The sequence below is a fragment of the Stenotrophomonas genospecies 5 genome, from assembly GCF_054473825.1.
The window spans coordinates 2,851,634-2,907,187 of record NZ_JBTMUW010000001.1 but is presented as its reverse complement, the minus strand read 5'-3'; the positions used below and the strand labels follow the sequence as shown (position 1 = coordinate 2,907,187).

Below are 55,554 nucleotides of genomic sequence, written 5' to 3'. Positions count from 1 at the left end.
CTTCCAGCGGCTCACCGTTGATGGTGTCCACGATCGACAGCGCGAAGTAGCGCTCGCCGTCCTTCGGGAAGCGGATGCGGCCGGACAGGTGGTCGCCGGTACGCAGGTTGAAACGGCGGATCTGGCTGGGCGAAATGTAGGTGTCGTCCGGGCCGGCCAGGTAGCTGGCTTCGGCCGCGCGCAGGAAGCCGAAGCCGTCCGGCAGGATCTCCAGCACGCCATCGGCGGCAACGCCGTCGCCGTGGCGGGTCAGCACCTTCAGCAGGGCGAAGATCACATCCTGCTTGCGGGCACGCGCCACGCCTTCGGAGATCTGCAGCTGTTCGGCGATTTCCAGCAGCTTCTGTGCCGGCATGCGCTTGAGATCGCTCAGCGAATAGACCGGGAAGCCTTCCGGCACCGTCGGCTGCACGCGCGGCACGAAAGCCTGCTGCTCGCCGCCCTCGTTGGGCATGCCGTCATCGCGGAAGCGGTTGTTGCGGTCGCGGTCGCGGCGGTTGCGGAAACGGTCACGGCGGTTGCCCTGACCCTGGCCCTGCTGGCCATTCTGGTTGTGCTGATGCTGGCCGCCACCCTGAGGGTTCTGCTGCCGCGGCTGGCCGGATTCGCGACCCTCACCGCCTTCACCGCCGCCACTGCTGGCAGGGGCCTCGGCGGCGGGCGCGCTCGGCGCGGGAGCGGCTGCGGCCGGCGCCGGTGCTTCGGGCGCGGCGGCCAGCGGCAGGGTCGGCTGCGCGGGGGGCGCGCTGGTTTCGGCGGCGGCCGGTGCGGCAGCCTTGGTCACGCGGGCCTTGCGCACGCGCTTTTCGGCGGGCGCTTCTGCGCTGCCGGTTTCGGGAGTGTTATCGGACAAGAGCGTTATTCCTCGCTTGAAGGTGCGAGCGCCCGGCTGGGGCGGCGAACGTTGGGGATGGGTCTGGAAGAAACTGCGTCCAGAAGGTGCGGCACGCGAACGCGGCCGGATGTGCCGACACTATCATCGGCCCGCGGCGCCGTGCAAGGGTCGCCGGGAACAGCATTCATGCAGGCGCGGTCCGCGCCTGCCGGCAGCCGCACCGGGCGGCTGCCGGAGTCGTTACAGGGTCAGGCCAGGGCCTTGTCCAGCAGGCCGGCCAGCTGGGCCTTGCCCACCGCGCCGATCTGCTCGCCGACCTTCTCGCCGTCCTTGAACACGACCAGGTACGGGATCGAACGCACGTGGTACTTGGCGGCCAGCGCACGATTGTTGTCGACGTTGACCTTGGCGATCTTGGCGCGGCCCTGGTAGGCATCGGCCAGCTCGTCCAGCGCGGGGGCGATCATCTTGCACGGGCCACACCACTCGGCCCAGAAATCGACCAGCACCGGTTCCTTGGAATTCAGCACGGCGCTATCAAAGTCGGCATCGCCGACATGTACAACCTTGTCGCTCATCTTGGTTTCTCGTCTTGGATTGCACCCGGCCAGGCCGGAGGTGGGTGAACTGGGCCTTGCCCGGTGGCGCGACCCTCGTCGTTGCCTCGCGGCGTCCTGCCGCGGTGCGTTCGGCGGGATGCCTGGACGCTCACGGCCGGCAGTGTACCCCTATCGCGGGGCATGGACAGTGGCCGGCTGGAACCCAGCGTATCGTGATCGCTTCGAAGCGCGGTATGTGTCGGATTTCACTGTCTTCCTGAAGTGGGGGCCGGCAGCCGCGGACTCCAGCGACCCCGGCAGGGCTGTTCAAGCGCGGTGTGGCTGGGTGAAGAGGCGTCCCGTACGGGCCGGTCTCGCGGTTGTGTGAGACGGCTCATTCCGGTTTGGCCGCCGGAGTGCGTTAAACTGGGGCATTGAGCGGCGCGCGGACCCGGTGGTCCCCGGTCCGCCGACCCGCCGCAGGGGCCGCAGTTTGCGACGGTGCCCCCAGACGATGCAGTGCCGCCCGCCCGCTGGCCGGTGGCCATACCAAGACGGACTCATGAGCGACAAACCGCTGACCGATTTGACCTTTTCCTCCTTTGAGCTGCATCCGGCCCTGCAGGCCGGCCTTGAAGGAGCCGGATTCACCCGCTGCACCCCGATCCAGGCGCTGACACTGCCGGTCGCGCTGGCCGGTGGTGATGTCGCCGGCCAGGCCCAGACCGGCACCGGCAAGACGCTGGCGTTCCTGGTTGCAGTGGTCAACCGCCTGCTGAGCCGCCCGGCGCTGGCCGACCGCAAGGCGGAAGACCCGCGCGCGCTGATCCTGGCGCCCACCCGCGAGCTGGCCATCCAGATCCACAAGGACGCCGTGAAGTTCGGTTCCGACCTGGGCCTGCGTTTCGCCCTCGTCTACGGTGGCGTGGATTACGACAAGCAGCGCGAGATCCTGCAGCAGGGCGTCGATGTGATCATCGCCACCCCCGGCCGCCTGATCGATTACGTCAAGCAGCACAAGGTGGTTTCGCTGCACGCCTGCGAGATCTGCGTGCTGGACGAAGCCGACCGCATGTTCGACCTGGGCTTCATCAAGGACATCCGCTTCCTGCTGCGCCGCATGCCCGAGCGCACCACCCGGCAGACCCTGCTGTTCAGCGCCACCCTCAGCCATCGCGTGCTGGAGCTGGCCTACGAGCACATGAACGAGCCGCAGAAGCTGGTGGTCGAAGCTGAAACAGTGACCGCCGCGCGCGTGCGCCAGAAGATCTACTTCCCGGCCGACGACGAGAAGATCCCGTTGCTGCTGGGCCTGCTCTCGCGCAGCGAAGGCGCCCGCGCCATGGTCTTCGTCAACACCAAGGTCTTCGTCGAGCGCGTGGCGCGTTCGCTGGAAAAGGCCGGGTACCGGGTCGGCGTCCTGTCCGGCGACGTGCCGCAGAAGAAGCGCGAGAGCCTGCTCAACCGCTTCCAGAAGGGCCAGCTGGAAATCCTGGTCGCCACCGACGTGGCTGCCCGCGGCCTGCATATCGACGGCATCAAGTACGTCTACAACTACGACCTGCCGTTCGACGCCGAAGACTATGTGCACCGCATCGGCCGTACCGCACGCCTGGGCGAAGAGGGTGACGCGATCAGCTTTGCCTGCGAGCGTTATGCGATGAGCCTGCCGGACATCGAGGCCTACATCGAACAGAAGATTCCGTCCGAGCCGGTCACCAAGGAACTGATGACCGCACTGCCGCGTCCGGAACGCCCGGCCACGGTCGCTGGCGAGGACGGTGACGAGAACGAGAGCGTCGGCCAGATCTTCCGCGAGGCGCGCGAAGCCCGTGCCGCCGAGGAAGAGCGTCGTGGCGGTGGCCGCAGCGGGGGGCGCTCCGGCGCGGGCCGTGGCGAGCGCCGCGAGGGCGAGCGCAGCGGCGAACGCCGCTCGCGTGGTCCGCGCAAGCCGCGGGTGGAAGGCGAGCAGGGCGCGACCGCGCCGGTGGAAGGTGCCGCGTCCGGCACCCCGGCCCAGGCCCCGCGCCCGCCGCATCCGCCGCGTGCCGAAGGTGCTCCGGAGCTCGCGGTGGACGGCGAGCGCAAGCCGCGCAAGCGCCGTCGTCGTCGTCACGGCCGTCCGGTCGAGGGTGGCGAGGCGATGGTCGCCAACGGCAGCGCCGGCAACGGTGCCTCGCCGGTGACGCCGGTTCACGTGGTGGCCAAGCCGGTGCGCAGCACCGACGCCGCCGACTCGTTCCTGACCCGCATCGGCCGCAAGATCCGCCGGATGCTGTCGGGCGGCTGATCGGCGCACCCGGTCAGCGGTAGCGCCGGGCCATGCCCGGCGCGCGCAGCGGCAGATCGACGATTCCACCCGGGCGCGTCCCGGCGCTATCGATACTTCGCGCCGGTCCTGCATAATCGGGGCATGAGTGTCCTGCGCTTCGACAATGTCAGCAAACAGTACGCCGGTGGCCACGAAGCACTGATCGACGTCAGCTTCGAGGTCGCGCCGGGCGAAATGCTGTTCGTCACCGGCCATTCCGGGGCGGGCAAGAGCACCCTGCTCAAGTTGATCCACCTCGACGAGCGGCCCAGCCGCGGCGCGGTGGTCTTCGACGAGCGCAACCTGCTGAAGGTGCGCGGCGGCGACGTGCCGCGCCATCGGCGCGCGGTCGGTGCGGTGTACCAGGACCATCGCCTGCTGATGGACCGGACCATCGCCGAGAACGTGGCACTGCCGCTGATCCTGCGCGGTACGCGCCGTGGCGACATCGGCAAGCGCGTGCGTTCCGTGCTGGAACGGATGGGCCTGGGCCATCGCGAGAAGGCGCTGCCGTCGCAGCTGTCGGCCGGCGAACAGCAGCGCGTGGGCATCGCCCGCGCCATCGTGGGTGAACCCAAGCTACTGGTTGCCGATGAGCCGACCGGCAACCTGGACCCGACCCTGGCGGCGGAGATCATGGCCCTGTTTGCCGAGCTGCCCGCGCGCGGCACCAGCGTGCTGGTGGTCAGCCACGACCTTCCCCTGCTGCGTCGCATGCGCAAGCGCGTGCTGATTCTCGACCACGGCCGGCTGGTGGACGACATCTCGCCGCAGGATCTGGCGGAGTAACGCATGGCGAAGAACGAAAACAGCGAAGCCGCCGCACCCTCGCGTCTCGGCGTGTGGTTCCAGCACCACGTGCACAGCGTGGTGTTCAGCCTGGGCCGCGCCTGCCGCAAGCCGTGGGCGACCCTGCTGACGGTGATGGTCATGGCGCTGGCGCTGGCACTGCCACTGGGCCTGTCGATCGCGCTGGACAACCTCAAGCATTTCGCCGGCAGCGTGCAGCAGTCGCGCGACATCAATGTCTTCCTCAAGGGCACGGTGGATGGCCCGGGTGCGTTGCGCCTGGCCGGCCAGCTGCGCGACCGCGATGACGTCGGCGAGGTGACCGTGCGCACGCCCGAGCAAGGGCTGCAGGAGCTGCGCGATGCCGGCCTTGGCGAGGCGATCGACGCGCTGAATGACAATCCGCTGCCTTCGCTGCTGGTCATCACCCCGGGGCAGGGCAAGGACGATGCGCGTCTGGCGCGTGCGCTGGAAAGCCTGCCCGAGGCCGATCTGGTGCAGCACGATGCGCTGTGGCGGCAGCGTCTGGATGCGTGGCTGGCGTTCGGCGCGCGGCTGGTACAGGTGCTTTCGGTGCTGCTCGGCGTCGGCGCTGCGCTGGTGGTCGGCAATACCGTGCGCCTCGACATCCAGGCACGGCGCGAGGAAATCGGCGTGCTGCAGCTGCTCGGCGCCAGCGATGGCTTCATCCGCCGGCCCTTCCTGTATCTGGGCGCCTGGTACGGGCTGGGCGCCGGCGCGGTGGCGCTGGCCCTGATCGGTGTTGCCGGCGCCGCCCTGCGCGCGCCGCTGGCTGACCTGTCACGCAGCTACGGCAGCCCGTTCGTGCTGCACGGCCTGGACCTGCTGCATGGCAGCCTGGTCCTGCTGGGCACGCTGCTGCTGGGGTGGCTGGGCGCGTGGCTGGTCACCGGCCACTTCCTCCGCCAGACCCGCCCGACCGACACCTGAGACCGGCATGCAACCGCAAGCGCTGAAGCACCTTGAAGGGCCCGCTACGCGGGTGATGGTGGTCGACGGTTCCAAACTGGTGCGCAAGCTGATCGCCGACGTGCTGCAGCGTGATCTGCCGGGCGTGGAGGTGATCGGCTGCGACAGCATCGAGGATGCCCAGCAGGCGCTGGCGCAGGGGCCGGTGGACCTGGTCACCACCTCGCTGACCCTGCGTGACGGTGACGGCCTGGCGCTGGCGCGGACGGTCCGCGAAGCTGCCGGCCAGGCGTACGTGCCGGTGATCGTGGTCTCCGGCGATGCGCAGCAGCATCTGGAGCAGCGGCGCTTCACCGAGTACGTCACCGACTATTTCGACAAGGCGCTGGGCCATGAGGCGCTGGCGACCTTCATCCGTGGCTATGTGCAGCCGCAGACCATTCCCGGGGCGACCATCCTCTACATCGAGGACAGCCGGGTGGTGGCGGAGGCGACCAAGCGCATGCTCGAACGCCAGCAGCTCAACGTGCTGCACGTGGTCAGTGCCGAAGAGGCCTTCACCCTGCTCACGGCCGAATCGCTGGGCCGCAGCCGCCACCGCATCGACCTGGTGTTGACCGACGTCACCCTGAAGGGCGAATTGAGCGGACGCGACGTGGTGCAGCGCGTACGCGTGGATTTCGGCTACGGCAAACGCCGACTGCCGGTGCTGGTGATGACCGGCGACGGCAATCCACACAACCAGACCGGGTTGCTGCAGGCCGGTGCCAATGATCTGGTGCTGAAGCCGATCGAGGAGCGCCTGCTGGTGACCAAGGTGCTGTTCCAGCTGCGCCTGGCCCGCTTGAACGATGGACCCCTGTTGCGATGACCGATGACGTAGTGGACACCCCGACGATCCAGCTGGAACCGAGCTGGAAGCAGCAGGTCGGCGATTACCTGTTGCAGCCGCAGATGCGCGAACTCTCCACCTTCCTGCGCCAGCGCAAGGCGGCCGGCGCGGCGGTGTTCCCGCCGGGGCCGCAGATCTTCGCGGCGTTCGACGCCACGCCGTTCGAACAGGTGAAAGTGGTGATCCTGGGCCAGGACCCGTACCACGGGCGCGGCCAGGCGCATGGACTGAGCTTCTCGGTGCCCGCCGGCGTTCCGGTGCCGCCATCGCTGCTGAACATCTACAAGGAGATCGAGGGCGACCTCGGCATCCCCCGTCCCGATCACGGCTGCCTGGTGCCGTGGGCGCAGCGCGGCGTGCTGCTGCTCAATGCCGTGCTGACGGTGGAGGAGGGCAGGGCCGGCGCCCACCAGGGCCGCGGCTGGGAAGGCTTCACCGACCACGTGGTGGATGTGCTCAACCGCGAACGCGAAGGCCTGGTGTTCATGCTCTGGGGGGCCTACGCGCAGCAGAAGGGCAAGGTCATCGATACCCGGCGCCACCGTGTGCTGAAAGCCCCGCATCCCTCGCCGCTGTCGGCCCATCGTGGCTTCCTCGGCTGCCGGCATTTCTCGATGGCCAACGACTATCTGCAGCGTCGCGGGCAGGCGCCGATCGACTGGTCGCTGCCGCCGCGCGCGGCGCTTTGACCTCCGCCGGCAGCCGGGCCTGAACACCGGGCAACGTTTCCTGGCCTGAATGGGCCTCCGGAACGGCCCGTTCAGCTCCGCTTGACCGGAATCGGTCGGTTCCCGGCAGGTAATTGGTTGAATTCCAAGGGATTGTGAATCCCGAAAAGCGCGCTCGCCACTGTCATCAAATCGCGCTACGGTAGGGCTCTGTTTGGGACCAGTGTTGCATCAATAGGATGCTGGAACTTTTTCCTCCTTTAGCAGTCCAAATCCCGGACTGCTAAGATGGGTGCCTATGAGCCAGAACACCTCTACTGCCCTTGTGGCAAACAATCTCCCGATTCCCAGTGCGCTCGGTTCGCTGGACGCCTACATCGGTGCCGTGCACCAGATCCCGGTGCTGTCGGTCGATGACGAACAGGACCTGGCCCGTCGCTTCCGCGACGGCAACGATCTGGACGCTGCCCGTGAGCTGGTGCATTCGCACCTGCGCTTCGTGGTGCACGTGGCCCGCGGCTACAACGGCTATGGCCTCGCCCTGGGCGACCTGATCCAGGAAGGCAACATCGGCCTGATGAAGGCGGTCAAGCGCTTCGACCCGGACATGGGCGTGCGCCTGGTCTCCTTCGCCGTGCACTGGATCCGTGCCGAGATGCACGAGTTCATCCTGAAGAACTGGCGCATCGTCAAGGTCGCCACCACCAAGGCGCAGCGCAAGCTGTTCTTCAACCTGCGCAAGTCGAAGACGCGCCTGGGCTGGATGAACGCCGCGGAAGTCAGCGCGGTGGCCAAGGATCTGAACGTGTCCGAGCGCGAGGTCATGGAAATGGAGTCGCGCCTGTCCGGTCGCGATATCGGTTTCGATGCGCCCAGCGACGAGGATGATGATCATGCGCCGCCGTCGCCGGCCGCATACCTGGTGGCCAACGATGAAGATCCGTCGATGGCCTACGAGCGTGCCGACAGCGAGGACAACCAGCTGCAGCTGCTGCGCGAAGGCATGGCCGAATTGGATGCGCGTTCGCGTGACATCATCCGCCGCCGTTGGCTGGATGCGGACAGCAAGGTGACGCTGCAGGAACTGGCAGACGAGTACGGCGTGTCGGCCGAACGCATCCGCCAGGTCGAGGCGAATGCCCTGAAGAAGATGAAGGCGCTGTTCACCGCGTAAGGCATGGATCTTAGGTTCGGTTTCTATCTCCGGCACCCGTTCTGATGAAAAGCCCCGGCGTTGGTCGGGGCTTTTCGTTTGGCCGGCATGGCAGTTAGTGATGCGGGCCGCTGATCGGGTGCTTCAGTAGTATCAGCCCATGGCTGGCACTCTTGCGCTGTCGGTAGCCGTTCAAGCCCTCGCGAGGTTTATAGCGAAGGGCCTGGCCCAATGCAGAATCCTCCCTTTGGCCTCAGTCCTGGAGTTGGACTCCGATGATTACCCTTCTGTGCTATGAATGCCAAGCCTTGCTTCAAGGCTCTTTCATGGATTGGAATGATGCGCAGGTTTGAGAGAACTGCAGGCGGTGTGTCGACCCGCTTCGGGGAATTGAAGATCGAACTCGCAAGCTTGGTGTCATAGGCGCCTGGCTGTGCTGCCTGCTGCTGATGGGCCTTGGCCTGTCACCATCCGCAATCGCCCAGACAACGATCACATACATTCACACTGATGCCCTCGGCTCGGTTGTGGCCGAAAGCGATGCCAACGGCAACGTCATCAAACGATATGACTACGAGCCCTACGGGGCCGTGGTAGGCGGTCAGGTCACGGATGGACCTGGGTACGCCGGACATGTGAGTGACTCGGCCACAGGGCTGAGCTACATGCAACAGCGCTACATGGATCCACAACTGGGTGTGTTTTTGTCAGTGGACCCAGTCACCGCTCACCAAAAGCCAGTTGAGCAGTTCAATAGGTATCGGTACGCGAACGGGAATCCCTACAGGTTCGTCGATGCGGATGGAAGGCAGGCCGCAGAGCGATTCGTTGAGCAGCATCGGAGGGATATTGCTGCCGGAAATGGCGCCGTATACGAGCCGATGAGACCGGCCGCAATCGCTGTTACAGCGGCAATGGCTGCCCCAGTGCTGATCGAAGCTGGCATGGTTGCGATGGCCAATCCAAGTGTCGTATCAGCAGCTACCAGTATCGCTGCTGATATCGCAGGAGTTACAGGTGCCGGTGGAGCAGGTGTGGCGGCATCCAAAGCCCTGAGTGTTGAAGGTCGGGCACTTTTGAATTCCCGACCTGTGGGAAGTGCACTCAAAGCCGACGCTGGGCACAATTCGGCGACCTTTATGCGAGAGACCGCTGCAGAAGCGGGTGTTCATACTCCGTTGACAGGGGGTGACGGCGTGGTCCGCACTCTGACGCAGCTGCCAGGTGAACTCAATGGAAAGGCCGGTCGATTTGAATACATAGTCGACAAGGCTGGCGACTTGACCCATCAAAGATTTGTGGAAGGTGGCAGCATGAACGGAATACCAAACAAGAAGTGAGTGTCCATGAGAACGTATGACTGTATTCAACCCTATGGACCCTGGAGTCAGACCGAGGTGGCATGGGCACTGGGGCGCCATCTGATTGACTTTGAGGTTGTGAAGCACTGCGCGTCGGAGCAGAAGGAACTGGAAGGGAAGTTCAATCTGAACGCCTTGATTGAAACGCTTGAAGGGGTTCTTCCCGATGAGCGTAATAGCGTAGCTGCGCAGTTGGCGGCATTCGATAAGAACTCAAACGAGGATGAGATTCTCAGAAGGTGGCTTGTTGCATTTCTCGCGGACGCCTACGCCAAGCGCGATGAGATTGCTGATCCGCTCGGAGAGGTTGAGAGGATCTACGCTGATTTTGATTACCCGGAGTCTCTGGAGAGCTTTGTCAGGTACATGCCAGCTTCTGATGGGTATGATCCGTCTGCTCACTCACATGAGCAGAACGTTGCGCGGCTCTTCGAGAACTGGAAACGTTATCTTGACTCGGCGAAATAGCGGATTCACTCAGCGTAATTTCCTTCGCTTGACGTGCGTCGCCTCTTCCCGAAGCGCACCGTCCCGGCTTCCATGCCGAGGACGGTGAAGACTCCCAGAATCCCGTGATCTGGTTCCATGCAGGAGGCTGCGTGGTGGATCTATCAGGCCTTACCCCTCACGCGCGATCGCGCGCCAGCCGATGTCATTGCGGTGGAACTCGTTGGCCCAGCTGACCTTGGCCACACCGGCGTAGGCGTTGGCCTGCGCATCGCGCACGCTGTCACCCAGCGCCGCCACGCACAGCACGCGGCCGCCCGCACTGACCACCCGGCCCTGTGCGTCCAGTGCAGTACCCGCATGGAAGACCTTGGCGCTGCCCGGCACCTCATCCAGGCCGGAAATCACATCGCCGGTGACCGGCGATTCCGGGTAAGGTTTCGCGGCCAGCACCACACCCAGCGACGGGCGCGCATCCCACTGTGCCTGCGCCTGGTCCAGGCGGCCATCAATGGCGGCTTCCACCAGCTCGACCAGATCCGACTGCAGGCGCAGCATCACCGGCTGGGTTTCCGGGTCACCGAAGCGCACGTTGAACTCGATCACCTTTGGTGCGCCGCTGGCATCGATCATCAGGCCGGCGTAAAGGAAGCCGGTGAACGGAATGCCGTCGGCGATCATGCCCTGCACGGTCGGGTTCACCACCTCGCGCATCACCCGCGCGTGCACCTCCGGCGTGACCACCGGGGCCGGTGAGTACGCGCCCATGCCGCCGGTGTTCGGCCCGGTATCACTGTCGCCGACTCGCTTGTGATCCTGCGAGGTGGCCATCGGCAGCGCATGCACGCCATCGACCATCGAAATGAAGCTGGCTTCCTCGCCGTCGAGGAATTCCTCGATCACCACGCGTGCGCCGGCGTCACCGAATGCGTTGCCGGAGAGCATGTCGCGCACCGCATCCTCGGCCTCGGCCAGGGTCATTGCAACGATCACCCCCTTGCCGGCGGCCAGGCCATCGGCCTTCACCACGATCGGCGCACCCTTCTCGCGGATGTAGGCCAGTGCCGCCTCCACGTCGGTGTGCACGGCGTAGAACGCGGTCGGGATGTTGTGCCGGGCCAGGAAGTCCTTGGCGTAGGCTTTGCTGCCTTCCAGCTGGGCAGCGGCGGCGGTTGGCCCGAAGATGCGCAGGCCGGCGGCACGGAACCGATCGACGACGCCTGCCACCAGCGGCACTTCCGGGCCGACCACGGTGAGTTCAACACCTTCGGCCTGGGCCAGGGCCAGCAGACCATCGATGTCGGTGACCTTCACCGCCACGTTGCGGCACTTGTCTTCGGTGGCGGTGCCGGCGTTGCCGGGTGCCACGAGTACCTCATCGACGCGGGAGGACTGGGCCAGCTTCCATGCCAGGGCGTGTTCGCGGCCGCCGGAGCCGATGACGAGGATCTTCATGGGACAGGGTTCTCGTAAGCAGAAAAGAAAAGCCGGGCAGGGCCCGGCTTGGTGATGCGGATCAGTGGCGGAAGTGGCGCACGCCGGTGAACACCATGGCCAGGCCATGCTCGTCGGCGGCGGCGATCACCTCGGCGTCGCGCATCGAGCCGCCCGGCTGGATGACTGCCTTGATGCCGGCGGCGGCGGCGGCATCGATGCCGTCGCGGAACGGGAAGAACGCATCGGAAGCCATCACCGAGCCTTCAACCACCAGGTTCGCGTCGGCCGCCTTGATGCCGGCGATGCGCGCCGAATACACGCGGCTCATCTGGCCGGCACCCACGCCGATGGTGCGGTTGTCCTTGGCATAGACGATCGCGTTGGACTTCACGAACTTGGCCACCTTCCAGGCGAACAGCAGGTCGGTGAACTGCTTGTCGGTCGGTGCCAGCCTGCTGACCACTTTCAGTTCGTCACGGGTCATGCCGCGGTTGTCCGAGGACTGCAGCAGCAGGCCCGAGCCGACACGCTTACTGTCGAAGTTGTTCAGGCCGTCGCCATGCGGAATGCGCAGCACGCGCACGTTGGCCTTCTTCTGCGCGTATTCCAGCGCCGCCGGCTCGTAGTCCGGTGCGATCAGCACTTCCACGAACTGACGGTCCAGGATGACCTGTGCGGTGGCGGCGTCCAGCGGCTTGTTGAAGGCGATGATGCCGCCGAAGGCACTGGTCGGGTCGGTGGCGTAGGCCAGCTCGTAGGCATCGCCGTTGCCGGCACCCACCGCCACACCGCACGGGTTGGCGTGCTTGACGATGACACAGGCCGGCGCATCGAACTGGCGCACGCATTCCCAGGCGGCATCGGCATCGGCCAGGTTGTTGTAGCTCAGTTCCTTGCCCTGCAGCTGCTGGAAGGTGGCCAGGGTGCCCGGCACCGGGTACAGGTCGCGGTAGAACGCGCCGCTCTGGTGAGGGTTCTCGCCGTAGCGCAGGTCCATCACCTTGACGAAGGTGGAGTTCATCTGCGCCGGGTACTCGGCACGCACCGGCACGGCGGCGTCGGTGGCGGTGACCGCCGACAGGTAGTTGCTGATCGCCGCATCGTACTGGGCGACGCGGTTGAACGCGGCGACCGAGAAGGCGAAGCGGGTGGCCGCCGGCAGCTGGCCATCATGGGTGTCCAGGGCGCCCAGCAGCTCGGCGTACTGCGACGGGTCGGTGGCCACGGCCACGCGGGCGAAGTTCTTGGCCGCCGAGCGCAGCATGGCCGGGCCGCCGATGTCGATGTTCTCCACCGCGTCGGCCAGGGTGCAGTCGGCCTTGGCGGTGACCGATTCGAACGGGTACAGGTTCAGTACCAGCAGGTCGATGGCGCCGATGCCGTGTTCGGCCATCACGGCGTCATCCAGGCCCGAGCGGCCCAGCAGGCCGCCGTGCACCATCGGGTGCAGGGTCTTGACCCGCCCGTCCATCATTTCCGGGAAACCGGTGACCTCGGCGACGTCCTTCACGGCCAGGCCCGCATCACGGATCGCCTTGGCGGTGCCGCCGGTGGACAGCAGCTCGACGCCGCGGGCGGCCAGAGCGGTGGCCAGCTCGACCAGGCCGGTCTTGTCGGAAACGGAGAGGAGGGCCCGACGGACGGGCAACAGATCAGCAGTCATGGGACAGGGCAATCGGCAGCGGAGCGGGGCCGATATTGTAGGCGGTGGGGGCCGACGGCGGGCGGCGGCGGCAAAATTGACCGGCCCCAACGGCCCTGCGGCCGCCTTCGGTATGCCTTGGCCGGCGCCGCGCCGCGGACATTTCGACGGAGGTGCGCTCCCAATCGGGTAGGCTGTGCCGGAACTGCCAGGGAGCTGCGGGTTCGGATCGTGTCGATCTATGCATTGAAAGGACGTTTCCAGGACCTGCTGCGTCCGGCCGTAGGCGGCCTGCATCGCGCGGGGATCACCGCCAATGTCGTGACCGTGGCCGCTGCCGTGGTCTCGCTGCTGGTCGCCGTCGTGGTCTGGTGCTGTGCGCCACAGCAACCGCTGCTGTATCTGGCCCTGCCGCTGTGGATGCTGCTGCGCATGGCCCTCAATGCCGTGGACGGCATGCTGGCCCGCGAGTTCGGCCAGCAGTCGCGGCTGGGCGCCTATCTGAACGAGCTGTGCGATGTGGTGGCCGATGCGGCGCTGTACCTGAGTCTGCTCAGCGTGCCGGGCGTTCGCCCGGAAGCGCTGTGGTTGCTGGCCTGGGGCGCAGCACTGAGCGAGTACGCCGGCGTGCTGGGCCTGATGGTCGGTGCCAGCCGCCGCTATGACGGCCCGATGGGCAAGAGCGACCGTGCCTTCGTCATCGGCCTGCTGGGCCTGCTGCTGGCGTTCGGTTGGGCCGGTGCCTTGACGGTCGGCGGCGTGGCCGCAGCGATGGCGCTGCTGTGCGGGGTAACGGCGGTCAACCGCGTCCGGCGGGGACTGAAGGAAGCGGCCACAGCGCAGCGATAAGTCAACAGCCCACCAGGAGAAGGCATGCGTCAGGTGCAGGAACGGGAATTCCACAGCTTCGACCAAGTACCGCTGTTCTACCGGCACTGGCCGGTTGCGGCCGCAGGCACACCACCGGGGCGCACGGTCCGGGCCATCGTGCTGCTGCATCGTGGCCACGAGCATTCAGGGCGGGTCGCCCACCTGGTCGACGAGCTGGACCTGCCGGAGATCGCCTTCTTCGCCTGGGACGCGCGCGGCAACGGCCGCTCGCCGGGCGAGCGTGGCGACGCACCGGGCTTCCCTGCGCTGGTGCGCGACCTGGACAGCTTCATCGCCCACATCGGCAGCGAGCACGGCATCGCGGTCGAGGACATCGTCGTGGTCGCGCAGAGCGTGGGCGCGGTCATCGCTGCGACCTGGGTACACGACTATGCCCCCCGCCTGCGCGCGCTGGTGCTGGCGTCACCGGCATTCAAGGTGAAGCTGTATGTGCCGTTCGCACGTCCAGGCCTGGCCCTGATGCAGAAGCTGCGCGGCAATTTCTTCGTCAACAGCTACGTCAAGCCGCAGTGGCTGACGCATGATCCGGCACGGGTGGAGAGTTACCGCACCGATCCACTGATCACCCGGCCGATCTCGGTACGCGTGCTGCTGGGCCTGTATGAAGCCGCCGACCGCATCGTGGCCGACTCGCAGGCGATCAGCGTGCCGGTGCAACTGCTGGTGTCCGGCTCCGACTTCGTGGTGCACCGTGGTCCGCAGGACCGCTTCTATGAGCGCCTGTCCAGTCCGATCAAGGAGCGCCTGTACCTGCCGGGTTTCTTCCACGACACGCTGGGCGAGCGCGATCGTGCACCGGCACTGGCGCGCATCCGCGACTTCATCCAGGCGCGTTTCGCCGAACCGCTGCGCACGCTGTCGCGGCGCGACGCCCATCGGCATGGGCCGACGTTCGAGGAGTCGGAGATCCTGGCCTGGCCTCCGGAACGCAACAGCCTGGCCGACCTGCGCTGGCGCGGGGTGCGTGCGGGCCTGCGCCTGGGCGGCACCCTGTCCGAAGGCATCGCGCTGGGCCTGCAGACCGGTTTCGACTCCGGCAGCACGCTGGACTACATCTACCGCGACGAAGCGCGCGGCAAGGGGCCGCTGGGGCGGATGATCGACCGCAACTACCTCGATGCGATCGGCTGGCGCGGCATCCGCGTGCGTGGCCAGCACCTGCAGGAACTGCTGCGTGATGCGGCCATGCGCCTGCGCGGTCAGGATCTGCCGGTGCAGGTGCTGGACGTGGCCGCCGGCCATGGCCGGTATGTGCTGGAAGCTCTGGGCCAGGGCGAACAGCGCGCCGACCGCATCGTGCTGCGTGATTTCAGCCCGCTCAATGTGACCCAGGGCCAGGCCTTGATCGAACGGCTGGGAGCCGCCGACATCGCCCGCTTCGAGCAGGGCGACGCGTTCGATCCGGCGTCGTTGGCGACGGCGGAACCCGCGCCGACGCTGGCTGTGGTCTCAGGGCTGTACGAGCTGTTCCCCGACAACGACGCCGTGCTGCGTTCGCTGCAGGGTATTGCCGCGGTGGTGACGGAGGGGGGCTACCTGGCCTATACCGGCCAGCCCTGGCACCCGCAGCTGGAATTCATCGCCCGTGCACTCACCAGCCACCGCGGGGGCGCGGCCTGGGTCATGCGACGGCGCACCCAGCAGGAGATGGACGAGCTGGTGCGGCTGTCGGGCTTTGAGAAGGTGACCCAGCGCATCGATGCGTTCGGCATCTTCACCGTATCGCTGGCGCGTCGGGTCGCCTGATGGCCATCACCGCAACGCCGATCGTTGCCGATGCACCGCGTCCGTGGCGCCGCGCGCTGCTGTGGCTGGCGGTGCTGGGCCCGTTCTTCTTCGCCAGTTATGGCTTTGCCAACTGGATGGCCGGCCGCCACGACGTGGTTCCGGTTGTCGTGTTCGACTGGGAGACGCGCATTCCGTTCGTGCCCTGGACGATCGTGCCGTACTGGTCGATCGACCTGTTCTACGCGGTGTCGTTCTTCCTGTGCCGGCAGCGCCTGGAGCTGGACCGCCATGCGCTGCGGCTGCTCAGTGCACAGGTGATCGCAGTGACCTGCTTTCTGCTGTGGCCGCTGCGCTTCAGCTTCGAGCGGCCGGAGACGGGCGGTGCCTATGGCTGGTTGTTCGAAGTGCTGCTGGGGTTCGACAAGCCTTTCAACCAGGCGCCGTCGTTGCACATCGTGCTGCTGATCGTGCTGTGGGTGAAGTTCGCCCACTACCTGCAGGGCGCCTGGCGGCTGGTGCTGCATGCGTGGGCATTGCTGATCGGCATTTCGGTGCTGACCACGTTCCAGCATCACTTCATCGACATTCCCACCGGCCTGCTGGTGGGCTGGCTGTGCGTGTGGCTGTGGCCGGACCAGGGAACACCGCCGTTGCGTGCCTGGCAGTCCGCGGAGGATCCCGCGCGGTGGCGGCTGGCGCTGCTCTACCTCCTGGGTGCCGCCGTGCTGCTGGTGCCGGCGCTGGCGCTGCGAGGCACTGCGCTGTGGCTGCTGTGGCCGGCGATCTCGCTGCTGCTGGTGGCGCTGGCGTACGCCGGACTGGGCACGGCCATGTTCCAGAAGCGCGACGACGGGCGCCTGACCATGGCCGCGCGCTGGCTGCTCGCGCCTTACCTGGGCGCCGCCTGGATCAATTCGCGGCTATGGACATGGCGGGCACCGCAGCCCTCGGCGGTGGCCGATGGCGTGTGGTTGGGACGGATTCCACGGGCGGCCTTGGCGTCGCCACTGCACGGCGTGGTCGATACCTGCGCAGAGCTGTCGTGCCGGGCGCCAGGTGCTGCGTATGCCAGCGTTCCGATGCTGGACATGGTGGTGCCCTCGCCGGCGCAGCTGCGCGAGGCCGCTGCCGCCATCGAACGCCTGCGCATGCAGGGGCCAGTACTGGTGTGCTGTGCCCTGGGCTATTCGCGCAGTGCGGCCAGCGTAGCGACCTGGCTGCTGTGCAGCGGCCGGGCACGGGACGCAGCCGAGGCGGTTGCACGGATACGTGCCGCGCGGCCCTCCATCGTTCTGCATGACGACCACCTGCGCGCCATCCAGGCCGCCATCACCTCGGAGAGCCCCGCATGAGCCTCGCTGTCGACCTGCCGATGATGCGCCTGCTGCTGCGCCAGGGCCGGCTGCCCGCTGCGCTGTCGCTGGGACTGCTGCTGGTGGCGTTGCTGCTGCTGGGCATCGAGCCGGGACTGGCGATGTTCGCGGCCGGCCTGTTGCTGCTGAGCGTGGCGGCGGGGATGGTGCAGGCGTACTACGCGGTGCGCGTACAGCTGGACGCCAGCCTCCTGCAGCTGCTGCTGCAGGAGAATCTGCACGGTGAGGCGGCGGCCGAACGGGTGGACGCCGCCCTGCATGTCGCCGGCCTGCGCCGCCGCGACGCACAGGCGCCTACGCGCGGATGGGATGTGCGCTGGGCGGGCATGCGGGGCCTGCTGCTGCGCCAGTACGCGGCAGCGCTGCTGCAGTTCGCCACGCTGCTGCTGGCCGTGCTGTGGCCGCAGACCTGAGGGGAGACATCGATGTTTGCTGAACTGATCGCCCGCGCCTGCAGTGGCGCCATCCATGTGCTCACCGGCGCGCGGGCGCTGTGGGTCGGATGCGCGCCCTCCAGCGAGCGCCGTGTCTACTACGGCAACCACGCCAGCCACGGGGATTTCGTGCTGATCTGGTCGTCGATGCCGCCGGCACTGCGGCGGCAGGTGCGTCCGGTGGCGGCCGCCGAATACTGGCAGCGCGACGCCCTGCGTCGCTACCTGATCGATGCGGTGTTCAACGGCGTGCTGGTCGAGCGCGAAGCGGCGCGCCGCCAGCAGGATCCGCTGCAGGCGCTGCGCGAGGCGGTGGATGCGGAGTGCTCACTGATCCTGTTCCCGGAAGGCACGCGCAACGTCGGCGATGAGCCGCTGCTGCCGTTCAAGAGTGGCATCTACCATCTCGCGCGGCAGCGTCCGGAACTGGAATTCGTCCCGGTGTGGATCGACAACCTGAAGCGGGTGATGCCCAAGGGACGGTTCCTGCCATTGCCGTTGCTGTGCACGGCCACCTTCGGTACTCCGCTGCGGCTGCAGGCCGACGAGGACAAGGCGGCGTTTCTCCAGCGCAGCCGCCAGGCGCTGCTGGATCTGGCACCGGGCGGAGGACGCGCATGAGCGGGTTGATCGCCGTATCGGGTGATCTCGCCGCGCGCAGCGTGGGCCAGCAGACCGGGCTGCTGTTCGCCGGTGTCGGCGCGGTGCTGGTGATGGCGACGCTGGTGGCCGAGACCCTGCGCTGGCGGCAGCGTGGACGGCCCAGCGCGGTCATCGCCAACCTGGTCTCGCGCATCCGCGCCTGGTGGGTGATGGCAATCGTGGTCGGCCTGGCGCTGCTGTTCGGCCGGGCCGGGGTGATCGTGCTGTTCGCGATCATCTCGCTGTTTGCCCTGCGCGAGTTCATCACCCTGGCACCCACCCGGTCAGGTGACTACTACGCGCTCCTGGCGGCGTTCTACATCGTACTGCCCTGGCAGTACTACCTGGTGTGGATCGACTGGTATGGCATGTACACGCTGCTGATTCCGGTCTATGCGTTCCTGTTCCTGCCGATCCTGGCCACCATCGGCGGTGACACCACGCATTACCTGGAGCGCACGGCCAAGGTGCAGTGGGGGCTGATGATCTGCGTGTTCTGCATTTCGCACGTGCCCCTGCTGCTGAACCTGCGCGTGCCCGGGCATGAGCCCGCGCGCAACGTGCTGCTGCTGGCGTTCCTGGTGATCGTGGTGCAGTCCTCCGACGTGCTGCAGTACATCTGGGGCAAGCTGCTGGGCAGGCGCCTGATCGCGCCCAGGCTGTCGCCGTCGAAGACAGTGGAGGGCTTCATCGGTGGCGTGCTGAGTGCCAGCGTGGTGGGCGCTGCGCTGTGGTGGATCACGCCGTTCACGCCGCTGCAGGCGTTCGGCCTGTCGCTGTTGATCAACCTGATGGGGTTCTGGGGTGGCCTGGTGATGTCGGCGATCAAGCGCGACCGTGGCATCAAGGACTGGGGCCACATGATCGAGGGCCATGGCGGCATGCTCGACCGGCTGGATTCGGTGTGCTTCGCCGCACCGGTGTTCTTCCACGTGGTGCGGTATTACTGGAAGGCGGGCGGCGGCGGGTGACCCCGCTTCCACGACGTCGCCATCCGCGCTCAGGCGCTGATGCCGTATTCCTTCAGCTTCTTGCGCAGCGTGGCACGGTGGATGCCCAGCATCGCCGCGGCCCGGCTCTGGTTGCCTTCGCAGTGGTTGAGCACTTCCACGAACAGCGGAATCTCCATCTCGCGCAGCACGATCTCGTAGACGTCGTCTGCATCGCAGCCATCAAGGTCGCGCAGGTACCGGCGCACGGACTGGGCGACGTGTTCGCGCAGCGGTGGCCGGGGAGCGCCACGACTGTTGTCAGGACGAGAAAGGACAGCGTTCAAGGGGGTTCCCGATCTGGTTGGCCCGTGCACGCGGAGCGCGCGGCCGGATGAGGTGGTGGCGGTCAGTCTAGCGCGAGCGTGCCCGACCTGCCATGGCTGGTCGCCTTCGTCCCGATCACAGGAACTCGAAGGTGAATGCGACAGTGGACGCCGCAGGCTCCTGCACGCGGAACGCGATGTGTGCGCTCTGACCCGGTTCCAGCACGGCGGTACCCGGGTTCTCGCCGAGGTACTGCGTGGGGCTGAAAACGTCACTGCCGATGACCCGTCCGTCCGCATCGGACAGCGAAAGCCGCAGGTCGGGCCAGGCCTGTGGCCATCGCGCGTCATTGCGGATGCTGGCCTGGACCTGCAGTACGCCGGCCTGACCAGGCAGCGGGCGGATGTCGCGACTGGTCATGGTGAAGGCGGTGGGTTCGTGCCAGGCGGGCAGGCTGCAGCGCAGCACGCTGCACAGCGCCACCAGCCATGTGCGGTGGCCGGCATCGGCGGCCAGCCGCGCGCGGTCGGCGAGCACGCTCTGCAGGATCAGCAGCGCCGCCAGCCCCGCCACCAGCAGCCAGTGCCAGCGCGGCGCCGGGCGCGAGCGTGAAGGTGCACGGGCGAGGAAACCGGGTGCGTCATGGTTCGATGGTGATGCCACCGCCGCGGCATGCGGGGGCACATCATCGGTGTGCTGCGGAACGGGTTGCGCAGTGATCACCGCCGCTGCCGGCGCATGTTCGATCTCCGCCGCAGTGGGTTCGGGCGCCGGACCGGCCTGTGCAGGCGTATCGACGTGCGCCTCTACGGCAGGTGCCGTTCCGCCTTCCGGCGCGGGGCGCAGGAAGGTGGCCAGTGGACGTCGTGCGGGGGGCGGCTCGGACATGCTCACGGTGCGGGTTCGGGTCGAGCGCTCATTCAAACACGATCAGGCGCGGCGCACGCCGGTGATGCGCATCCAGTCGCCATCGCGGGTCGCCTGCAGGTCGTCGAACCAGACACTGTAACGCTGCAGCAGTTCGTGCTCCTGTCCATGCAGGATGCCCGACAGTGCGATGCGGCCACCGCCGGCCACGCGCGCGGCCAGCAGCTCGGCCAGGGCATCCAGTGCCGAGGCGAGGATGTTGGCGACCACGATGGGATAGGTTGCCACCGGCTCGTCCTGTGGCAGATAGACCTGCATGCGGCCCTGCTCGCCATTGCGCTCGGCATTGTCGGCGGTCGCGACCAGGGCCTGCGGATCATTGTCCACGCCGATCGCCTCGGCGGCGCCCAGCTTCAGCGCAGCGAGGGCGAGGATGCCCGAGCCGCACCCGAAATCGAGCACGCGCTGGCCCTGCAGCTGGCCGTCCACGGCCAGCTGGTCCAGCCAGCGCAGGCACAGCGCGGTGGTGGGATGAGTACCGGAGCCGAAGGCCAGGCCCGGGTCCAGCCGGACGACGGCCGCGTCGGCGGCCTGCGCCGCCTCCGGCAGCTCATGGTTCCACGGCACGATCCAGGTGCGGCTGCCGAAGTCCATCGGCTGGAACTGGTCCAGCCAGGCACGCTCCCAGTCCTCGTCCTCGACGGCGCGGAAGCTGCCACCGCTCCAGTCCAGTTCCGGGTCGAACGCTTCCAGCGCCGCCAGCAGCAACAGCGCGTTGCTGTCAGCCGGGAACAGCGCCGTCAGCACCAGGCTGTCCCACAGCGGCGTCTCGCCCACGCCCGGTTCCAGGATCGCCTGCTCGTTGCTGGTGTCGGCCTCGGCATCGAGCAGGGTCACGGCCAACGCCCCGACGTCCTCCAGCGCATTCTCATAGCGGGGCTGGGTGGCTTCGGTGCAACGCAGGGTCAGTTCCAGGAACGGCATGGGATCGGGGGCAATCGCGGGAAAGGGGGCCATGCTAGACCATCGGGGCGTCTCCGTATGCTCTGAGATGAACGGCCCCCGTTCAGACAGGCCTGCCGGGCCTTGCTAAACTGCGCGCTTTCCTGTGCGCCCCCGACGCTTTCCGTTGCCGATGGCACTCGCTCCGACCCTGAAAACCTGGTTGCTCGTGCTGCCGGCGGTGGCCGTGCTGGGCGTGGCCGGGTATCGGGCCAGCGGGCACGTGGGCTCGGTATCGTCTCCGGTCGCGGCCTCCGGGCTGCCGACGGCCCAGGTGGCGGGCAACGAGGATGGGACGACGATGCCGGTCATGCCCGAGGCGCTGGCGCGGCGTCTGGCGGCCTTCGAGCGGGGCGGCGCACTGCCGTCCGGCCTGCCGCTGGACATCCGGGCCGACATCGAGGGCGCCACCGATCTGTTCGCCTATGCGCAGCGGTTGCGTGCGCAGGCCGACGGTGGCAACCACGAAGCGCGCTGGATGCTCAGCCGGGTGTATGACTACTGCGCGCAGTACGCGGTCGATCCCGGGGGGTATCGCCTGGACAACAACGTGCTGGCGGGGCTGGGCCTGAGTGCCGCACCGGCCATGGTCGATGCGCGCGAGCGCGTGGCCCAGCGCTGCGGCGGGTTCGTGCCCGGCGACAAACTGGGCGCGGCGCTGGTGCTGGCGGAGCGTCGCAAGGCGGCCGCGCAGGGCAATCTGGCGGCCGAAGCTGCGCTGTTCGCTGAAGGTGAGCCGCTGCATGACAGCGCGGACTACCGCCGTGGCCTGGTCGAGCGCGTGCGCCTGTCGCGCGATCCGGAGGCATTCATGGCCCTCGCTCCGGGAATGGGCGTGCGCGCCGCCGGTGACAGTGCACTGGACGGGCTGGTGGCCGGCGAGCAGCTCAGCGAAATGGCGTGGCGGCTTGCGGCCTGCGAACTCGGTCTACCGTGTGGGGCCGACAGCGTGCTGGTCAACAGTTTTTGTGCGAATGGAGGGATCTGTTCGCAGGATGAGACGCAGGATTTCCGGGATTTCGTGTATGACGCTGCGGTTTCGCGGCAAGGTGCTGGGAAGATGAACGAATGGATCAAGCGATTGATTGGAAGGGGGAGCAGGCCATGAACTACCGTCGATTCCTTCACGGGGCCAAGTTCTGGTTCTGGGTGGCACTGTTCGTGGCCTATTCGGCCGGCGCGGTGGGCCTGTTGATGATCGATACCTACGAGGATCGCTACCGGCATCTGTCGAAGGTGGAGCTGACCACGGTGAAGGCACAGGAAGACCTGCGCCGCGCCGGCGCCAGCCAGGTCGCCGCGGTCTATCGCGCGCAGAGCGGCGTGCCGTTCGCATCGCTGCCGGCGGGCAGCACCTTCCAGGTGGTCTGGCCCGATGGCTCGACCGAGACCATGGTGATCGTCGATCCGACCTCGCCCAATGGTGTGCGCCCGCTGCCGAACTCGCAGATTCCGGCAACCGCGGCCGACAGGCACTGACACCGATCCTGCAGCGCCGGGCCCTCACGCGCGGCTGCTTTTCCCGGTACGCCGGGCGCGGGGGAAGGCGCTGCAGAAAACAGAAAAGGGCGGGGATATCCCCGCCCTTTTCATGTCCGGCACCTGTGCCGATCAGGTCAGCGCGATCGGCTTGTTCTTGCGCTCGGCCAGACGCTTTTCCAGGTAGTGGATGTTCTGGCCACCGGCCTGGAAGCCCTTGTCGCGCATGATCCGCTGCTGCAGCGCGATGTTGGTCTTGATACCGTCGACCACCATTTCGCTCAGCGCCACCCGCATGCGGGCGATCGCGGTTTCGCGGTCCGGGCCGTGCACGATCAGCTTGCCGATCATCGAGTCATAGTTCGATGGCACGCGGTAACCACTGTAGATGTGGGTGTCCACGCGCACGCCGGGGCCGCCCGGCGGATGGAAGCCGGTGATGGTGCCCGGGCTCGGCACGAAGGTTTCAGCATCTTCGGCGTTGATGCGGCACTCGATGGCATGGCCGGTGAGCACCACGTCGCTCTGCTTGATCGACAGCTTCTGGCCGGCGGCGATCTTCAGCTGCTCGGCCACCAGGTCGATGCCGGTGACCATTTCGGTGACCGGATGTTCCACCTGGATGCGGGTGTTCATTTCGATGAAGTAGAAGCGGCCGTCCTCGTACAGGAACTCGAACGTGCCGGCGCCGCGGTAGCCGATGCGGATGCAGGCCTCCACGCAGACCTTGCCGATCTGCTCGCGCTGCTCGGCGGTGATGCCCGGTGCCGGTGCTTCCTCGACCACCTTCTGGTGACGGCGCTGCATCGAGCAGTCGCGCTCGCCGAGGTGGATGGCATTGCCCTGGCCGTCGGCCAGCACCTGGATCTCCACGTGGCGCGGGTTCTCCAGGAACTTCTCCATGTAGACCTCGCCATTGCCGAACGCCGCCTTCGCTTCGCTCTTGGTGGTTTCGATCGAGGTCTTCAACGAGGCTTCGGCGTGCACCACGCGCATGCCGCGACCGCCGCCGCCGCCCGCTGCCTTGATGATGACCGGGTAGCCGATCTCACGGGCGATCTTGGTGTTGGCGACGATGTCCTCGCCCAGCGGGCCGCCCGAGCCGGGCACGCACGGCACACCGGCGGCCTTCATGGCGCGGATGGCTTCGACCTTGTCACCCATCATGCGGATGGTGTCGGCCTTGGGGCCGATGAAGATGAAGCCGGATTCCTCCACGCGCTCGGCGAAATCGGCGTTCTCCGACAGGAAGCCGTAGCCCGGATGGATGGCCTGGGCATCGGTGACTTCCGCCGCGGCGATCAGGGCGGGGATGTTGAGGTAGCTCTGCGGCGACGGCGCCGGGCCGATGCAGACCGACTCGTCGGCCATGGCCACATGCTTGAGGTTGCGGTCGACCGTGGAGTGCACGGCCACCGTGCGGATGCCCAGGGTGTGGCACGCGCGCAGGATGCGCAGCGCGATCTCCCCTCGGTTGGCGATGACGACTTTGTCGAGCATGGCGTGCCCCTCAGCCGATCACGAACAGCGGCTGGTCGAACTCCACCGGCTGGCCGTTCTCGCCGAGGATGGCGACGATGGTGCCGGACGCGTCGGCTTCGATCGGGTTGAACATCTTCATCGCTTCGATGATGGCCAGGGTTTCGCCTTCCTTGACCTGCTGGCCCACGGTGACGAAGGCCGGCTTGTCCGGAGCGGACGAGGCATAGAAGGTGCCGACCATCGGCGAACGCAGCACGTGGCCTTCCGGCAGCGCCGGGCCCGGCTTGGCGGTGCCGCCGGTGGAGGCTTCGGTCGGCGACTGCATCGGCATTGCCTGCGGCGCCGGCGCGGCAGGGGCGGCATACACCGGAGCGGCGACCGGGGCGGCATAGCCGGCGACCGGCGCGCGCGACAGGCGCACGGACTCTTCGCCTTCCTTGATTTCGATTTCGGCCAGGTTCGACTCTTCCAGCAGGTCGATCAGCTTCTTGATTTTGCGCAGATCCATGAGGGCCTCTTGGGTTTCTATCTAGGTGAGGAGAGCGCCGTGGGCGCCCGGGTCGACAATCAGGTGGCGGACAGCCGCAGCAGCGCCGCGTCCATCGCGTAGCGGTAGCTGTCGGCGCCGAAGCCGCACACCACGCCGACCGCCTTGTCGCTGAAATAGCTGTGCTGGCGGAACGGTTCGCGGGCGTGCGGGTTGGACAGGTGGATTTCGATGAACGGCACGGCCACGGCCGCCAGCGCATCGCGCAGGGCGACCGAGGTGTGGGTGAACGCGGCCGGGTTGATCAGGATGAACGCCGTGCCGTCGGTGCGGGCGGCCTGTACGCGGTCCACCAGCGCGTGTTCGGCGTTGGACTGCAGGCTCTCCAGCACGTGCCCGGCGGCGTCGGCCTGGCGGGCCAGCGCCTGGTCGATGTCGGCCAGGGTGGTGTGGCCGTAGACCTCCGGCTCGCGGGTACCGAGCAGGTTGAGGTTGGGGCCGTGCAGGACCAGCAGCTTCGCCATGGGATCCGATCGACTGGAAAGGGCGGCAGTCTGGCGGAAGCGGCCGATGCTGTCCAGTTCGGCGAAGTTTGCCGCGTTTCAATCGATTGTTTGAAATCGCTGAAAGCGCTTGTGCCCGTATGCCGGGCAGCGCCTCAAGGCGCGCTGAACGTGGCGACGGCTGCTGATACCCGCACGTACGCCGACGATGGCGGCCGACCGCTCCTGTCCCGGCCAGGCCGGGCGGGTCTGCTCAGGTTTCCAGCGGCCGCGTCGGCACGACGTTGGGGAACACCTGTTCCAGCGGCTCCTGCTCGCCCGGCCGGGGCGCCGGCCAGTCGTAGGCGTTCACCGGCTGCGCGCGGTTCACCCACAGTGCGTAATGCAGGTGGTCGGCGCGCCCATCGCCGGTGTTGGGGTGGATGAGGATCGTCAGGCCCAGGCTGTTGAGCTGCAGCCATGGCACCACGACCGGCAGGAGATCGTTGGTGAAGCCGAAGTAGAAGGACGGGGTGACATGGGGGCCGCGTGGCTCCGGATTCCAGTTGCCCAGTTCCACCGGGAAGCGTTCCGCCACCCAGCGCCGGATCAGTGCGGCCTTGGCCGAGGTGTCCTCGTCGAAATAGATGTGGGCGTGGTAACTCTTGATGTCGGTGTAGGGGCGTGGGAGGGTCGGCAATGGCGATTCGCCCGGGCGTGTGCTGCGCGGTCGTGGGGTCGGTTCGCTGGCGGTGTCCTGTCCCCAGGGACTGCGGCCCTGCGCCGGCGGCGGGACGATCGCTTGGAATCCGGGACGCCCCGGTGCGGTCGTGTTCGCCACCTCTCGGGCCGGTGTTGCGGCGGCCGGACTCGTGGCGCCGGCCAGGCCACCTGCGGCCAGGCCGGCCGATGCGATCAGGCGGCGCCGGCTGGGTGAGAACGGCGCGGCCTGGTGTGCATCTGTGTCGTCGCCAGCAATGGCGTCAGAAGAATGCGGGGAGCGCGGCATGGTTGTTTCCGTGGACGGCGGACCGTCACCGTCGGACGGATGCGGGGGCCGCGTCCAATGATCCGGTGGCATCACCTGATGCTGCGCCGCAGGTGCGTTGAGTCCTGTGCGCGGCCCGGATAGGGTGGTCAGCTCACCGCACGGATACCCGCCATGAACAGCGCAGATGCCAGCACTGCCCGCAGACGTGCCACGTTCCGGCAGTTGCATGCGCAGGGCTGCTTCGTATTGCCCAATCCGTGGGACATCGGCAGCGCGCGCTACCTGCAGCGGCAGGGCTTCCTGGCATTGGCCACCACCAGCGCGGGGTGTGCATGGAGCGAAGGTCGCCCCGATGGTGCGGTATCGCTGCAGGCGACGCTTGACCACCTGCGGCTGATGGTGGCCGCCACCGACCTGCCGGTGAACGCAGACTTCGGCGATGGCTTCGGCGCCACGCCACAGGACGTGGCTGAGGCCGTGACGGCGGCCCTGGATACGGGCATCGCCGCTCTGTCGATTGAAGATGCCAGCGGTCTGGCCGACGCGCCGCTGCGCCCGCTGGAGGAGGCCGTGCAACGCCTGCGTGCGGCGCGTGCGGCCATCGATCGCGCCGCGGCCGATGTGCTGCTGGTGGGCCGGGCGGAAAACTTCTTCGTGGGCGTACCGGATCTGGAAGACACGCTGCAGCGCCTGCGTGCCTACGCGGCCGCAGGTGCCGATGTGTTGTACGCACCGGGCATCACCACGGCCGGACAGATCCAGGCGGTGGTGGCCGCGGCCGGCGGCAAGCCGGTGAACCTGCTGGTGGGCGGACCGACGTCACTGACGCTGCAGGACATCGCTGCGATGGGGGTACGCCGGGTCAGCCTGGGCGGGGCGTTGGCCCGTGCGGCGTGGGGGGGATTGATGCGGGCCACCGATCCCATCCAGCAGGAAGGCCGCTTTGATGGCCTGCAGGCGGCAGCATCGGGTGCGGCGCTGAACGCGCTGTTCCGCTGAGGCAGGGCCGCGGATGCACGGCAGGATCCCTTCGCTGCGCGAAGGGATCCGAGCCAGTGCTGCATCAGAACCGTGCGGTGGCGCCCACGAAGAAGGTGCGCGCGCCGCCGTCGTAGTTGTTGCCTTCGTCGATGGTGGACACGTCGCCTACGTTCAGGACGCCGGCACGCAGGGTCAGGTTCTCGTTCACGTCGAAGCCGGTCACCAGATCCCAGGTGGTGTACGCCTTGGCGAAGGTGGCGCTGGTGGCCGATACCAGTTGCTTGCCGATGTGCTGCGCACTGGCATTCAACGACCAGGCATCGGTCACCTGCCATTCCAGCGAGGTGTTGGCGGTCAGCTCCGGTACTACCAGCAGGGTGGCGCCGGTGGTGCGGTTCTTCGATTCCAGCATGCGCGTGGCGTGGGTGGTCCAGTTCAGGCGTTCGTGCAGCGGCACGGTCACGCTGGCTTCCACACCGCGGGTGCGTGCCTTCTGGATGTTCTGTGCCACCGTCCACCAGTAGCCGTTGACGAAGCTGGTGGTCTGGCCGGGGATCTGGCTCAGCGGCACCTGTTCGATCTTGTCGTCGAAGTTGGTCAGGAAGTAGGTGGCCGAGGCCGACCAGCCCTCGCGGTCGAAGCCCACGCCCAGCTCGTAGTTGGTGCTGGTCTCCGGTTCCAGGTTGGGGTTGCCGGCCATGTAGCAGCCGCGCGTGCCGTCGGCATTCACCGAACGGCTGCTCCAGCCTTCGGCGGTCAGGGCACGGCAGCCGTTGCCGCCGGACTGGGTCGCAGCGCCGGCCGTTCCCTGCTTCAGGTTGGGGGCACGGAAGCCCTTGGAAATGCCGCCGCGCACGGTCCATGCATCGGCCGGGTGCCAGACGCCGTAGATGCGCGGGCTCAGGTTGTCATCGTAGTTTTCCGTGTTGTCCCAGCGCAGGCCCAGGGTCAGCACGAAGCGCTCGTGCAGGGTGAGGTGGTCCTCGGCGAACAGCGCCCAGGAGTCGGCCTCGCTGGTCGGGCTGATGCGGCCGCTGCCCGTCCAGGTGACCGGAACGGTACCGATGGTGTCGCTGTTCTCCAACTCCTCGCGTTTCCACTGCCCGCCCACATTCAGGCTGTGCTCGACGCCCCAGTGGAAGCCGGTGTTGAAGGCGGTATCGAACACCGTTTCCTTCGAACGGTTGCCGACGTCGCTGCCCTTGTCTTCGTATTCGTTCTGCACCAGCGTGGTCTTCGACGTGGTGGCGTCGCTGTAGGTGCCGTCATGGCGGATCACGTAGCCGGTCTGCACCAGCTTGGACAGTCCCCAGCTGTTGACCTGGCCGGCCCCGCTGTTGCGCTGCGTTCCGCGCGAGGCCTCCACGCCCACGACGTGGCTGTCGCTGATGCGCCAGTCGAACAGCACGTTGGCGTTCTCTGCCTTGTTGCCCGGTGTCTGCCGCGCGCCGCGGTCGGATTCGCGGTCAGTGACGTTGGCGCCGATGCGCACGCCCAGGTTGTCGGTCAGCGGGCCACTGAACAGCGCTCCCATCTGCGTGGTGTTGCCGCGGGTGTCCGAATCGGGCTTGCTGTAGTTGAAGGTGGCCGAGCCGCCCCAGTGGTCGGCGATCTTGCGGGTGATGATGTTGATCACACCCCCCATCGCGTCCGAACCGTACAGCGAGGACATCGGGCCGCGCACCACTTCGATGCGTTCGATCATGTCCGGCGACAGCCAGTTCAGATCCTGCGGGCCCAGGTCATCACGATAGTTCACGCCGGCCGAGCTGCCCTGGCGGCGGCCATCGATCAGGATCAGTGTGTACTGCTCGGGCAGGCCGCGCAGCCGGATCTTCGACTGCGCACCAGACAGCGCGTAACCGCCGGTCACGCCGGGCACGGTGCTCAACAGCTGGCCGATGCTGCTGACCGGCTTGCGCTCGATGTCCTCGCGGGTGATCACGCTGATGCTGGCGGGGGCATCCCGGATCCATTGCTGGGCGCCGGTGGCGGTGACCACCACGGTGTCCATCTGCTTGGCGGCGGCATCGGCTGACGCCTCGGCGTGGGCCTGGGAGGCGAGGGCAAGGCCGATGGCCACGGCCAGCGTGGCAACGGAACGACGGGACTTCAGACTGGCATGCAACATCGCGCGGTACTCCGGGTGAGGGGTCCACTGGCGATGGCTGGGACGTCCGTGTGGGGTTTCAGATCTCCTTAACAATCGTATCACGAATCATTTGCATTTGACTTGAGGCGATACAGAACGCCAGAAACAGTGTCCTGCTGGCAGTGCTGATCGGGCTGGGTGCGCTAGTTACCATTAGTAACTAATCTCCAAGGAGTTGCCCATGCACAGCCTGATTGTTGTTGCCCATCCCGATCCTGCCTCGCTGACCCACGCGGTAGCCGCTCGCATCGCGCAGGCCATCGCCGATGCCGATGAGAGCAATACCACCGCCATGGCCGATCTGATGGCCGAAGGCTTCGACCCGCGCTTCAACGGGCAGGACCAGGCCCTGTTCCGCGGCATCGCGCCGCCACCGGCCGATGTGGCGGCCGAGCACGCACGGCTGGATGCGACCGACACGCTGGTGCTGGTCTACCCGCTCTACTGGTGGTCGTTCCCGGCGCTGCTGAAGGGCTGGATCGATCGCGTTTTCACCCAGGGCTGGGCCTACGCCGAGGGTGCCGATGGAAAAGTGGAGAAGCGGCTGCAGCAGCTGCAGGTGCATCTGGTCGGCATCGGGGGTGCCGATGCCGCGATGATTGAACGCCGTGGCTATGGCGCGGCCATGAACACGCAGATCGACATGGGCATCTTCGATTACTGCGGCGCGCGCGTGCTGTCCTCCACCCTGCTGCTGGAGGCGGACACCGGGGCGGCCGCGGCGCATCTGCAGACCGCGATGGAGATCGGCCGTAAAATCGGACATCCAACGAGCTGACAGCCGTGTTCCGCCGATGCCTGCCACCGACACCCCCACGCGTCGCCGACTGACCCGCGAGCAGCGGGCCCGCCAGCTGCTGGATGTCGCATGGGCGCTGGTAGGCGCCGAAGGCACCGATGCCTTGACCCTGGGGCGCCTGGCCGAAGCGGCGGGCGTGACCAAGCCGGTGGCCTACGATCACTTCGTGACGCGCAACGGCCTGCTGGCGGCGCTCTACCATGACTACGACCAGCGGCAGACGCTCATCTTCAATGACCGTATCGCCGCGGCGCCGGCAGAACTGACCGCGCGCGCAGCGGCCATCGCGTCCGGTTACATCGACTGCGTGCTGAGCCAGGGCAGCGACGTGCAGAGCATCCTCGCAGCGCTGGTCGGCGCGCCGGAGCTGCGCGAGGTGCGGCACTGCTACCAGCAGGAGTTCATCGACAACTGCGCGGACTGGCTGGGCCCGTTCGCCGGTGACGGCCAGGTACCGGTGGAGGGACGCTGGGCGATCCTCGGCGCTGCCGAAGCGCTGTCCGAAGCGGTGGCCAATGGCGCGATCGGCAAAGCCGACGCGGAACGCGAACTGCAGCGGGTGATCGTATCCACCGTTGTACGGGACTGACTGCCCGCGCAGCTCAGGCTTCTGCGACGGTGTCGCCGGCCAACGCGGCGAATCCACTGGCAAGATGCCTGCGCACCCGCGCATCGCGTGCTTCGCGGTCTTCCGAGCCAAGCACCACGGTGATCAATCGCACCGGCTGCGCGTGTCCGGCGATGGGGCGGCGCGCCGTAGCCGCCAGGCAGAACCCGGCCGCGCGGGTATAGCCGGTCTTCAGGCCGTCCACACCTTCATCGGCGAGCAGTGCGTTCTGGTTGCTGCGGCTGAACGTCCCGTGCGCGAACGCCGGCTGTGCGGTGATGGCCAGCACCTGCGGATGATCTGCCAGCAGGCGGCCCGCCAGCACCGCCATGTCGCGTGCGCTGGATACGTGCCGCGGCGTGGTGATGCCGGACACCGACGCGAACCAGGTACTGCCCAGGCCGAGACGCCGCGCCAGCGCGTTCATGTGCTGCAGGTACGCCGCCTGCGAGCCGTGCAGATGGCGGGCAAGCACAAGGGCCGCGTCGTTGCCCGATACCACCAGCATGCCCTGCAGCAGCCGGCCCAGCGTGACCGTTTCGCCGGGCACCAGGCCCATGCGCGTTTCATCGTCAGCAACCGCGTGCACGTCCTCGGCGGCAACGGTCACCGGCATCTCCCAAGCGGCGGCGCCGGATGCGACCTGTTCGTAGGCTGCGTACGCGGTCATCAGTTTGGTCAGTGAAGCAGGCGGACGCTGCAGGTCGGCGTTCTCTTGGTGGATGACCGCGAAGCTGCCGGCATCCAGAGTGATCGACGAGACCGGGGAACGTGGAGACGGCATGGTGGCGCGGCAGGGGAGACGTTCACAGGATACCGCTGCCAGGATGCGTGAATCTGCAATATTGCAATGATATAACGTCGCGCATTCCGGGCCGCCTGCCCGACCCCACAGGATGCACGATGACCGCACACACGCCGCGCCGTTGGCTCTACCCGTCGATTCTGGCCGCGCTGGCAGCCCTCGCCGGCTGCCAGCCGGCACCGCGTGCGCAGGCGCCGGTGGCGACCGGCGGCTACCCGCACAACGTGATCGTGATGATCAACGACGGCGCGGGCTGGGGAACCTGGGATGCCGCCGCGTACTGGCAGTATGGCAGCCGCGAAGGCGCCCCGTACGCGCACTTCCCGCAGCGCCTTGCGGTGGCCACGTTCCCGCTCAACGCCAGCAGCCAGCCCACGCACGATTCGGCGCAGACGCTCGGCTACGACGCCGCGAAAGCATGGGATGCCACCCCGGTACCGGCAGCGGATCTTCCGTTCGCCGGTTATCAGTACCTGGCCGCGGTGGCGACCGACAGCGCCGCGGCGGGCACGGCGTTGTCGTCGGGCATCAAGACGTACAACAACGCCATCAACGTCGACAACGACGGCGTCGCGGTCGAGTTCAACACCCTGCGCGCCAAGCGCCTGGGCATGGCAACCGGTGTGGTCACCTCGGTGCCGTTCTCGCACGCGACACCGGCCGCGTTCGCCGCGCAGAACGCGTCGCGCAACAACTACCATGCCATCGCCCACCAGATGCTGGCCCAGGGCCACATGGACCTGGTCATGGGAACCGGCGGCCCCGGCTACAGCGTCGATGGCCGCGCCTGCGATGACGATGCAGGCGCAGTGAAGGAAGAGGGTTGCGCGAACCCCTGGGAGTGGGTGTCGCAGCAGGACTGGCAGCAGCTGGAAGCAGGCACCCCCATCGCTGGCAATCCTGCCGGACCGTGGCGGTTGATCCGCAGCAAGGAAGCGTTCGCTGCGCTTGCACAGGGGAGGGTGCCAGCCGACCGCCCGTTGATCGGCGTACCGCGTGTGGCCAGCACCCTGCAGCAGGCGCGTCAGCTGCAGGTCCTGGGCAGGGATGAGACCACTCCCTCCGGCGTGAGGAAGATCGACAGCGTGCCGGACCTGGCGACCATGACCCGCGGCGCCCTGCAGTTCCTGCAGCAGCGCTCGTCCAAGGGCCTGTTCCTGATGGTGGAAGGCGGGGCCACCGACTGGGCCGCGCATACCAGCGCGTGCGGCACGGAATGGCATTACGGCCAGTGCGGCGACCAGCCGCAGTACGGCCGCCTGATCGAAGAGACGGTCGAGTTCAACGATGCGGTATCGGCGGTGGTGGCGTGGATCGAGCGCAACGGCGGATGGCAGCGCAATCTGCTGATCGTCACCACCGACCACGACAACAGCATGCCGATGGGCCCCGACGCGCAGCAGGTGGCGTTCGAGCCGGTGCGCAACAACGGGCGCGGGCGGATGCCGGGGATGAGCTTCCGCCCCACCGGCAATCATTCCAATGCACTGGTACCGCTGTGGGCCAAGGGCGCCGGCGCGGAGCGGCTCGGCGCCCGCGTACGCGGCATCGATGCCGGTTACCGACAGCATGTGCGGTGGAATGATGGCAGCTACATCGACAACACCGACGTGGCTGCCGCAGTGGAGGACGTGCTGCAGCGGCCGTGACCCGAACGGCGCACGGTTCGGCCCGGTTGCCATCGCGTCCGAAGCGATGCAGCCTGCGCCGATGGAACCGCAGATCCGCATCGATGGTCGTGTCTTCGCCTACGTCTTTCCCTGTGCCTGGGAGGATTACGCCAAGATCGGCTTCTCGCGTGACCCGCTCGGTCGCATCAGCGCACTGCATCGGCGCTGGTTCGAGTTCTTCGATCTGTGCGCCGGGGCGCTGGTGGAGGCGGAAACCGAGCGCGATGCGCGTGACCTGGAGCTGCAGCTGCGTGCCCCCTTCCGAGCCCATCGCGCGCCGGCACCGATGACCGTGCAGGACAAGGCCGGCGGACGCACCGAATGGGTGCGTGGCGCGAACCAGGCCTTGTCCGATGCTGTGCGTACGCTGGATGGGCGCGGATATCGGACCTTCCCGCTGCGCCCCTGGCTGCGCGCCGCCATGGTCCAGCGGCTGGATCGCCTGCATGACTGGGCCGCCCTGCAGCTGCCGGAAGAGGAAAGCCTGCGCATGACGGGCAGCCCCGGACCGGCGGTGCTGCGCGATACCCTCGATGGCTATCGCGCGCTGGACATCGACCCGCTGCCATCGCTGCCGCCCCATGTGCAGGCCTGGTACGGGCACTAGCGGCCCGGCCCCTGTGAGCCCGCCGCTGTCGCGCTCAGCGCGGGGCGGGGCAGGTGGGGCAAGGCACCTTTGCCGCAGCTGGACGGTCGAGGTGTGTGGTCCGGTACGGCTTTCCCGGTACCCCGGTCGTGCTGGCCACCGGCGTGGCCAACTGGCGGGCCAGCTCGGCGCTTGCGATGTGACCGTGCAGGAACAACAGACTGCTGAAGATGTTCATGATCGTCGCTCCACTTGAGTGGATTGAACGATACGGGCAGCATGAGGACGCAAAAAGCGACATTTCCGCAAGCTTGACTTGAACAGAATTCAAGCCTCATGTCCCGCCCACCCCTCCATGCCCTGCAGGGTTTCGTGGCTGCCGCGCGCCTGGGCAACCTGTCACGCGCCGCGGCGTCGATGAACCTGACCGTCAGCGCGCTCAGCCACCAGATGCGGCAGCTCGAAGAACGCCTCGGCCAGCCGCTGCTGGTCCGCCAGGCGCGTGGGGTCGCACTGACCCTGGAGGGCCAGCGCCTGCTCGATCGGGTCGGGCCGCACCTGGATGCAATCAACGAGGTGTTCCAGCGCTACGCCGCGCGCGCCGAACATGTGCTGACGATCAGCGCCGTACCGTCGATGGCCTCCGCATGGCTGGTGCCACGGCTGGGTCATTTCGTCGCCGCACACCCGCAGATCGAGATCAACCTGCAGTCCAGCGAACGCCTTGTCGATTTCGATCGGCAGCTGCAGTTCGACGCGGCCTTGCGCGTAGGCGGCGGGCAATGGGCCGGGCTGGTGGTCGAGCGGCTGTTCGATGAGTGGCTGGTGCCGATGGCCAGCCCGGCGCTGATCGCGCGGATGGGCGGCATCGACCGTGCTCCACTGGCGCAGTGGCCGCTGCTGGGCGATCCGGATGGCGCATGGGCCGCGTGGTTTGCCCTGATCGGGCAGAGCCCCCCTTCGCGGTTCGTGGCGGTGCTCGACGATTCGGAAGCGCATCACCGTGCAGCGCTCGATGGCGTCGGTGTGGCCCTGGGCCGGCTGACGCGCGCGCGCCTGCTGCTGGATTCGGGCCAGCTGGTCGCGCTGTCGGAGCAGCGGCTGAAAACCGCCTGGCCGCACTGGCTGGTGTATCCGCAGCGCTCGGCGCGCCACCGTGGATTCCTCGCCTTCCGTGAGTGGTTGCATGCGCAGGCCAGCGAGCATGCGCGGCACATGGAGACGCAGGGCTGATCCGGCCCGGCGCACGCAGCCACCTGTCGCGTGCTGCGGGCCACTGCTGCGTCATCGCACCAGGGTGACCGCCTGTCCGGAACGTGCGAAAGCGTCCTCGAGCAGGGGCCCTGCCTTGATCGCCTCGACCTCGTCGAACAGGGCCCGCAGGGCGGCAGCGGGGCGCGCCGCAGGTGCGGCCACGGCCTGCTGGATCGCAGTGAAGCGGTCGGCGAGCACGCGGTGTCCCGGATGCTGCAGTGCCCAGGCCTGCAGTGGCTGGCGCACGCCAGCGGCGGCATCCAGGCGCCGTGCGTCAAACAGATCGATGGCCGCCGCTGACGTGTCGGCACGCTCGATCGTGGCGTGCCGCAGTTCCCGGCTCAGGAACAGATCGTAGGCGGCACCGCGGCCAACGGCGATACGCAGCCCATCGCGATCCAGATCGGCCACCTGCCGCGCCGGACTGTCCTCGTGCACCAGGTAGGTTCCTTCGATCTCCACATACGGTGCACTGAAGGCGATGCGGCCGGCACGTGCCGGATCGATGGCGAGAAAGGCCAGGTCCCATGCGTCGTCGGCTGCCGCCGCGACCACCGATGCGGCCGCATCGTGACAGGTGAATCGCGCCTGCACGCCCATCCGCTGCGCCAGCGCGGTGGCCAGCTCCACCGAGGGGCCGCGCGGCGATCGTGCGTCGCCCTGCGCAAGGACCGGATTGCCCAGATTGATGGCGACGCGCAGATGGCCCAGTGGCGCCAGTGCACTTCGGTGATCGGCCAGGGTCATGCAGCGCTCCGCGAAGGGTGGGCAGGCCAGCATGCCCGCAACGATGCGCACGGAATGTCAGGGCGGCGCTATCCTGCGACGATGCACCCCATCGCGCATGTCGAGATTCCGGCCAGCGACCTGGCTCGCGCCATCGCCTTCTACCTGCAACTGCATGATGCCGGCCACTGGCGGGTGGCCGAGATCTGCGACAGCGAGGGCAACCGCATTGCGCTGCAGGCGCCGGTGACGTTGTAACCCGGGCACCGTGCCGCGCGGTGCTACCGTGATGCGGCGTGCGAGCGCTGCAGCCAATCGGTGATCGCCGGATCGAGCCGCGCATCGTCCGGCACGCGCAGGCCGAATGCCGACTGCAGCACGTCGCGCACGTCGGCGGCATCGCGCAGCGGGCGCTTGAGCGGCGCTTGCCCGGGGCGGTACTCGGTGTAGTTGCCACTGCCGATGGTGCGCCGCCAGTCCGGGCCGGCCAGTGACGCGCGCAGCTGGCCGGGGAAACCCGAATCCGGGTGCGTGCACACGTACCAGTTGGCCACCACGTTGTCGATCGGCGCTGGCGGCCGCAGGTCGAAGCGGTACATCGCCCGCCATGCGTCGCCCGCCTGGGCGGAAAGCACGAAGTCGTCCTCACCCGCCAGCTGCTGCAGCTGGAAAGACTCGTGCGGCGTGGCCTGCGGCGCCGTTTCGTACAGCCGCAGCGGCACCGTCGGCGTCAGGCCACCGAAGCCGGCATCGACCAGCCAGTCCTCTCCCTCCACGTGCACGCGCAGCAGCAGGTGGGTACGCGCCGTCGGGGCATTGTCCTGTGCCGCCAGCAGCACGCGCGCGCTCAGCGGCTGTGCGTCGAAGCCCACTGCCTGCAGGAGCGCCAGCAGGCCGCCGTTGAGTTCAAAGCAGTAACCGCCGCGCTGCTGGTCGAGCAGCTTGTGCTGCACGCTGTCCAGATCGATCGGCACCGCGTCGCGCAGCAGGCTGCTGAGGGTTTCAAAGGGGAGCAGGGCGTTGTGGCGCTGCACCAGCAGGGTCAGTCCGGCAAGGTCCAGCGACGGCGGAGCATCCAGTTGCAGGCGCTGCAGATAACGGGGGACGTCGAGCGGGGTCATGGCGAGGGCGGCCGGTGGGAAGAATCCCACTGTGCAACCGCAACCGGGGTTGAGGTCAAGCGCGGGCGCTGTGTCACGTCTCCGTCGCCTGGGGCCGGTACAAAGAGCGCAACCGGCACGGTGCGTGCCACGGCATCGGCAATGTGCCTAAAGTTGCCGCCGGTCAGGCCGATACAGGTGCGTCCTTCCGCCTGGAGTCTGTGATGTCGGCCGCCGTCCCCCTTCGGTCCCTGCGCACCCGTCTCATCGCGATGCGCTCGGCGTTTCCACGCCTGCTGGTCTGGCTGCAGCCGCATCGACTCAGCGTGGCCAACAAACTCAAGGCCACCCTGCTGGTCTGCGGCGCGGGCCTGGTGGCGATCGCCGCCGTCCATGCCTGGACCGGCCATGCCAGCAGTCAGGCCGCACGCAGCCAGGCCAGTTACCAGCGTGGCAGCGATCTGGCCGCACGCCTGGCGACACGGGTGGCGGAGGCGCGTCGCCTGCAGACCCAGTATGCACGCAGTTTCGACGATGCTGACCGCAGCCAGCTGCAGGCGGCCCAGCAGGCACTGCAGGTCGATCTGAAGGCGCTCAGGGCGATGCCGATGGATGCGGGTCGCCGCAAGGCATTGCAGGCGCTCACCGAGGCCGCCGAGGGATTCTCGCAGGGAGTGGCCGCGCTGTTCGAACGTGTGGACGAGATGGGGCGTGGTGATGCGGGCCTGGCTGCACAGCTGCAGCAGGCCGCCGATGCCCTGCAGCAGCAGGTGGATGGCCTGGACCGGCCGGCACTGGCGCTGCACCTGCAGAAGATGCGGCGCCAGGAAGCGCTGCTGCTGCTCGATGGCGATTCGACTCATGCCGACCGCGCCAGCGAAGAGAAGCTGCCGTTCGATCTGGCGCTGGCGGGGTTGCCGCCCGACGTGCAGGAGGCGCTCCGCAGCGGCATGGACGCCTATCAGTCGGCACTGCTCGGCTATACCGCTGCCCGCGTCGGCCTTGACGTGGAGACGCAATCGCTGATGGAGACGGCTGCCGGCGTGGCGCCCGCGCTCGCCGCCTTCCAGCAGGCACAGGTGAATGCGCTGGCCCTGGCGCAGGCGCGGCAGCAGGCCGGTGCACGCACCATGAGCGTGCTGTTCGCCCTCACCCTGCTGCTGGTGGCCGGCGTGCTGATCACCAGCCTGCTGCTGGTGCTGCGCGCGGTGCGCAGGCCGATCCAGGACACCCTGCGGTTCGCCAGCGACATCGCCGATGACCGGCTCGATACCACGTTGCGCGTGCACAACGCCAACGACGAGATCGGCCAGCTGGCACAGCGCCTGGTGGACATGCAGCAGCGGCTGCGTGCGCGCATCGAGACCGAGCGTGCGATGGCCCGTGGCAACACGCGCGTACGCCAGGCCCTGGACTGCGCGCAGACCGGGCTGATGGTGGTCGATGCCGAAGGCCAGGTGGCCTACGCCAATCCTGCGTTGCGGCACGTGCTGGGCCTGCAGGCCGACGCGCTGGTCGGCACTGACGCGCGGGACCTGCATCCGGCCCTGGCCAGCCTGGTAGACGCGCGCCACCGCCAGGAGCGGGAAATCAGTCATGCCGGTGTGCGCTATCAGTTGATCGCCAATGCCATCGTCGATGACGACCAGTTCCTGGGCGTGGCGCTGGAGTGGCGCAGCCGTGCGCTGGAAACGCTGCTGGAGACCGAGGTGGCGGCACTGGTCGACGCTGCCGCGCAGGGTGACCTGCACGGGCGCATTTCGCTGCAGGGCAAGCACGGTTTCGTGCATACGCTGTCCACCAGCATCAACCGCCTGCTGTCCACCTTTGAAACCAACCTGGGGGACCTGCAGGCATTGCTGGCGGCGTTGGCCCGTGGGGATCTCAGCGTGCGCATGGAAGGTGAGCTGCAGGGCGTGTTCGCACGCATGCGCGACGACGCCAATGCAACCGTCGCACAGCTCGGCCGCATCGTGACCCGCATCCAGCGCGCCGCTGCCAGCCTGGACAGCGGTGTCGGTGAAATCGTTGCCGGCCATCACGACCTCTCGCAGCGTACCGAGCAGCAGGCGGCCAATCTGGAAGAGACCGCAGCCTCGATGCATGAGCTGACCGACACCGTCGGCCGCAACGCCGATGCCGCCGGACGTGCCGACGCGCTGGTGCAGGGGGCTGCAGCGGTTGCACAGCGGGGTGGGGTGGCCGTCGGTCAGGTGGTGGAGACCATGCAGGGCATCAGTGAAGCATCGCACCGCATCGGGGACATCACCCAGTTGATCGACGGCATCGCATTCCAGACCAACATCCTTGCGCTCAACGCCGCCGTGGAGGCTGCGCGTGCCGGAGAGCAGGGCCGCAGTTTCGCGGTGGTGGCGGCGGAAGTGCGTCTGCTCGCGCAGCGCAGTGCCGAGGCAGCCAGGCAGATCAAGGCGCTGATCGAGGATTCCGTGGCACGCGTCGGCCAGGGCAGCGTGCAGGCCGCGCAGGCGGGCACCACCATGGACGAGATCGTCGGCAGCGTGCAGCAGCTGGCGGACCTGCTCGCTGGCATCCGCAGCGCCTCGCAGGATCAGCACGCAGGCATCGCCCAGGTGAACCACGCCATCGTGCAGATGGAGGCCAGTACCCAGCGCAATGCCAGCCTGGTGGAAGAAGCCGGCTCGTCGACCGCGCAGATGCAGGCGCAGGTGCGCGCGCTGGCCGAAGCCGTGTCCGCGTTCCGCCTGCAGCCGGACCGTCAGGCCCGCGCGGCGGCGTGATCGCGTCCGCCGCCGGGTCCAGCCCGGCGGCGCGGCTCAATACACGTCGCGCCGGTAGCGGCCGCTCTCGAGCAGCGTTTCCACCACCTCGTCACCGAGCGCGCCCCGCAGTACCTGATCCACGCCCTCGGCCATGCCCTGCAGCGAGCCGCAGACATGGATCACGGCGCCACGCTGCATCCATTCCCGCAGTTCATCGCAGGCCGACCGCAGGCGGTCCTGGACGTAACCGCCCGCTGCGTCGCGCGAGAACGCCAGGTCGACCCGGATCAGATGGCCCTGCGCCTGCCATGCGCTCACCTCATCGGCGAACAGGAAGTCATGAGCGCGCTGGCGCTCGCCGAACAGCAGCCAGTGGCCGTGCTCGCCTGCGTGTGCCGCCTCGCGCAGCAGGCCGCGCAGGCCGGCGATGCCGGTGCCGTTGCCGATCAGCACCATGGGTGCGCCCGGCACGCGATGGAAGCCGGGGTTGCGGTGCACGCGCGCGGCGATGTGCGCGCCTGCCGGCGCATGCAGCGACAGCCAGCCCGAACCCAGCCCCGGGCGCCCGTTGTTGTCGTGCACCAGGCGCACGACCAGTTCCACCATGCGATCGGCCGGGCAGGAGGCGATCGAATACTCGCGGCCCGGCAGTACGGGCAGGGCCGTCAGCCAGCGTCCGGCATCCTGCACCTGCAGCGCACTGGCCGCGTCCGGCAGTTCGCGTTCGCTGGCCAGGCACTGCAGGGTCTGCGTGCCGCCTTCGATCAGCAGCGGTTGCAGCGGGTCCAGTCCATGCGCCAGCAGTACCGCACGGGCATGCGCGGCGCTGTGCCGCGGCGCGATGTGCAGGATGTCGCCGGCCTGCCACTGCACGTCATCCGGCGCGGCCAGCCGGATCCGCCAGATCGGACCACCGACGCTGCCCGGGTTCAGCTGCTGGCGATCCAGCAGCTGCCAGTCGTGCATGCGGGTGGCCGCCGGCAGCACGCTGTCGTCGGCAGCAATGCCGGTCAACAGGCCGAGCTGCTGCTGCCACTGGCGCAATGCCGCGACCGATGCAGCGTCCACGTCGATGCGGTCGAACATCGCGCGGGCACCGTTGCCCAGCAGCCACGCATCGAACTGGCGGCCGAAGGCGCAGTAGTGCGGGTACTGGCGGTCGCCCAGCGCGAGCATGCCGAACCGCAGTGTGGCCAGGTCCAGGGATCGGTCCAGCAGCTGGCGCGAGGCACGTCGTGCCGAATCCGGCGGCTCGCCGTCACCAAAGGTACTGAGCACGAACAGCGCGTGGCTCGCCGCCTGAAGACGGTGCGCGTCGATCCTTGCCAGCGGCAATACCTGCACCGCCTGTCCGCTGGCCTGCAGCTGCGCTGCCGCGCGCCATGCCAGCTGTTCGGCCAGGCCGCTCTGGCTGGCATGCACCACCAGCCATGCGGCGCCGTTGGCTGCGGCCGCCGGCAGTGGCTGGCGCAGCGCACGTGCGGCGCGCTGGCTGCGGCGACGGTCGAGATAGAGCAGCCAGCCGGTGATGAAGAACAGGCTCATGCCCAGGCTGCTGAGCATCACGATGATGCGCCCGGGAATCCCGAAGTAGCTGCCCGAGTGCAGCGCGAACACGCTGGTAGCCAGCTGACCGCCAGCGCCCTGGCGCGCGTAGGGACGCGCGTCCAGAATCGCACCGCTGGCAGGGTCGAGCTGCAGCAGATCGTGCGCGCGATCATGATGGCCGCCGCGCAATGCTGGATCGCCCGCCATGGTCCGCACATTCAGTGCCTGGCCGGGCTTCTCGGGCAGCCGCAGGTCGATGTAACCGGTGCGCACCCCGGCCTGCGCGTACAGCGTCGTTTCCACGCGGCGCAGGTCGAGCACGGCGCCGGCATCGATCACCTGCTTGGCCGGTGGCGCCACGCCGAGCAGGGCATTGGCCGCGCTGCGATACCAGTCGAACGACCACCACAGGCCGGTCAGGGCACTCATCAGGTAGATCAGCAGCACCCAGGTGCCGGCCACCGAATGCAGGCTCCACAGGAAGCCGCGGCCGCTGCGCTTCCATTCCACGGCCAGCCAGCTTCGCCAGTGCCACCAGCGGCGGGGCCAGCGCAGGTAGAGCCCGGACAGCGTGAAGAACAGCAGGGCGATCGCGCAGCTGCCGGTGATCCATTTTCCGCGCTCGCCCGCGGCGAGGTGGCGGTGCAGGTCTTCGACGAAGTCGAAGAAGGCCTGCCCGCGCAGGGCGCTGAAGCGCTCGCCGCTGTAGGGGTCGAAGTACACCCAGTGCGCTTTGCCGCCGGCGAAACGGGCCACCGATGGGCGCTGGCCGCTGGCATCCACGCGCAGCCGCTGCAACGGCCGTTTGCTGTCGGCCTGCAGCATCGGCACCAGCTCGCTCAGGGGCAGCGGCTGCTGGCCTTCGGCGTGATGTTCGGCGATGGCGGCGAAGCCGGGGTTGGCGGCGCGCAGCAGTTCATCTTCAAAAGACAGGGCTGCGCCGCTCAGGCCCATGATGGCCAGAACGGTGCCGGCCGTGATGCCCAGCAGCCAGTGCAGTTGGAACAGGACGTTCTTGAACATCGGGGGATGAAAGCCAGGAGGGCTGCCGCCCGCATCCTGCGCAACAGCAAATGAGAATTAGTCGCGTAATTCTCGGGGGCGCCCTGCCTGCGGTCAAGCCGGTGGGTGGCGCCAGCGACGGGGCCTTCCATGGCCACCGTTGCGCGCACTTGCACCTGCGTCAGAACTTCCAGCCCACCCGCGTGTAATAGAACCCGCCGTTGAATCCGTAGGGCGAATGCACCGGATACTGCGCACCGGCCACGCCCCCCCAGGGGTTGCTGGCCGGCACACGGTCGAACAGGTTCTGCGCGCCCACGCTGACGTACAGGCCCGAATCGAACTTCCAGCCCACCTCCGCATCCACGATCAACGCGCTGCCCCCGTAGATCGGCAGGCCGCCGTCCTCGGCGGAGATCACGCCGCTGTCCAGGTGATCCTCGTACCAGCTGCTGTAATAGTTGAACCGGAGATTGGCGTGGAAGATCTGCCGCTGGTGATTGATGCTGAAGTAGCCCTTGGTCCTGGGCAGCGATTTCTCCAGCTTGTACACGCGCGCTTCGTCGATGAAGTCGGTGTCGTAGCGGTCCACCTTCGTGCGGTTCCAGTTGGCCGCCAGCGAGTAGGTGGTGACCCCGCCGAAGTGGTTGCTCTTGAAGCTGGTCACCAGGTCCACGCCGGTGGTGGTGGTATCGAAGGCGTTGCCGAAGTAGGTCACCTGCGAGATGGACGCGGCTTCCGCATTGCCGCCGGCCACCAGCGCCGCACGCTCCTCCGGAGTGACTGCAAAGCTGGTGCTCAGGGCAATGCGGTCTTCCACCTTGATCTGATAGCCGTCCAGGGTGACCAGCCAGTCACCTTCGGTCCACACCGCACCCAATGACACATTCCTGGACTCTTCCGGAGTAAGCGGCTGCGCGCCCTTGAGCTGGGCAATCGGATTGGTCGGCGGCAGGGTGGCGATGTCTTCCAGTGCGGTACCGCCGAACACGGTGCTGATCTGGCTGATGTTGGCCTGGCCGGGCGTTGGTGCACGGAAGCCGGTGTTGTAGGCGCCGCGCAGAGCGAAGTGCTCGTTGAAGTCGAAGCGCGCGGTGAGCTTGCCGGTGGTGGTGCTGCCGAACGAATCGTAGTCCTCGTAGCGCAGCGCACCGGCCAGCAGCAGCCGCTCGGTGAGCTGGGCTTCCAGGTCGGCGTAGGCGGCCCAGTTGCGACGATCAAAGGTGCCGGCGGTGCGCGTGCTGAAGCCGTTGAACCCGTTGGAGCCCAGCGCGAAGCCCTGCTCGGTCAGCGGCCCGATGGCCGTGGATGGGCCGTCTCCCGGGCTGATCCTGAAGCTCTCCTCGCGCCATTCGGCACCCATCGCCAGGCGCAGCGGCTGGCTGCTGAAGCTGACCGGGATGTCCCGGCTGACGTCCACATTGAGGTTCTTTTCGGTCTGGGTATTGCCACCCGGGCGGAAGAACAGCCCGGCCGGCTGGTCGGGACCGAGCGAGGCGTTGACGGTGTTGTAGATGGTGAACTCGATGTCGTTGCGTCCCCAGGAGCCGCTCACGTCCCAGTACCACTCACCCCAGGTGCCTTTGGCGCCGGCGAACACCGAGGCGTCTTCCAGTTTCCCGCCGAAGCGTGGGGTGAAGCCGCCGGGCAGGCTGGACAGGAAGGTAAAGCAGTTGGCGGGCAGGGCAGCCACCGCGCCGCTCACGGTGCCGTACGGCAGCAGGTTGCCGGCGCCATCGCGCAGGGCGATGGTGGGGCATGCGCCCACGCCGGTCAGGTTGCCCACCAGCAATGTCTGGCCGCCATCGTTGGAGTAGACGCCCGAACGTGCGGTGGGGTCGCGGTAGTAGAACCCGCCATCCACTTCACGCTTGGCGTAATTGCCGAACAGGTAGAACTCCACGTTCTCGGTGTCGTAACCGAGGTTGGCGACCAGCTTGAGGTCGTCGTCCACCTTCGGCGATCCCCAGATCTGCGCAGGATCTTTCACCCCGGGGTAGCCTGCCGCTGCGACCGCGGCGGCATCGTCGCGCTGCACGCTGCGCGAGGTGTCGTCGGCGTTGCGCCATTCGGCCGTAAGGGTGGCGAAGCCGTGCTCTGCGAGCGGTAGGCCGATCTGCGCCGAGTACTGGGTGGTGAGCCCGTCGCCCTCGTAGTACTGGCCGGCGAACACCTCGGCGGTGCCGCCTTCGCGCAGCTTCTTCAGGCTGAAGTTGAGCACGCCGGCAATGGCGTCCGAGCCGTATTGTGCTGCTGCGCCGTCGCGCAGCACGTCCACCTGTTCCAGCGCCAGCGAGGGGAACACGGACAGGTCCGGTCCCTGTGCGCCGTCGGACAGTCCGTGGCCGAGGAACGTGATCACCGCCGAGCGGTGGAAACGCTTGCCGTTGACCAGCAGCAGGGTGTTGTCCGGCGGCAGGCCACGCAGGTTGGCCGGACGCACCAGGCTGGCCGCATCGTCGATGGGAATCGTGCTGACGTTGAAGGAAGGCACGAGCACTTTGAGCTGGTCGAGGGCGTCGGTCGCGCCCTGGTTGCGGAACTCTTCACCGCTGATGATGTCGATCGGCACCGCCGACGAGGACACCGTGCGCGGTTTGGTGCGGCTGCCCAGTACCGAAACGGTATCCAGGGTGGTGGCCGCGTCGGGCGTCGTCGATGTGCCGCTGTCCTGCGCCCGTGCAACGGGGCTGGTGGACAGCAGCGCGGTGGCGAGGGCCACCATTACTGCGGATGCCAATGGCGTGATTGCGTCTGGAGCCTGAACACTTCTGCGAATTCCGTGTTTCATGCATGCACCCTGCAGTCGATTTGAGTGGTTTGTCGGTCAGTCGTTCATCCTGTTGGTTCTCCTTGCAGCCAGGGCCCTGGTCGCTAAACGCAGAATTAACAGAACGTAAACCGTACTGCAACGAATCTTTCGTTTTAAGGCGCCAAGACGCGGAATGGATCGCAAAACAGCCTTATATGGTTGCTCAAGGCATGTACTATGTGCCCAAGGCAACCATCAGGAACGTCCCCGTGTCTGCGCTCACTTCCGATCCCGTCGCACAGGTCCGCGCCTTCAACCGCTTCTACACCCGCAGGATCGCGGTGCTCGAGGAGCGTTTGCTGCACAGCGACTTCACCCTCACCGAGGCGCGGGTGCTGTTCGAACTGGCGGCGGGCCAGGGCATCACGGCTGCGCAGCTGGGCCATCGGCTGGACCTCAACGCGGGCTACCTCAGCCGGCTGCTGAGCGGGCTGCAGGCGCGCGGTCTGGTTCAACGCGAACCGTCGCTGATGGATGCGCGCGCGAACCGGCTGGTGTTGACCGAGGCGGGCCGCGCCGCCTTCGCACAGCTGGATGCAGCGTCCAGCGAAAGCGTCGCTGCCATGCTGGGAGATATCAGCGAAGCAGGATGCCAGCGCCTTCTTGAGGCGATGGCGCACATCCAGGCACTGCTGGGAGGTGCATCGTCGGATTGCGTGCTGCGCGATCCCCGCCCCGGCGACATGGGCTGGGTGATCCAGAAGCACGGCGCGCTGTATGCACGCGAATTCGGATGGAACGCGGAGTTTGAAGCGCTGGTGGCCGACATCGTCACCCGCTACCTGCGCGAACACGACCCGCAGACCGAGCGCTGCTGGATCGCTGAACTGGACGGCACCCCGGTGGGGTCGGTGTTCGTGGTCCGGCACGACGCGCACAATGCCAAGCTGCGGCTGCTGCACGTCGATGCCAGCGCGCGCAGGCGGGGCATCGGGCAGCGACTGGTGGACGAGGCGATGAGCTTCGCGCGCGCGGTGGGCTACAAGCGCATGGTGCTGTGGACCAATGCCGCGCTCATCGACGCCCGCGCCCTTTACGAACGGGCCGGCTTCGAACTGATGACCGAGCAGCACGAGCAGCTGTTCGGCCAGCCACAGGTGTCCCAGCTCTGGGCGCGCTCACTGGTCTGACCGGGATCAGGACGCGTGGATGCCGGCCGCGGCCAGGCTTACAGCCGGGCCCACGTCCGGACTTCGCCGGCGGCAAACGGCCCCAGCTTCTGCTTCACGATGCGGCCCTGTGCATCCACCAGCACGCTGTAAGGCAGCAGCCCCTGGGCATTGCCCAGCTGCACGCTGGCATCGCGCGGACCGGGCGTCTCCAGCACGATCGGGTAGTCCACCGGCACCCGCTGCAGGAAGCGCTGCACATCTTCGGGTGTATCCAGCGCCAGCCCCAGCACCTGCACGCCGCCAGGTTGCTGCGCCTGCGCGAAGCGCGACAGTTCCGGCATTTCCTCGACGCAGGGCCCGCACCAGCTGGCCCAGACATTGATGAGCAGCGGCCGGCCGGCAAAACGCTGGCGCAGATCGAGCGGCTGTCCCTGCAGGTCCGGCAGCACCAGTGCGGGCAGGGCATCGCCTGCCTGCAGCACGGGCAGCGGTGCTGCAGGTGGCTGCACGTCTGGATCGCCAGCGTCCGCCGCCGGCACCTGCGTCAGCCGATGGCCGGCCCACAGGCCCAGGCCGGCAGCCAGCACCGCGGTCCACAGCAGCGCTGGCCGTTGCCACCTCATCGTGCGGTGCGCAGCAGCGCTTCTTCGACCACGGCCTGGGTAAGCAGGGTCGGCAGCACCGTCGGCGGTGCGCCGGGCCCGTACACCACGTAAAGCGGAACGCCCACGGCCTTGTGCTCATCGAGGAAAGCGGTGATCTGCGGGTCCACGTTGGTGTAGTCGCCGCGCATGTACACCGCGTTGGTGCGCCTGAGCAGCTCCCTGAACTCCGGTCGCGACAGCACGGCGCGCTCGTTCGCCTTGCAGCTCACGCACCAGTCGGCGGTCATGTTGACGAACACCACGCGGTTGTCGGCACGCAGGCGGTCGAGCAGCTGCGGCGAATACTCCACGACGTTCTCGCTGGTGGCCTGTGCCGCACGTGCCGGTGGCTTCAGCTGGGTCACGCCCCACACCGGTACCAGCGCGGCGATTGCCAGCAGCACGCCCAGCAGGCCGGCGGCGCGCTGGCTGCGCCAGCGGCTGCGCTCGAACAACCACAGGCCCAGGGCCAGCAGCAGCAGTCCGCCCAGCGCCAGCGCCATGCCGTCCACGCCACGCTGCTTGCCCAGCACCCACAGCAGCCACAGTGCGGTGGCATACATCGGGAACGCCAGCACGTGCTTGAGCGTTTCCATCCACGGGCCGGGCTTGGGCAGGCGCCGCGCGAGCGCCGGCACGAAGCCGATCAGCAGGAACGGCAGGGCCAGGCCAAGACCCAGGAACAGGAACACGGCCATCGCCTGTACGGGCGTGGCAACGAAGGCATAGGCGACCGCGCCTCCCATGAACGGACCGACGCACGCGCTGCCGACCACGCAGGCCAGCGCACCGGTGAAGAAATCGCCGGCCGGACCGCTGCGACGGGCGAGTGACTGGCCGAGGTTGCCCAGGCCACCGCCGAGGGTGAACACGCCGGACAGGCTCAGGCCAACCGCAAACATGATGTAGGCCAGTGCCGCGACCACGCCTGGGTGCTGCAGCTGGAAACCGATGCCCACCGCATTGCCAAGCATGCGCAGGCCGACCATCAGCGCGCCGATCACCGCGAAGGCGACCAGTACGCCCAGCGTGTACCACATGGCGTGGCTGCGGGCGCGCTCGGCGCTCTCACCGCTCTGTGCCAGGCCCAGCACTTTCAGCGACAGGATCGGCAGCACGCAGGGCATCAGGTTCAGTACGAGACCACCGGCCAGTGCCAGCAGCAGCACCCACAGGAACGAACGGTCCGGATCCGGGGTGGTGGCCGGCGGGCGGGTGCGCAGCGCGTTGTCGCCCCGCGCATCGGCGGCGAACCCTGCCTGCGCGCCGTCCACATCGGTACGCGCCGGTTCGCTGTTCGGCACGGTCGGCAGCAGGCGCAACGGGGTGCCGTTGGCAGCCTCGCGCGGTGCGGCGCTGCCCGCCGGCAGCGGTCGGATCATTTCGCTGCGTGGCGCAGGCTGGCCGGCGTGGGCGCTGATCTTTCCCGCGGGGATCGACAGCTTCACCCGGCGGGTCATCGGCGGGTAGCAGATGCCATCGGTCTGGCAACCCTGGAAGGTCACCACCAGTGTGCTGTCCACCGCGTCGGTCACCGTGCGGCGCAGCGGCAGCGGCACTTCGACCTGGTTGAAGTACACCGACACATCGCCGAAGTGCTCGTCGCGATGCGACTGCGCGGCGGGCCAGCGCGGCGTATCAGCCAGCACACCGGCACTGCCTTCCAGCTTCAGTGAAGTGCGATCGCGATACAGGTAGTAGCCCGGCGCGGGACTGAAGCGCAGCAGCAGGGTGTTGCCATCGCTGGCGATCGCGTCGAAGCCGAAGGCTTGTTCGGAGGGCAGCGGAAGCGCCTGGCTGTTGCTGCTGCCGGGCAGGCGCAGGCCACCACCGCTGCCGGCCCCGGCAAGCGGAGTGTTGAACGCGTTCACGCCGGTGACCCGCGCGGTTGGCAGGGCGGCTGCGGCGCCACCGCCACCACCGGGCAGTGTCACCTGGACCACGCGCTTCTGCGGCGGGTAGCAGACACCGGCATCGGCGCAGCCCTGGTAGCGCACTTCCAGGCTGAGGATGCCGGCCGCATCCGTCGGGGCGCCCGGCAGCGAAACCTGCAGGCGTTCGCGGTAGGTCTCGACCTCGCCGAAGAAATCGTCGTGGTGCTTGGTGCCGCTGGGCATCTGCAGCGCACCGGCATTGAAGGCCGGGTCGGCCTTGACGCTGGTGCGGTGGCGATAGAGGTAGTACCCCGGCGCGATCTTGAACTGCAGCTGGATCTGGTTCCGCTCCGGCGCACTGGCGGTGAGCGCGAACGCCTGGTCCACCGGCAGCAGATCTTTCTCGTCCAGGGCGAATGCAGGCAGGGCCAGCGAGAGCAGGGCGCACAGCGCGGCGGCACGGGCAAACAGATTCATCAAGCGGTGTCCTCCCGGGTCTGCGCCCGGATCCAATCCAGATAGGCCGGGAGTCCGGCCCGGGCTTCGACCGCGATGCACTCGGGGAGTTCATACGGATGCAGTTCGACGATCCGTGCCATCGCTGCCTCCACGCGGCTGGCCGTAGTCTTCACCAGCAGCTGCAGCTCGGCATCGGTAGTGACCTCGCCCTGCCAGCGGTAGGTCGACTGCGCCCCTTCCAGGCGCGTCACGCAGGCGGCCAGGCGCTCGCCGACCAGCGCATGCGCGATGCGCTCGGCACTGGCCCGGTCCGGGCAGGTGGTCAACAGCAGCAGGACGGGATCGACGGTCGGCATGACCGTCGAGTATAGGGCCGCCGCCGGATCAAGGTCCGGCGGCGGCGATGGACCGCTGCGTTGCGCGGTCAGTTGGCCAGCTGGCAGGTCGCCGGCTTGGCCGAGGTGAACAACGCCGGCGTCGCCCACTCGGGGTGGTCGATGAACGGGTTGCGGTTGCCCTGGAAGCTGTAGATCACGTCGTTGCGCGCGCGCTCGGCGTCGTCCGGCGGATCGGACAGATGCCAGTCGATCAGGGTCGAGAGCAGGCCCATGTAGGCCGGCGAACTGCTGGTCCTGACGATCCGGCTGCGGTCGTCGGTCAGCTCCAGGTCCGGCTCGGACTGGCCGGTGGCTGCATCCTTGCCGCCCTCGTAGCGGATCGCCATGTACATCACCGCGCGCGCCATGTCGCCCTTGCGATGGCCCCACACCTCGAAGGTGCCGGTGTTGCCGTCCGGCGTGCGCACCCAGTTGGAATTGCCCGGGTAGCCGCCGCTGCCGCCGCCATGGCCGTTGTTGGCCTCGGTGGCGCGCTCGCCACAGTTGGCATCGCACTTGCCGAACGGCTTGTTGCCGCGGTCGGCATTCCACTGCGCATCGGTCAGGTACAGCATGTGGGTGTCGGTGTAGGGCGCGTACGGCAGGCCCTTGTCGCCGGTGGTGCTGGCAAAGCCCAGCGAGTTCGGCCAGGTGTGCTCGCGGTTGTAGGTCAGGCCGCTGCCCGTGCCAGCGCGATCGCTGACCTTGGCGTAGCTGCGGTTGCGATAGGCATCGAGGATGCGGTTGGGATTGTTCGGATCCTCGTCGGCGATCTCCAGGATGGTCCAGGTGCTGGTGCCCGACCCGCTGTACGGATAGGCGGTGTGGCCCTTGATGGTCGCGTGCAGCGAGCAGCGCAGCTGGCTCGGGCTGGAGGTGTTGACCCTGGAGTAGTAGCCCGCCGGTACGCCGGGATTGCCCGGATCGGGGTTGCCCGTGGCGCTGGCCACGGTGAAGGCGATGCGGCTGTCGGCAGCCGGATGCGCGCCCTGCAGGTCGGTGATGCGCGCGGCGCGGATGTCGAAGCGGCAGGCCTCACCGGCCACCAGCGCGGTGTTGGTGGACAGCTTCACGCTCCTGCCGCTGGCCGGGTGGGTCAGCGGTACGCTGCCGGAGGCGCCGCAGCTCAGCGCGAAGGCGCCGCTGGCCAGGTTCACCGTCTCGCTGAACACCACTTCCAGATCGGCCGCGGCCGGGAACGTGCTGCTGCCCTGGGCGGGGGTGGTGGTGGACACCGATGGCGGCGTATTGGGACCGGGCGTACCCTCACCGCTGAAGGTCTGGCCGTTGTTGCAGCTGCCGAAGGTGTGCGTCGCCGATTCGGCCCAGGTGAAGTGGGCGTACTGGCTGCCGCTGCCCGTCAGCTGCAGTGAGGTGCCAGGGGCCGTGCTGTTGGTCTCGGCCACCGGAATGTTCTGGCTGGTCATGCCTGCGGCAGGACCGCCGGAGGCAGTGATCGTGCCCTCATAGCTGAGGAACTGGACCACCTTGCCGCTGGCGTCGACCAGCGCGATGCCGTCGTTGGGACCGTTCTGGATGCCGTTGGTCGGATAGCTGACCACGGCCAGGGTGGCGCTGCCGCACCCGGCGGCGCTGCCGGCAGGGACGGCCGTGTTGGCGTACACCGAAGCGGCCGACGGCGTGCTGCCGTTATAGAGATACAGCCGATAGCCGGACAGATCCTCGCCGGCGGTGGCCACGACCTCGATCGCCTCGCCGACGTCACCGGCTGCGGTGCTGTCGTCGTAATGCAGTTCGTTGATGAAGACCTCGGCCTGGGCCGGCGCGGTGGCCAGGGCCAGCACGCAGGCGGTGGCGAGCAGGGACAGCAATCGCATCGACGACTCCTTGTGATTGGGAATGCGCGGCCGAGCCTAAGGCCGATCCAGTGACACTTTGTCGTAAATGAACGTCAGATATCTGACAGTGCGACGTTGGTCACCTAATTCGGGGCCACCCCACCGCACTGCCGCAGCGTCCGGCGCGGAAACTTTTTTCGCGACGCCCCTTGAAAGCCTCCCGGGGGGCTCCATCTCTGCCGTGCTCCCGACCTTGTCGGGTTTCTTCACGTGCGGTTCTGGCACTCGCCTGGTGCGAGTGCTAACATCGCCGGACTTTTTTAGACCAATCAATCACTTAAGAGGTCTCCTATGAGCATCAAGCCGCTGCACGACCGCGTTGTGGTCAAGCCGATCGAAGCCGACGAAATCTCCGCCGGTGGCATCGTCATCCCCGACTCGGCCAAGGAAAAGTCCACCAAGGGTGAAGTCGTGGCCGTCGGCCCCGGCAAGCCGCTGGACAACGGCAGCGTGCGCGCGCCGTCCCTGAAGGTCGGTGACAAGGTCATCTACGGCCAGTACGCCGGCAGCTCGTACAAGAGCGAAGGCGTCGAGTACAAGGTCCTGCGCGAAGACGACGTGCTCGCCGTCATCGGCTGAGCCCCGCCGCGACCTGTTTCAACCTGATCCCCACATCCCAGCCGCCGGGCACGGCCCGGCGCGACCAATGAGGTAATTGCAATGGCTGCCAAGGATATCCGTTTCGGTGAAGACGCCCGTTCGCGCATGGTGCGCGGCGTCAACGTTCTCGCCAATGCCGTCAAGGCCACCCTCGGCCCGAAGGGCCGCAATGTCGTGCTCGAGAAGAGCTTCGGCGCCCCGACCATCACCAAGGACGGCGTCTCCGTCGCCAAGGAAATCGAACTGGCTGACAAGTTCGAGAACATGGGCGCGCAGATGGTGAAGGAAGTTGCTTCGCGCACCAACGACGACGCCGGCGACGGCACCACCACCGCCACCGTGCTGGCCCAGGCCCTGATCCGCGAAGGCGCCAAGGCCGTTGCTGCCGGCATGAACCCGATGGACCTCAAGCGCGGTATCGACAAGGCCGTCGTGGCTGCCGTCACCGAGCTGAAGAACATCTCCAAGCCGACCGCTGACGACAAGGCGATCGCCCAGGTCGGCACCATCTCGGCCAACTCGGACGAGTCGATCGGCCAGATCATCGCTGACGCGATGAAGGAAGTCGGCAAGGAAGGCGTGATCACCGTTGAAGAAGGCTCGGGCCTGGACAACGAGCTGGACGTGGTCAAGGGCATGCAGTTCGACCGCGGCTACCTGTCCCCGTACTTCATCAACAACCAGCAGTCGCAGACCGCTGACCTGGATGACCCGTTCATCCTGCTGCACGACAAGAAGATCTCCAACGTCCGTGACCTGCTGCCGGTGCTGGAAGGCGTCGCCAAGGCCGGCAAGCCGCTGCTGATCGTGGCCGAGGAAGTCGAAGGCGAAGCGCTGGCGACCCTGGTGGTCAACACCATCCGTGGCATCGTCAAGGTCGTGGCCGTGAAGGCCCCGGGCTTCGGCGACCGTCGCAAGGCGATGCTGGAAGACATGGCCGTGCTGACCGGCGGCACCGTGATCTCCGAAGAAGTGGGCCTGTCGCTGGAGAAGGCCACCATCAAGGACCTGGGCCGCGCCAAGAAGGTGCAGGTCTCCAAGGAGAACACCACCATCATCGACGGCGTGGGCGACAAGGCTGCGGTCGAATCGCGCGTTGCGCAGATCAAGACCCAGATCCAGGACACCTCCTCGGATTACGACCGCGAGAAGCTGCAGGAACGCGTGGCCAAGCTGGCCGGCGGCGTTGCCGTGATCAAGGTGGGTGCGTCCACCGAAATCGAAATGAAGGAAAAGAAGGATCGCGTCGACGACGCCCTGCACGCTACCCGTGCAGCCGTTGAAGAAGGCGTGGTTCCGGGCGGCGGCGTTGCACTGGTCCGTGCGGTCACCGCGCTGGCCGGCCTGAAGGGCGCCAACGAAGACCAGAACCACGGCATCCAGATCGCCCTGCGCGCGATGGAAGCCCCGCTGCGCGAGATCGTCGCCAACGCCGGCGAAGAGCCGTCCGTCATCGTCAACAAGGTCAAGGAAGGCAGCGGCAGCTTCGGCTACAACGCCGCCACCGGTGAGTTCGGCGACATGCTGCAGTTCGGCATCCTGGACCCGACCAAGGTGACCCGTTCGGCGCTGCAGAACGCGGCCTCGATCGCTGGCCTGATGATCACCACCGAAGCCATGGTTGCCGAAGCTCCGAAGAAGGACGAGCCGGCCCTGGGCGGCGCCGGTGGCATGGGCGGCATGGGTGGCATGGGCGGCATGGACTTCTAAGGTCCGCTGTTCCCGATGAAGTGAAAAACCCCGCCGCAAGGCGGGGTTTTTTTTGTGGGCGGCTGGGGGCAGGCCGGACGCCTGGATGATGCTTAAGTTATTGATACATGGCGCCTTAATTCGGATGTGCTAGCATGGTTACATGGATATCAAGGGCCGGATCCTGCGCCAGATTGACCCTGCTAGGCCGGGGGTTTTCTTGCGTTCCGAGTTCAATGATCTGGGTGGACGTACGCAGGTCACTGAAGCCTTGCGGGCCTTGGTTGAGAGCCACCAGCTTGAGCGTCTTGAGCGCGGTATCTATGCGCATCCGGGCACTGTGGCGCGGCTCGGACGCGCTGGTCTTTTGGCAACGAAAGAGCATGGCTCGGCGCGCGGCAACGTTGTTACGGCGATTACCAAATTGGCGCGTCGGCTCGCCAAACGTGAAGGCGTACAGTACGCGGCGCGTTACATGGATAGCTGGGCCAGTGCAGTGACATCACTGGCGGGCGACACCGTGCAGAGTGATGACACCGATGATCTGCTGGTCGCATTGACCCGCGAGGACAAGCTCTCCGGTCAGGAAATGGTAAAGCTGGTGATGGCGCATCACAGGCTCAAAGGTGTTTGATCCGTTCGGTGACTATGAGGCGGTGGGATACCTGCGAAATCATGCAGGCGAGAAAGACCTTGAGTTGATCAAGATCGCGGAGCATCAATTGTTTCGCGCTCAGCTGCCCAAGGCCTTGAAGTATCTCGAGCAAGCTGCGCATATCGACTATGCCGCCTTCCTCAGGGTCCATCAGATTCTGTTCGAAGGCCTGTATCCGTGGGCGGGAATGGACCGCGCAACGGTCGCGCCAGACAAGCACGTAACCAAGGGGCACGTTCACTTCTGTCATCCATTCGAGTCCCAGCGGGCAGTGGTGCATGCGCTACATCTGGCGCAGGAGAAGGGGCGGATCGCTGATGCACCGGGTCTCATCATGGGATTGTTCGCATACGCCCATCCCTTTCTCGATGGCAATGGGCGCGCGATGCTACTGGTGCACGCAGAGCTCTGTCATCGCGCCGGGTTTTCAGTGAACTGGACTGCTACCCGGAAAGATTCTTATCTCGCCGCATTGACTGCGGAAATCGAGTCGCCGGACCAAGGGCATCTTGACGGATACCTGCGGCCCTATATTGGCCCGCAACTCGATCGTCATGTGTGGTCCCAACGTATCGATGGGCTCCGCGGATTGGATGGAGTACGCACAGGTGAAGACCAGGTTGCAGCGTATGAAGATCCAGCTGTCGCTGCTGGGTACGACGCGTTCGATCAAGCCCGCAATTACCACATTCCGGAGTAGTGGCCCCCGCCGCGAGGTGGGGATCTTTGTCGTCATCTGACAAAGCTCTTGTTGCCGTATTCCCAATCCCACGGCACCCCCGTCTCGCCCAGCACGAAGCGCACCAGTGCCGGAAAGGCCGCTTCGGCGCGCACATCGTTGCCCAGGATCACCACGCAGCGTTGGCCTTGTTCGACGCACACCAGCGTGTTGCCCACCGCATCGTCATGTCCGCCCTTGTAGAAGCCTGCGCCCTGTGGACCGGTGAATGTCACCACGCCCAGTCCCGCAGCTAGGTTTCTGCGCCGCTGCGCCACCGGCAGTTCCGGCTGCAGCGTCGGGAACTGGCTGGCGGTGGTGATCGGCAGCTGCGGCCGCACCAGCTCCCGGCGCATCGATGCCGACAGCCCCTGGCCACTGACATAGCCGGCAGCGAAATTGCCCATGTCGGCGATGGTCGTGTCCATCGAACCGGCGGCACGCACGCGGCTGCGTTCATCGTGCGGCTCCGCCGTGCCTTCGGCGGTCCAGCCGTCGGCCAGATTCGTGGCGAAATCCTCGCGCCACATCATGCTGGTGCGGGGCATGCCGAAGCGGTCGAATACGCGCTGCTGCATGAGCCTACCCACGTCCAGGCCCAGCCCGCGCTCCAGCACGAACTGCAGCAGGATCAGGCCTTCGCCGGAATAGCCATAGCGGCTGCCC

52 protein-coding genes (2 of these 52 only partly in view) are annotated in these 55,554 nt (G+C 67.3%); 29 read left to right on the top strand and 23 right to left on the bottom strand.

The window, feature by feature from the left end:
* Together rho and trxA are read right to left on the bottom strand one after the other, a co-directional pair.
* Positions 1-853 carry the beginning of a transcription termination factor Rho gene (rho, locus tag ACX9OW_RS13370; RefSeq protein WP_279941994.1) on the bottom strand. It extends 881 nt beyond the left edge of the window, so 853 of the gene's 1,734 nt are visible here — the first part of the coding sequence; the start codon lies at positions 851-853; its stop codon lies off the left edge, out of view.
* A gap of 230 nt (positions 854-1,083) precedes the next feature.
* Complete coding sequence (gene trxA, locus ACX9OW_RS13365; protein ID WP_025878607.1) at positions 1,084-1,413, bottom strand: thioredoxin; 330 nt, start codon at positions 1,411-1,413, stop codon at positions 1,084-1,086.
* A gap of 523 nt (positions 1,414-1,936) precedes the next feature.
* Here trxA and rhlB point away from each other — a divergent pair.
* The 8 genes from rhlB (at position 1,937) to ACX9OW_RS13325 (ending at position 9,946) form a co-directional block, all read left to right on the top strand.
* The gene (gene rhlB / locus ACX9OW_RS13360) at positions 1,937-3,664 is read left to right on the top strand and encodes an ATP-dependent RNA helicase RhlB (RefSeq protein WP_459062383.1); all 1,728 of its coding nucleotides are present in this window, start codon (positions 1,937-1,939) and stop codon (positions 3,662-3,664) included.
* A gap of 123 nt (positions 3,665-3,787) precedes the next feature.
* Positions 3,788-4,474: a cell division ATP-binding protein FtsE gene (ftsE, locus tag ACX9OW_RS13355; RefSeq protein ID WP_053515652.1), complete on the top strand. Its 687-nt coding sequence runs from the start codon at positions 3,788-3,790 to the stop codon at positions 4,472-4,474.
* Positions 4,475-4,477: 3 nt separating this feature from the next.
* A complete protein-coding gene (gene ftsX, locus ACX9OW_RS13350; RefSeq protein ID WP_053515654.1) occupies positions 4,478-5,425 on the top strand; it encodes a permease-like cell division protein FtsX in 948 nt (315 codons plus the stop codon).
* A gap of 7 nt (positions 5,426-5,432) precedes the next feature.
* Positions 5,433-6,275, top strand: coding sequence for a response regulator (locus ACX9OW_RS13345; protein WP_053515655.1), 843 nt, complete (start codon positions 5,433-5,435; stop codon positions 6,273-6,275).
* Positions 6,272-6,985, top strand: coding sequence for a uracil-DNA glycosylase (gene ung, locus ACX9OW_RS13340; RefSeq protein WP_053515657.1), 714 nt, complete (start codon positions 6,272-6,274; stop codon positions 6,983-6,985). The genes ACX9OW_RS13345 and ung overlap by 4 nt, the downstream gene beginning before the upstream one ends.
* Positions 6,986-7,262: 277 nt before the next feature.
* A complete protein-coding gene (gene rpoH, locus ACX9OW_RS13335; RefSeq protein WP_053515659.1) occupies positions 7,263-8,138 on the top strand; it encodes an RNA polymerase sigma factor RpoH in 876 nt (291 codons plus the stop codon).
* 428 nt (positions 8,139-8,566) lie between these two features.
* The gene (locus tag ACX9OW_RS13330) at positions 8,567-9,457 is read left to right on the top strand and encodes an RHS repeat domain-containing protein (RefSeq protein ID WP_459062382.1); all 891 of its coding nucleotides are present in this window, start codon (positions 8,567-8,569) and stop codon (positions 9,455-9,457) included.
* 57 nt (positions 9,458-9,514) lie between these two features.
* A complete protein-coding gene (locus ACX9OW_RS13325; RefSeq protein WP_459062381.1) occupies positions 9,515-9,946 on the top strand; it encodes a DUF2247 family protein in 432 nt (143 codons plus the stop codon).
* Positions 9,947-10,096: 150 nt separating this feature from the next.
* Here the strand turns inward: ACX9OW_RS13325 and purD are convergent, their stop codons facing one another.
* Both purD and purH read right to left on the bottom strand, forming a co-directional pair.
* A complete protein-coding gene (gene purD / locus ACX9OW_RS13320) occupies positions 10,097-11,380 on the bottom strand; it encodes a phosphoribosylamine--glycine ligase (protein WP_459062380.1) in 1,284 nt (427 codons plus the stop codon).
* A 61-nt stretch (positions 11,381-11,441) separates the two neighbouring features.
* The gene (gene purH, locus ACX9OW_RS13315) at positions 11,442-13,025 is read right to left on the bottom strand and encodes a bifunctional phosphoribosylaminoimidazolecarboxamide formyltransferase/IMP cyclohydrolase (RefSeq protein ID WP_065174411.1); all 1,584 of its coding nucleotides are present in this window, start codon (positions 13,023-13,025) and stop codon (positions 11,442-11,444) included.
* A 210-nt stretch (positions 13,026-13,235) separates the two neighbouring features.
* Here purH and ACX9OW_RS13310 point away from each other — a divergent pair, with 210 nt between their 5' ends.
* The 6 genes from ACX9OW_RS13310 to ACX9OW_RS13285 are packed head-to-tail and all read left to right on the top strand — an operon-like array spanning position 13,236 to position 19,043.
* Positions 13,236-13,853, top strand: coding sequence for a CDP-alcohol phosphatidyltransferase family protein (locus ACX9OW_RS13310; protein WP_065181553.1), 618 nt, complete (start codon positions 13,236-13,238; stop codon positions 13,851-13,853).
* Between the two features lie 24 nt (positions 13,854-13,877).
* Positions 13,878-15,641 (top strand): bifunctional alpha/beta hydrolase/class I SAM-dependent methyltransferase, encoded by a 1,764-nt coding sequence (locus ACX9OW_RS13305; protein WP_459062379.1) that lies wholly within the window; start codon positions 13,878-13,880, stop codon positions 15,639-15,641.
* A complete protein-coding gene (locus ACX9OW_RS13300; protein ID WP_429000969.1) occupies positions 15,641-16,975 on the top strand; it encodes a phosphatase PAP2/dual specificity phosphatase family protein in 1,335 nt (444 codons plus the stop codon). Before ACX9OW_RS13305 ends, ACX9OW_RS13300 begins: the two co-directional genes overlap by 1 nt.
* On the top strand, positions 16,972-17,409 hold the full coding sequence (locus ACX9OW_RS13295) for a hypothetical protein (RefSeq protein ID WP_065181556.1): 438 nt from the start codon (positions 16,972-16,974) through the stop codon (positions 17,407-17,409). The genes ACX9OW_RS13300 and ACX9OW_RS13295 overlap by 4 nt, the downstream gene beginning before the upstream one ends.
* Positions 17,410-17,421: 12 nt before the next feature.
* Positions 17,422-18,051, top strand: coding sequence for a lysophospholipid acyltransferase family protein (locus ACX9OW_RS13290; protein ID WP_111186286.1), 630 nt, complete (start codon positions 17,422-17,424; stop codon positions 18,049-18,051).
* Positions 18,048-19,043 (top strand): phosphatidate cytidylyltransferase, encoded by a 996-nt coding sequence (locus ACX9OW_RS13285; RefSeq protein ID WP_445394067.1) that lies wholly within the window; start codon positions 18,048-18,050, stop codon positions 19,041-19,043. The genes ACX9OW_RS13290 and ACX9OW_RS13285 overlap by 4 nt, the downstream gene beginning before the upstream one ends.
* Before the next feature lie 29 nt (positions 19,044-19,072).
* On the opposite strand, the gene fis is transcribed toward ACX9OW_RS13285, so the two are convergent.
* From fis to prmA, 3 genes are all read right to left on the bottom strand, one after another.
* Positions 19,073-19,348, bottom strand: coding sequence for a DNA-binding transcriptional regulator Fis (gene fis, locus ACX9OW_RS13280; RefSeq protein ID WP_005419706.1), 276 nt, complete (start codon positions 19,346-19,348; stop codon positions 19,073-19,075).
* A gap of 115 nt (positions 19,349-19,463) precedes the next feature.
* Positions 19,464-20,216 carry a DUF3426 domain-containing protein gene (locus tag ACX9OW_RS13275; RefSeq protein WP_459040657.1) on the bottom strand — a complete coding sequence of 251 codons (753 nt, stop codon included), beginning with the start codon at positions 20,214-20,216 and terminating at the stop codon, positions 19,464-19,466.
* Positions 20,217-20,258: 42 nt separating this feature from the next.
* Positions 20,259-21,179: a 50S ribosomal protein L11 methyltransferase gene (gene prmA, locus ACX9OW_RS13270; RefSeq protein ID WP_459062482.1), complete on the bottom strand. Its 921-nt coding sequence runs from the start codon at positions 21,177-21,179 to the stop codon at positions 20,259-20,261.
* 151 nt (positions 21,180-21,330) lie between these two features.
* Between prmA and ACX9OW_RS13265 the strand changes: the two genes are divergently transcribed.
* Together ACX9OW_RS13265 and ACX9OW_RS13260 are read left to right on the top strand one after the other, a co-directional pair.
* Positions 21,331-22,305, top strand: a complete 975-nt coding sequence (locus tag ACX9OW_RS13265; protein WP_053515678.1) for a hypothetical protein — start codon at positions 21,331-21,333, stop codon at positions 22,303-22,305.
* Positions 22,302-22,676, top strand: a complete 375-nt coding sequence (locus ACX9OW_RS13260) for a hypothetical protein (protein ID WP_065174417.1) — start codon at positions 22,302-22,304, stop codon at positions 22,674-22,676. The genes ACX9OW_RS13265 and ACX9OW_RS13260 overlap by 4 nt, the downstream gene beginning before the upstream one ends.
* Before the next feature lie 132 nt (positions 22,677-22,808).
* Here ACX9OW_RS13260 and accC read toward each other — a convergent pair whose 3' ends face one another.
* The 4 genes from accC to ACX9OW_RS13240 all read right to left on the bottom strand — a co-directional run bounded on the left by accC (position 22,809) and on the right by ACX9OW_RS13240 (position 26,136).
* Positions 22,809-24,176 carry an acetyl-CoA carboxylase biotin carboxylase subunit gene (gene accC / locus ACX9OW_RS13255; RefSeq protein WP_014648613.1) on the bottom strand — a complete coding sequence of 456 codons (1,368 nt, stop codon included), beginning with the start codon at positions 24,174-24,176 and terminating at the stop codon, positions 22,809-22,811.
* A gap of 10 nt (positions 24,177-24,186) precedes the next feature.
* Positions 24,187-24,666 (bottom strand): acetyl-CoA carboxylase biotin carboxyl carrier protein, encoded by a 480-nt coding sequence (accB, locus tag ACX9OW_RS13250; RefSeq protein WP_053515682.1) that lies wholly within the window; start codon positions 24,664-24,666, stop codon positions 24,187-24,189.
* A 59-nt stretch (positions 24,667-24,725) separates the two neighbouring features.
* Entirely contained in the window at positions 24,726-25,169 is a 444-nt protein-coding gene (gene aroQ, locus ACX9OW_RS13245; RefSeq protein WP_053515684.1) for a type II 3-dehydroquinate dehydratase, read from the bottom strand.
* Positions 25,170-25,401: 232 nt separating this feature from the next.
* Positions 25,402-26,136, bottom strand: a complete 735-nt coding sequence (locus ACX9OW_RS13240; RefSeq protein ID WP_111186283.1) for a DOPA 4,5-dioxygenase family protein — start codon at positions 26,134-26,136, stop codon at positions 25,402-25,404.
* A 153-nt stretch (positions 26,137-26,289) separates the two neighbouring features.
* Here ACX9OW_RS13240 and ACX9OW_RS13235 point away from each other — a divergent pair, with 153 nt between their 5' ends.
* Entirely contained in the window at positions 26,290-27,117 is an 828-nt protein-coding gene (locus tag ACX9OW_RS13235) for an isocitrate lyase/PEP mutase family protein (RefSeq protein WP_164151381.1), read from the top strand.
* Between the two features lie 64 nt (positions 27,118-27,181).
* Here the strand turns inward: ACX9OW_RS13235 and ACX9OW_RS13230 are convergent, their stop codons facing one another.
* Positions 27,182-29,230, bottom strand: coding sequence for a TonB-dependent receptor domain-containing protein (locus tag ACX9OW_RS13230; protein ID WP_197600792.1), 2,049 nt, complete (start codon positions 29,228-29,230; stop codon positions 27,182-27,184).
* Positions 29,231-29,432: 202 nt separating this feature from the next.
* Between ACX9OW_RS13230 and ACX9OW_RS13225 the strand changes: the two genes are divergently transcribed.
* Together ACX9OW_RS13225 and ACX9OW_RS13220 are read left to right on the top strand one after the other, a co-directional pair.
* Positions 29,433-30,029: an NAD(P)H-dependent oxidoreductase gene (locus tag ACX9OW_RS13225; RefSeq protein ID WP_193395987.1), complete on the top strand. Its 597-nt coding sequence runs from the start codon at positions 29,433-29,435 to the stop codon at positions 30,027-30,029.
* A gap of 16 nt (positions 30,030-30,045) precedes the next feature.
* Positions 30,046-30,639 carry a TetR/AcrR family transcriptional regulator gene (locus ACX9OW_RS13220; RefSeq protein WP_053515691.1) on the top strand — a complete coding sequence of 198 codons (594 nt, stop codon included), beginning with the start codon at positions 30,046-30,048 and terminating at the stop codon, positions 30,637-30,639.
* Between the two features lie 13 nt (positions 30,640-30,652).
* Here the strand turns inward: ACX9OW_RS13220 and ACX9OW_RS13215 are convergent, their stop codons facing one another.
* On the bottom strand, positions 30,653-31,441 hold the full coding sequence (locus tag ACX9OW_RS13215; protein WP_180875467.1) for a D-alanyl-D-alanine carboxypeptidase family protein: 789 nt from the start codon (positions 31,439-31,441) through the stop codon (positions 30,653-30,655).
* Positions 31,442-31,560: 119 nt separating this feature from the next.
* Here ACX9OW_RS13215 and ACX9OW_RS13210 point away from each other — a divergent pair, with 119 nt between their 5' ends.
* Complete coding sequence (locus tag ACX9OW_RS13210) at positions 31,561-33,111, top strand: alkaline phosphatase (RefSeq protein WP_459062378.1); 1,551 nt, start codon at positions 31,561-31,563, stop codon at positions 33,109-33,111.
* 61 nt (positions 33,112-33,172) lie between these two features.
* Entirely contained in the window at positions 33,173-33,739 is a 567-nt protein-coding gene (locus ACX9OW_RS13205) for a GIY-YIG nuclease family protein (protein WP_459062377.1), read from the top strand.
* 34 nt (positions 33,740-33,773) lie between these two features.
* On the opposite strand, the gene ACX9OW_RS13200 is transcribed toward ACX9OW_RS13205, so the two are convergent.
* On the bottom strand, positions 33,774-33,956 hold the full coding sequence (locus tag ACX9OW_RS13200; protein WP_459062376.1) for a hypothetical protein: 183 nt from the start codon (positions 33,954-33,956) through the stop codon (positions 33,774-33,776).
* 98 nt (positions 33,957-34,054) lie between these two features.
* Between ACX9OW_RS13200 and ACX9OW_RS13195 the strand changes: the two genes are divergently transcribed.
* Positions 34,055-34,951: a LysR substrate-binding domain-containing protein gene (locus ACX9OW_RS13195; protein ID WP_065174425.1), complete on the top strand. Its 897-nt coding sequence runs from the start codon at positions 34,055-34,057 to the stop codon at positions 34,949-34,951.
* 51 nt (positions 34,952-35,002) lie between these two features.
* Here ACX9OW_RS13195 and ACX9OW_RS13190 read toward each other — a convergent pair whose 3' ends face one another.
* Complete coding sequence (locus ACX9OW_RS13190) at positions 35,003-35,719, bottom strand: transporter substrate-binding domain-containing protein (protein ID WP_459062375.1); 717 nt, start codon at positions 35,717-35,719, stop codon at positions 35,003-35,005.
* An 81-nt stretch (positions 35,720-35,800) separates the two neighbouring features.
* On the opposite strand from ACX9OW_RS13190, the gene ACX9OW_RS13185 reads away from it, so the two are divergent.
* A complete protein-coding gene (locus ACX9OW_RS13185) occupies positions 35,801-35,956 on the top strand; it encodes a VOC family protein (protein ID WP_253119270.1) in 156 nt (51 codons plus the stop codon).
* 23 nt (positions 35,957-35,979) lie between these two features.
* On the opposite strand, the gene ACX9OW_RS13180 is transcribed toward ACX9OW_RS13185, so the two are convergent.
* Entirely contained in the window at positions 35,980-36,819 is an 840-nt protein-coding gene (locus ACX9OW_RS13180) for an arylamine N-acetyltransferase family protein (protein WP_065181569.1), read from the bottom strand.
* A gap of 203 nt (positions 36,820-37,022) precedes the next feature.
* On the opposite strand from ACX9OW_RS13180, the gene ACX9OW_RS13175 reads away from it, so the two are divergent.
* Positions 37,023-39,557, top strand: coding sequence for a methyl-accepting chemotaxis protein (locus ACX9OW_RS13175; protein ID WP_459062374.1), 2,535 nt, complete (start codon positions 37,023-37,025; stop codon positions 39,555-39,557).
* A 36-nt stretch (positions 39,558-39,593) separates the two neighbouring features.
* Here the strand turns inward: ACX9OW_RS13175 and ACX9OW_RS13170 are convergent, their stop codons facing one another.
* Together ACX9OW_RS13170 and ACX9OW_RS13165 are read right to left on the bottom strand one after the other, a co-directional pair.
* On the bottom strand, positions 39,594-42,110 hold the full coding sequence (locus ACX9OW_RS13170) for a PepSY domain-containing protein (RefSeq protein ID WP_459062373.1): 2,517 nt from the start codon (positions 42,108-42,110) through the stop codon (positions 39,594-39,596).
* 160 nt (positions 42,111-42,270) lie between these two features.
* The gene (locus ACX9OW_RS13165) at positions 42,271-44,814 is read right to left on the bottom strand and encodes a TonB-dependent receptor plug domain-containing protein (protein ID WP_111186272.1); all 2,544 of its coding nucleotides are present in this window, start codon (positions 44,812-44,814) and stop codon (positions 42,271-42,273) included.
* Between the two features lie 296 nt (positions 44,815-45,110).
* Here ACX9OW_RS13165 and ACX9OW_RS13160 point away from each other — a divergent pair, with 296 nt between their 5' ends.
* On the top strand, positions 45,111-46,031 hold the full coding sequence (locus ACX9OW_RS13160) for a bifunctional helix-turn-helix transcriptional regulator/GNAT family N-acetyltransferase (protein WP_459062372.1): 921 nt from the start codon (positions 45,111-45,113) through the stop codon (positions 46,029-46,031).
* 38 nt (positions 46,032-46,069) lie between these two features.
* Here the strand turns inward: ACX9OW_RS13160 and ACX9OW_RS13155 are convergent, their stop codons facing one another.
* The 4 genes from ACX9OW_RS13155 to ACX9OW_RS13140 all read right to left on the bottom strand — a co-directional run bounded on the left by ACX9OW_RS13155 (position 46,070) and on the right by ACX9OW_RS13140 (position 51,205).
* Positions 46,070-46,636 (bottom strand): TlpA family protein disulfide reductase, encoded by a 567-nt coding sequence (locus ACX9OW_RS13155; RefSeq protein WP_459062371.1) that lies wholly within the window; start codon positions 46,634-46,636, stop codon positions 46,070-46,072.
* Complete coding sequence (locus ACX9OW_RS13150; protein WP_459062370.1) at positions 46,633-49,011, bottom strand: protein-disulfide reductase DsbD family protein; 2,379 nt, start codon at positions 49,009-49,011, stop codon at positions 46,633-46,635. The genes ACX9OW_RS13155 and ACX9OW_RS13150 overlap by 4 nt, the downstream gene beginning before the upstream one ends.
* Positions 49,008-49,346 (bottom strand): divalent-cation tolerance protein CutA, encoded by a 339-nt coding sequence (gene cutA / locus ACX9OW_RS13145; RefSeq protein ID WP_053515713.1) that lies wholly within the window; start codon positions 49,344-49,346, stop codon positions 49,008-49,010. The genes ACX9OW_RS13150 and cutA overlap by 4 nt, the downstream gene beginning before the upstream one ends.
* Before the next feature lie 68 nt (positions 49,347-49,414).
* Positions 49,415-51,205, bottom strand: a complete 1,791-nt coding sequence (locus tag ACX9OW_RS13140; RefSeq protein ID WP_459062369.1) for an endonuclease — start codon at positions 51,203-51,205, stop codon at positions 49,415-49,417.
* 312 nt (positions 51,206-51,517) lie between these two features.
* Here ACX9OW_RS13140 and ACX9OW_RS13135 point away from each other — a divergent pair, with 312 nt between their 5' ends.
* The 4 genes from ACX9OW_RS13135 to ACX9OW_RS13120 all read left to right on the top strand — a co-directional run bounded on the left by ACX9OW_RS13135 (position 51,518) and on the right by ACX9OW_RS13120 (position 54,870).
* A complete protein-coding gene (locus ACX9OW_RS13135; protein ID WP_006396661.1) occupies positions 51,518-51,805 on the top strand; it encodes a co-chaperone GroES in 288 nt (95 codons plus the stop codon).
* 81 nt (positions 51,806-51,886) lie between these two features.
* Positions 51,887-53,536, top strand: coding sequence for a chaperonin GroEL (gene groL, locus ACX9OW_RS13130; RefSeq protein WP_053515717.1), 1,650 nt, complete (start codon positions 51,887-51,889; stop codon positions 53,534-53,536).
* A 142-nt stretch (positions 53,537-53,678) separates the two neighbouring features.
* Positions 53,679-54,149, top strand: a complete 471-nt coding sequence (locus ACX9OW_RS13125) for a hypothetical protein (RefSeq protein ID WP_128987720.1) — start codon at positions 53,679-53,681, stop codon at positions 54,147-54,149.
* Positions 54,142-54,870 carry a Fic family protein gene (locus ACX9OW_RS13120; RefSeq protein WP_459062368.1) on the top strand — a complete coding sequence of 243 codons (729 nt, stop codon included), beginning with the start codon at positions 54,142-54,144 and terminating at the stop codon, positions 54,868-54,870. The genes ACX9OW_RS13125 and ACX9OW_RS13120 overlap by 8 nt, the downstream gene beginning before the upstream one ends.
* 32 nt (positions 54,871-54,902) lie before the next feature.
* On the opposite strand, the gene ACX9OW_RS13115 is transcribed toward ACX9OW_RS13120, so the two are convergent.
* Positions 54,903-55,554 carry the 3' portion of a serine hydrolase domain-containing protein gene (locus ACX9OW_RS13115; protein ID WP_459062367.1) on the bottom strand. The gene runs 506 nt beyond the window's last position, so only the last 652 of its 1,158 coding nucleotides appear in the window; its start codon lies beyond the right edge, outside the window — the gene reads right to left on this strand; its stop codon occupies positions 54,903-54,905.

Excerpts from the sequence above, each read along its gene's own strand:
- trxA (WP_025878607.1), bottom strand. The coding sequence starts at position 1,413 with ATGAGCGACAAGGTTGTACATGTCGGCGATGCCGACTTTGATAGCGCC.
- rhlB (WP_459062383.1), top strand. The coding sequence starts at position 1,937 with ATGAGCGACAAACCGCTGACCGATTTGACCTTTTCCTCCTTTGAGCTG.
- ftsE (WP_053515652.1), top strand. The coding sequence starts at position 3,788 with ATGAGTGTCCTGCGCTTCGACAATGTCAGCAAACAGTACGCCGGTGGC.
- ftsX (WP_053515654.1), top strand. The coding sequence starts at position 4,478 with ATGGCGAAGAACGAAAACAGCGAAGCCGCCGCACCCTCGCGTCTCGGC.
- ACX9OW_RS13345 (WP_053515655.1), top strand. The coding sequence starts at position 5,433 with ATGCAACCGCAAGCGCTGAAGCACCTTGAAGGGCCCGCTACGCGGGTG.
- ung (WP_053515657.1), top strand. The coding sequence starts at position 6,272 with ATGACCGATGACGTAGTGGACACCCCGACGATCCAGCTGGAACCGAGC.
- rpoH (WP_053515659.1), top strand. The coding sequence starts at position 7,263 with ATGAGCCAGAACACCTCTACTGCCCTTGTGGCAAACAATCTCCCGATT.
- ACX9OW_RS13330 (WP_459062382.1), top strand. The coding sequence starts at position 8,567 with ATGGGCCTTGGCCTGTCACCATCCGCAATCGCCCAGACAACGATCACA.
- purD (WP_459062380.1), bottom strand. The coding sequence starts at position 11,380 with ATGAAGATCCTCGTCATCGGCTCCGGCGGCCGCGAACACGCCCTGGCA.
- purH (WP_065174411.1), bottom strand. The coding sequence starts at position 13,025 with ATGACTGCTGATCTGTTGCCCGTCCGTCGGGCCCTCCTCTCCGTTTCC.
- ACX9OW_RS13305 (WP_459062379.1), top strand. The coding sequence starts at position 13,878 with ATGCGTCAGGTGCAGGAACGGGAATTCCACAGCTTCGACCAAGTACCG.
- ACX9OW_RS13300 (WP_429000969.1), top strand. The coding sequence starts at position 15,641 with ATGGCCATCACCGCAACGCCGATCGTTGCCGATGCACCGCGTCCGTGG.
- ACX9OW_RS13295 (WP_065181556.1), top strand. The coding sequence starts at position 16,972 with ATGAGCCTCGCTGTCGACCTGCCGATGATGCGCCTGCTGCTGCGCCAG.
- ACX9OW_RS13290 (WP_111186286.1), top strand. The coding sequence starts at position 17,422 with ATGTTTGCTGAACTGATCGCCCGCGCCTGCAGTGGCGCCATCCATGTG.
- ACX9OW_RS13285 (WP_445394067.1), top strand. The coding sequence starts at position 18,048 with ATGAGCGGGTTGATCGCCGTATCGGGTGATCTCGCCGCGCGCAGCGTG.
- ACX9OW_RS13275 (WP_459040657.1), bottom strand. The coding sequence starts at position 20,216 with ATGTCCGAGCCGCCCCCCGCACGACGTCCACTGGCCACCTTCCTGCGC.
- prmA (WP_459062482.1), bottom strand. The coding sequence starts at position 21,179 with ATGCCGTTCCTGGAACTGACCCTGCGTTGCACCGAAGCCACCCAGCCC.
- ACX9OW_RS13265 (WP_053515678.1), top strand. The coding sequence starts at position 21,331 with ATGGCACTCGCTCCGACCCTGAAAACCTGGTTGCTCGTGCTGCCGGCG.
- ACX9OW_RS13260 (WP_065174417.1), top strand. The coding sequence starts at position 22,302 with ATGAACTACCGTCGATTCCTTCACGGGGCCAAGTTCTGGTTCTGGGTG.
- accC (WP_014648613.1), bottom strand. The coding sequence starts at position 24,176 with ATGCTCGACAAAGTCGTCATCGCCAACCGAGGGGAGATCGCGCTGCGC.
- accB (WP_053515682.1), bottom strand. The coding sequence starts at position 24,666 with ATGGATCTGCGCAAAATCAAGAAGCTGATCGACCTGCTGGAAGAGTCG.
- aroQ (WP_053515684.1), bottom strand. The coding sequence starts at position 25,169 with ATGGCGAAGCTGCTGGTCCTGCACGGCCCCAACCTCAACCTGCTCGGT.
- ACX9OW_RS13240 (WP_111186283.1), bottom strand. The coding sequence starts at position 26,136 with ATGCCGCGCTCCCCGCATTCTTCTGACGCCATTGCTGGCGACGACACA.
- ACX9OW_RS13235 (WP_164151381.1), top strand. The coding sequence starts at position 26,290 with ATGAACAGCGCAGATGCCAGCACTGCCCGCAGACGTGCCACGTTCCGG.
- ACX9OW_RS13230 (WP_197600792.1), bottom strand. The coding sequence starts at position 29,230 with ATGTTGCATGCCAGTCTGAAGTCCCGTCGTTCCGTTGCCACGCTGGCC.
- ACX9OW_RS13225 (WP_193395987.1), top strand. The coding sequence starts at position 29,433 with ATGCACAGCCTGATTGTTGTTGCCCATCCCGATCCTGCCTCGCTGACC.
- ACX9OW_RS13220 (WP_053515691.1), top strand. The coding sequence starts at position 30,046 with ATGCCTGCCACCGACACCCCCACGCGTCGCCGACTGACCCGCGAGCAG.
- ACX9OW_RS13215 (WP_180875467.1), bottom strand. The coding sequence starts at position 31,441 with ATGCCGTCTCCACGTTCCCCGGTCTCGTCGATCACTCTGGATGCCGGC.
- ACX9OW_RS13210 (WP_459062378.1), top strand. The coding sequence starts at position 31,561 with ATGACCGCACACACGCCGCGCCGTTGGCTCTACCCGTCGATTCTGGCC.
- ACX9OW_RS13205 (WP_459062377.1), top strand. The coding sequence starts at position 33,173 with ATGGAACCGCAGATCCGCATCGATGGTCGTGTCTTCGCCTACGTCTTT.
- ACX9OW_RS13200 (WP_459062376.1), bottom strand. The coding sequence starts at position 33,956 with ATGAACATCTTCAGCAGTCTGTTGTTCCTGCACGGTCACATCGCAAGC.
- ACX9OW_RS13195 (WP_065174425.1), top strand. The coding sequence starts at position 34,055 with ATGTCCCGCCCACCCCTCCATGCCCTGCAGGGTTTCGTGGCTGCCGCG.
- ACX9OW_RS13190 (WP_459062375.1), bottom strand. The coding sequence starts at position 35,719 with ATGACCCTGGCCGATCACCGAAGTGCACTGGCGCCACTGGGCCATCTG.
- ACX9OW_RS13185 (WP_253119270.1), top strand. The coding sequence starts at position 35,801 with ATGCACCCCATCGCGCATGTCGAGATTCCGGCCAGCGACCTGGCTCGC.
- ACX9OW_RS13180 (WP_065181569.1), bottom strand. The coding sequence starts at position 36,819 with ATGACCCCGCTCGACGTCCCCCGTTATCTGCAGCGCCTGCAACTGGAT.
- ACX9OW_RS13175 (WP_459062374.1), top strand. The coding sequence starts at position 37,023 with ATGTCGGCCGCCGTCCCCCTTCGGTCCCTGCGCACCCGTCTCATCGCG.
- ACX9OW_RS13170 (WP_459062373.1), bottom strand. The coding sequence starts at position 42,110 with ATGTTCAAGAACGTCCTGTTCCAACTGCACTGGCTGCTGGGCATCACG.
- ACX9OW_RS13165 (WP_111186272.1), bottom strand. The coding sequence starts at position 44,814 with ATGGTGGCCCTCGCCACCGCGCTGCTGTCCACCAGCCCCGTTGCACGG.
- ACX9OW_RS13155 (WP_459062371.1), bottom strand. The coding sequence starts at position 46,636 with ATGAGGTGGCAACGGCCAGCGCTGCTGTGGACCGCGGTGCTGGCTGCC.
- cutA (WP_053515713.1), bottom strand. The coding sequence starts at position 49,346 with ATGCCGACCGTCGATCCCGTCCTGCTGCTGTTGACCACCTGCCCGGAC.
- ACX9OW_RS13140 (WP_459062369.1), bottom strand. The coding sequence starts at position 51,205 with ATGCGATTGCTGTCCCTGCTCGCCACCGCCTGCGTGCTGGCCCTGGCC.
- ACX9OW_RS13135 (WP_006396661.1), top strand. The coding sequence starts at position 51,518 with ATGAGCATCAAGCCGCTGCACGACCGCGTTGTGGTCAAGCCGATCGAA.
- groL (WP_053515717.1), top strand. The coding sequence starts at position 51,887 with ATGGCTGCCAAGGATATCCGTTTCGGTGAAGACGCCCGTTCGCGCATG.
- ACX9OW_RS13125 (WP_128987720.1), top strand. The coding sequence starts at position 53,679 with ATGGATATCAAGGGCCGGATCCTGCGCCAGATTGACCCTGCTAGGCCG.